The 54,946-nt window shown below is 60.6% G+C and carries 58 protein-coding genes (1 of these 58 running past the window's edge); 30 read left to right on the forward strand and 28 right to left on the reverse strand.

Annotated elements, in window-relative coordinates; translation table 11 throughout:
• Positions 1-128: 128 nt before the first annotated feature.
• Positions 129-641: a GNAT family N-acetyltransferase gene (locus ACTJLA_RS12095; RefSeq protein ID WP_054898451.1), complete on the reverse strand. Its 513-nt coding sequence runs from the start codon at positions 639-641 to the stop codon at positions 129-131.
• A gap of 227 nt (positions 642-868) precedes the next feature.
• Between ACTJLA_RS12095 and ACTJLA_RS12100 the strand changes: the two genes are divergently transcribed.
• The 4 genes from ACTJLA_RS12100 to ACTJLA_RS12115 all read left to right on the forward strand — a co-directional run bounded on the left by ACTJLA_RS12100 (position 869) and on the right by ACTJLA_RS12115 (position 5,098).
• Entirely contained in the window at positions 869-1,840 is a 972-nt protein-coding gene (locus ACTJLA_RS12100; protein WP_314543476.1) for a helix-turn-helix transcriptional regulator, read from the forward strand.
• A gap of 99 nt (positions 1,841-1,939) precedes the next feature.
• On the forward strand, positions 1,940-2,812 hold the full coding sequence (locus tag ACTJLA_RS12105; protein WP_127881541.1) for a transporter: 873 nt from the start codon (positions 1,940-1,942) through the stop codon (positions 2,810-2,812).
• Positions 2,813-2,834: 22 nt separating this feature from the next.
• Positions 2,835-3,989, forward strand: a complete 1,155-nt coding sequence (locus ACTJLA_RS12110) for an MFS transporter (protein ID WP_314543471.1) — start codon at positions 2,835-2,837, stop codon at positions 3,987-3,989.
• A complete protein-coding gene (locus ACTJLA_RS12115; RefSeq protein WP_259284269.1) occupies positions 3,986-5,098 on the forward strand; it encodes a class II histone deacetylase in 1,113 nt (370 codons plus the stop codon). The genes ACTJLA_RS12110 and ACTJLA_RS12115 overlap by 4 nt, the downstream gene beginning before the upstream one ends.
• Here the strand turns inward: ACTJLA_RS12115 and ACTJLA_RS12120 are convergent.
• Positions 5,088-6,227 carry a glycerate kinase gene (locus ACTJLA_RS12120; protein WP_314543465.1) on the reverse strand — a complete coding sequence of 380 codons (1,140 nt, stop codon included), beginning with the start codon at positions 6,225-6,227 and terminating at the stop codon, positions 5,088-5,090. The two genes, ACTJLA_RS12115 and ACTJLA_RS12120, sit on opposite strands and share 11 nt — an antisense overlap.
• A 205-nt stretch (positions 6,228-6,432) precedes the next feature.
• The gene (locus ACTJLA_RS12125) at positions 6,433-7,533 is read right to left on the reverse strand and encodes a sugar diacid recognition domain-containing protein (RefSeq protein ID WP_034127476.1); all 1,101 of its coding nucleotides are present in this window, start codon (positions 7,531-7,533) and stop codon (positions 6,433-6,435) included.
• Positions 7,534-7,690: 157 nt separating this feature from the next.
• Here ACTJLA_RS12125 and ACTJLA_RS12130 point away from each other — a divergent pair, with 157 nt between their 5' ends.
• A complete protein-coding gene (locus ACTJLA_RS12130) occupies positions 7,691-9,001 on the forward strand; it encodes an MFS transporter (RefSeq protein WP_440841317.1) in 1,311 nt (436 codons plus the stop codon).
• Positions 9,002-9,049: 48 nt separating this feature from the next.
• Here ACTJLA_RS12130 and ACTJLA_RS12135 read toward each other — a convergent pair whose 3' ends face one another.
• Complete coding sequence (locus tag ACTJLA_RS12135) at positions 9,050-9,754, reverse strand: SDR family oxidoreductase (RefSeq protein ID WP_054898443.1); 705 nt, start codon at positions 9,752-9,754, stop codon at positions 9,050-9,052.
• 101 nt (positions 9,755-9,855) lie between these two features.
• On the opposite strand from ACTJLA_RS12135, the gene ACTJLA_RS12140 reads away from it, so the two are divergent.
• From ACTJLA_RS12140 to rarD, 3 genes are all read left to right on the forward strand, one after another.
• Positions 9,856-10,758: a LysR family transcriptional regulator gene (locus ACTJLA_RS12140; RefSeq protein ID WP_057975870.1), complete on the forward strand. Its 903-nt coding sequence runs from the start codon at positions 9,856-9,858 to the stop codon at positions 10,756-10,758.
• 76 nt (positions 10,759-10,834) lie between these two features.
• Positions 10,835-11,845, forward strand: a complete 1,011-nt coding sequence (locus ACTJLA_RS12145) for an aldo/keto reductase (RefSeq protein ID WP_314543459.1) — start codon at positions 10,835-10,837, stop codon at positions 11,843-11,845.
• Positions 11,846-11,881: 36 nt separating this feature from the next.
• Positions 11,882-12,763: an EamA family transporter RarD gene (gene rarD, locus ACTJLA_RS12150; RefSeq protein WP_034127481.1), complete on the forward strand. Its 882-nt coding sequence runs from the start codon at positions 11,882-11,884 to the stop codon at positions 12,761-12,763.
• Here the strand turns inward: rarD and ACTJLA_RS12155 are convergent.
• The 7 genes from ACTJLA_RS12155 to ACTJLA_RS12185 all read right to left on the reverse strand — a co-directional run bounded on the left by ACTJLA_RS12155 (position 12,732) and on the right by ACTJLA_RS12185 (position 21,276).
• The gene (locus ACTJLA_RS12155) at positions 12,732-13,514 is read right to left on the reverse strand and encodes a fimbrial biogenesis chaperone (RefSeq protein WP_052199965.1); all 783 of its coding nucleotides are present in this window, start codon (positions 13,512-13,514) and stop codon (positions 12,732-12,734) included. The two genes, rarD and ACTJLA_RS12155, sit on opposite strands and share 32 nt — an antisense overlap.
• Positions 13,511-14,545: a fimbrial protein gene (locus ACTJLA_RS12160; RefSeq protein WP_080757688.1), complete on the reverse strand. Its 1,035-nt coding sequence runs from the start codon at positions 14,543-14,545 to the stop codon at positions 13,511-13,513. Before ACTJLA_RS12160 ends, ACTJLA_RS12155 begins: the two co-directional genes overlap by 4 nt.
• Positions 14,546-14,609: 64 nt before the next feature.
• Positions 14,610-17,282 (reverse strand): fimbria/pilus outer membrane usher protein, encoded by a 2,673-nt coding sequence (locus tag ACTJLA_RS12165; RefSeq protein WP_060764754.1) that lies wholly within the window; start codon positions 17,280-17,282, stop codon positions 14,610-14,612.
• 68 nt (positions 17,283-17,350) lie between these two features.
• Positions 17,351-18,142 (reverse strand): fimbrial biogenesis chaperone, encoded by a 792-nt coding sequence (locus ACTJLA_RS12170; RefSeq protein ID WP_233097356.1) that lies wholly within the window; start codon positions 18,140-18,142, stop codon positions 17,351-17,353.
• 93 nt (positions 18,143-18,235) lie between these two features.
• A complete protein-coding gene (locus ACTJLA_RS12175) occupies positions 18,236-18,799 on the reverse strand; it encodes a fimbrial protein (RefSeq protein WP_034127482.1) in 564 nt (187 codons plus the stop codon).
• 233 nt (positions 18,800-19,032) lie between these two features.
• Positions 19,033-20,109 carry a 4-hydroxyphenylpyruvate dioxygenase gene (hppD, locus tag ACTJLA_RS12180; RefSeq protein WP_034127483.1) on the reverse strand — a complete coding sequence of 359 codons (1,077 nt, stop codon included), beginning with the start codon at positions 20,107-20,109 and terminating at the stop codon, positions 19,033-19,035.
• Between the two features lie 246 nt (positions 20,110-20,355).
• On the reverse strand, positions 20,356-21,276 hold the full coding sequence (locus ACTJLA_RS12185; protein WP_054898439.1) for a DMT family transporter: 921 nt from the start codon (positions 21,274-21,276) through the stop codon (positions 20,356-20,358).
• A gap of 77 nt (positions 21,277-21,353) precedes the next feature.
• Here ACTJLA_RS12185 and ACTJLA_RS12190 point away from each other — a divergent pair, with 77 nt between their 5' ends.
• Entirely contained in the window at positions 21,354-22,241 is an 888-nt protein-coding gene (locus ACTJLA_RS12190) for a LysR family transcriptional regulator (protein ID WP_197900231.1), read from the forward strand.
• On the opposite strand, the gene ACTJLA_RS12195 is transcribed toward ACTJLA_RS12190, so the two are convergent.
• From ACTJLA_RS12195 to ACTJLA_RS12215, 5 genes are all read right to left on the reverse strand, one after another.
• Positions 22,232-23,278 carry a fimbrial protein gene (locus ACTJLA_RS12195; RefSeq protein WP_143517021.1) on the reverse strand — a complete coding sequence of 349 codons (1,047 nt, stop codon included), beginning with the start codon at positions 23,276-23,278 and terminating at the stop codon, positions 22,232-22,234. The genes ACTJLA_RS12190 and ACTJLA_RS12195 overlap by 10 nt on opposite strands.
• Before the next feature lie 17 nt (positions 23,279-23,295).
• On the reverse strand, positions 23,296-24,045 hold the full coding sequence (locus tag ACTJLA_RS12200; RefSeq protein ID WP_054919065.1) for a fimbrial biogenesis chaperone: 750 nt from the start codon (positions 24,043-24,045) through the stop codon (positions 23,296-23,298).
• Positions 24,045-26,666 (reverse strand): fimbria/pilus outer membrane usher protein, encoded by a 2,622-nt coding sequence (locus tag ACTJLA_RS12205; RefSeq protein ID WP_200583362.1) that lies wholly within the window; start codon positions 26,664-26,666, stop codon positions 24,045-24,047. Before ACTJLA_RS12205 ends, ACTJLA_RS12200 begins: the two co-directional genes overlap by 1 nt.
• A gap of 2 nt (positions 26,667-26,668) precedes the next feature.
• Complete coding sequence (locus ACTJLA_RS12210; RefSeq protein WP_262020300.1) at positions 26,669-27,430, reverse strand: fimbrial biogenesis chaperone; 762 nt, start codon at positions 27,428-27,430, stop codon at positions 26,669-26,671.
• A 66-nt stretch (positions 27,431-27,496) separates the two neighbouring features.
• A complete protein-coding gene (locus tag ACTJLA_RS12215) occupies positions 27,497-28,057 on the reverse strand; it encodes a fimbrial protein (protein WP_054898434.1) in 561 nt (186 codons plus the stop codon).
• Positions 28,058-28,352: 295 nt separating this feature from the next.
• On the opposite strand from ACTJLA_RS12215, the gene ACTJLA_RS12220 reads away from it, so the two are divergent.
• Both ACTJLA_RS12220 and ACTJLA_RS12225 read left to right on the forward strand, forming a co-directional pair.
• Positions 28,353-29,897: an EAL domain-containing protein gene (locus tag ACTJLA_RS12220; RefSeq protein WP_054919068.1), complete on the forward strand. Its 1,545-nt coding sequence runs from the start codon at positions 28,353-28,355 to the stop codon at positions 29,895-29,897.
• Between the two features lie 194 nt (positions 29,898-30,091).
• Positions 30,092-30,457 carry a histone-like nucleoid-structuring protein, MvaT/MvaU family gene (locus ACTJLA_RS12225; protein ID WP_014718508.1) on the forward strand — a complete coding sequence of 122 codons (366 nt, stop codon included), beginning with the start codon at positions 30,092-30,094 and terminating at the stop codon, positions 30,455-30,457.
• Positions 30,458-30,568: 111 nt separating this feature from the next.
• On the opposite strand, the gene ACTJLA_RS12230 is transcribed toward ACTJLA_RS12225, so the two are convergent.
• Positions 30,569-31,105: a DUF4946 domain-containing protein gene (locus tag ACTJLA_RS12230; protein WP_054898433.1), complete on the reverse strand. Its 537-nt coding sequence runs from the start codon at positions 31,103-31,105 to the stop codon at positions 30,569-30,571.
• A gap of 178 nt (positions 31,106-31,283) precedes the next feature.
• Here ACTJLA_RS12230 and gloA point away from each other — a divergent pair, with 178 nt between their 5' ends.
• A complete protein-coding gene (gene gloA / locus ACTJLA_RS12235; protein ID WP_054898432.1) occupies positions 31,284-31,808 on the forward strand; it encodes a lactoylglutathione lyase in 525 nt (174 codons plus the stop codon).
• A 129-nt stretch (positions 31,809-31,937) separates the two neighbouring features.
• Here the strand turns inward: gloA and ahpF are convergent, their stop codons facing one another.
• The 3 genes from ahpF to ACTJLA_RS12250 all read right to left on the reverse strand — a co-directional run bounded on the left by ahpF (position 31,938) and on the right by ACTJLA_RS12250 (position 35,263).
• Positions 31,938-33,503, reverse strand: a complete 1,566-nt coding sequence (ahpF, locus tag ACTJLA_RS12240; RefSeq protein ID WP_034127491.1) for an alkyl hydroperoxide reductase subunit F — start codon at positions 33,501-33,503, stop codon at positions 31,938-31,940.
• 130 nt (positions 33,504-33,633) lie between these two features.
• Positions 33,634-34,197 carry an alkyl hydroperoxide reductase subunit C gene (gene ahpC, locus ACTJLA_RS12245; RefSeq protein ID WP_003191303.1) on the reverse strand — a complete coding sequence of 188 codons (564 nt, stop codon included), beginning with the start codon at positions 34,195-34,197 and terminating at the stop codon, positions 33,634-33,636.
• Between the two features lie 133 nt (positions 34,198-34,330).
• The gene (locus ACTJLA_RS12250) at positions 34,331-35,263 is read right to left on the reverse strand and encodes a site-specific integrase (protein ID WP_072446581.1); all 933 of its coding nucleotides are present in this window, start codon (positions 35,261-35,263) and stop codon (positions 34,331-34,333) included.
• 170 nt (positions 35,264-35,433) lie between these two features.
• On the opposite strand from ACTJLA_RS12250, the gene ACTJLA_RS12255 reads away from it, so the two are divergent.
• Positions 35,434-36,441: a DNA-binding protein gene (locus tag ACTJLA_RS12255; RefSeq protein ID WP_054898429.1), complete on the forward strand. Its 1,008-nt coding sequence runs from the start codon at positions 35,434-35,436 to the stop codon at positions 36,439-36,441.
• On the opposite strand, the gene gorA is transcribed toward ACTJLA_RS12255, so the two are convergent.
• Together gorA and galU are read right to left on the reverse strand one after the other, a co-directional pair.
• The gene (gene gorA / locus ACTJLA_RS12260; RefSeq protein WP_054898428.1) at positions 36,442-37,800 is read right to left on the reverse strand and encodes a glutathione-disulfide reductase; all 1,359 of its coding nucleotides are present in this window, start codon (positions 37,798-37,800) and stop codon (positions 36,442-36,444) included. It abuts the gene before it with no gap.
• A 105-nt stretch (positions 37,801-37,905) separates the two neighbouring features.
• A complete protein-coding gene (gene galU / locus ACTJLA_RS12265; protein ID WP_003173830.1) occupies positions 37,906-38,745 on the reverse strand; it encodes a UTP--glucose-1-phosphate uridylyltransferase GalU in 840 nt (279 codons plus the stop codon).
• Positions 38,746-39,056: 311 nt separating this feature from the next.
• Between galU and ACTJLA_RS12270 the strand changes: the two genes are divergently transcribed.
• Together ACTJLA_RS12270 and ACTJLA_RS12275 are read left to right on the forward strand one after the other, a co-directional pair.
• Entirely contained in the window at positions 39,057-39,242 is a 186-nt protein-coding gene (locus ACTJLA_RS12270; RefSeq protein WP_034127495.1) for a hypothetical protein, read from the forward strand.
• Between the two features lie 141 nt (positions 39,243-39,383).
• Positions 39,384-39,665 carry a hypothetical protein gene (locus ACTJLA_RS12275; protein ID WP_003191312.1) on the forward strand — a complete coding sequence of 94 codons (282 nt, stop codon included), beginning with the start codon at positions 39,384-39,386 and terminating at the stop codon, positions 39,663-39,665.
• Positions 39,666-39,670: 5 nt separating this feature from the next.
• Here the strand turns inward: ACTJLA_RS12275 and ACTJLA_RS12280 are convergent, their stop codons facing one another.
• Entirely contained in the window at positions 39,671-39,901 is a 231-nt protein-coding gene (locus ACTJLA_RS12280; protein ID WP_034127497.1) for a hypothetical protein, read from the reverse strand.
• A gap of 145 nt (positions 39,902-40,046) precedes the next feature.
• Positions 40,047-40,397, reverse strand: a complete 351-nt coding sequence (locus tag ACTJLA_RS12285) for a hypothetical protein (RefSeq protein ID WP_003191317.1) — start codon at positions 40,395-40,397, stop codon at positions 40,047-40,049.
• A 212-nt stretch (positions 40,398-40,609) separates the two neighbouring features.
• Between ACTJLA_RS12285 and ACTJLA_RS12290 the strand changes: the two genes are divergently transcribed.
• The 11 genes from ACTJLA_RS12290 (at position 40,610) to ACTJLA_RS12340 (ending at position 50,347) form a co-directional block, all read left to right on the forward strand.
• The gene (locus ACTJLA_RS12290; protein WP_003191319.1) at positions 40,610-40,912 is read left to right on the forward strand and encodes a DUF1883 domain-containing protein; all 303 of its coding nucleotides are present in this window, start codon (positions 40,610-40,612) and stop codon (positions 40,910-40,912) included.
• A 26-nt stretch (positions 40,913-40,938) separates the two neighbouring features.
• Positions 40,939-41,106 (forward strand): hypothetical protein, encoded by a 168-nt coding sequence (locus tag ACTJLA_RS12295; protein WP_197900225.1) that lies wholly within the window; start codon positions 40,939-40,941, stop codon positions 41,104-41,106.
• Between the two features lie 3 nt (positions 41,107-41,109).
• On the forward strand, positions 41,110-41,775 hold the full coding sequence (gene alkB / locus ACTJLA_RS12300) for a DNA oxidative demethylase AlkB (RefSeq protein ID WP_197900224.1): 666 nt from the start codon (positions 41,110-41,112) through the stop codon (positions 41,773-41,775).
• Between the two features lie 75 nt (positions 41,776-41,850).
• A complete protein-coding gene (gene ada / locus ACTJLA_RS12305) occupies positions 41,851-42,924 on the forward strand; it encodes a bifunctional DNA-binding transcriptional regulator/O6-methylguanine-DNA methyltransferase Ada (RefSeq protein WP_089041758.1) in 1,074 nt (357 codons plus the stop codon).
• A 71-nt stretch (positions 42,925-42,995) separates the two neighbouring features.
• The gene (locus ACTJLA_RS12310) at positions 42,996-44,060 is read left to right on the forward strand and encodes an NAD(P)H-dependent flavin oxidoreductase (protein WP_181124294.1); all 1,065 of its coding nucleotides are present in this window, start codon (positions 42,996-42,998) and stop codon (positions 44,058-44,060) included.
• A 112-nt stretch (positions 44,061-44,172) separates the two neighbouring features.
• Positions 44,173-44,925: a molybdate ABC transporter substrate-binding protein gene (gene modA, locus ACTJLA_RS12315; RefSeq protein ID WP_181124292.1), complete on the forward strand. Its 753-nt coding sequence runs from the start codon at positions 44,173-44,175 to the stop codon at positions 44,923-44,925.
• Positions 44,926-45,606: a molybdate ABC transporter permease subunit gene (gene modB, locus ACTJLA_RS12320; protein ID WP_060764759.1), complete on the forward strand. Its 681-nt coding sequence runs from the start codon at positions 44,926-44,928 to the stop codon at positions 45,604-45,606.
• 5 nt (positions 45,607-45,611) lie between these two features.
• On the forward strand, positions 45,612-46,691 hold the full coding sequence (modC, locus tag ACTJLA_RS12325) for a molybdenum ABC transporter ATP-binding protein (protein WP_103299632.1): 1,080 nt from the start codon (positions 45,612-45,614) through the stop codon (positions 46,689-46,691).
• A 74-nt stretch (positions 46,692-46,765) separates the two neighbouring features.
• Positions 46,766-47,815 (forward strand): DNA topoisomerase IB, encoded by a 1,050-nt coding sequence (locus ACTJLA_RS12330; RefSeq protein WP_314543408.1) that lies wholly within the window; start codon positions 46,766-46,768, stop codon positions 47,813-47,815.
• A gap of 123 nt (positions 47,816-47,938) precedes the next feature.
• A complete protein-coding gene (locus ACTJLA_RS12335; protein ID WP_054897336.1) occupies positions 47,939-49,573 on the forward strand; it encodes an ABC-F family ATP-binding cassette domain-containing protein in 1,635 nt (544 codons plus the stop codon).
• 69 nt (positions 49,574-49,642) lie between these two features.
• Complete coding sequence (locus tag ACTJLA_RS12340; RefSeq protein ID WP_057975835.1) at positions 49,643-50,347, forward strand: YoaK family protein; 705 nt, start codon at positions 49,643-49,645, stop codon at positions 50,345-50,347.
• Positions 50,348-50,495: 148 nt separating this feature from the next.
• Here ACTJLA_RS12340 and ACTJLA_RS12345 read toward each other — a convergent pair whose 3' ends face one another.
• The 4 genes from ACTJLA_RS12345 to ACTJLA_RS12360 all read right to left on the reverse strand — a co-directional run bounded on the left by ACTJLA_RS12345 (position 50,496) and on the right by ACTJLA_RS12360 (position 52,313).
• Positions 50,496-50,849 carry a hypothetical protein gene (locus ACTJLA_RS12345; protein ID WP_054897292.1) on the reverse strand — a complete coding sequence of 118 codons (354 nt, stop codon included), beginning with the start codon at positions 50,847-50,849 and terminating at the stop codon, positions 50,496-50,498.
• Between the two features lie 173 nt (positions 50,850-51,022).
• Positions 51,023-51,334: an AzlD domain-containing protein gene (locus ACTJLA_RS12350; RefSeq protein ID WP_014718527.1), complete on the reverse strand. Its 312-nt coding sequence runs from the start codon at positions 51,332-51,334 to the stop codon at positions 51,023-51,025.
• Positions 51,331-52,026, reverse strand: coding sequence for an AzlC family ABC transporter permease (locus tag ACTJLA_RS12355; protein ID WP_054897293.1), 696 nt, complete (start codon positions 52,024-52,026; stop codon positions 51,331-51,333). The genes ACTJLA_RS12350 and ACTJLA_RS12355 overlap by 4 nt, the downstream gene beginning before the upstream one ends.
• A 71-nt stretch (positions 52,027-52,097) precedes the next feature.
• Positions 52,098-52,313, reverse strand: coding sequence for a hypothetical protein (locus ACTJLA_RS12360; RefSeq protein WP_003191339.1), 216 nt, complete (start codon positions 52,311-52,313; stop codon positions 52,098-52,100).
• A gap of 177 nt (positions 52,314-52,490) precedes the next feature.
• Here ACTJLA_RS12360 and ACTJLA_RS12365 point away from each other — a divergent pair, with 177 nt between their 5' ends.
• From ACTJLA_RS12365 to ACTJLA_RS12380, 4 genes are all read left to right on the forward strand, one after another.
• Positions 52,491-52,847 carry a metalloregulator ArsR/SmtB family transcription factor gene (locus ACTJLA_RS12365; RefSeq protein WP_034127507.1) on the forward strand — a complete coding sequence of 119 codons (357 nt, stop codon included), beginning with the start codon at positions 52,491-52,493 and terminating at the stop codon, positions 52,845-52,847.
• Positions 52,848-52,866: 19 nt separating this feature from the next.
• Positions 52,867-54,150 carry an arsenic transporter gene (locus tag ACTJLA_RS12370; RefSeq protein WP_089041761.1) on the forward strand — a complete coding sequence of 428 codons (1,284 nt, stop codon included), beginning with the start codon at positions 52,867-52,869 and terminating at the stop codon, positions 54,148-54,150.
• Between the two features lie 11 nt (positions 54,151-54,161).
• On the forward strand, positions 54,162-54,644 hold the full coding sequence (locus ACTJLA_RS12375; RefSeq protein ID WP_089041762.1) for an arsenate reductase ArsC: 483 nt from the start codon (positions 54,162-54,164) through the stop codon (positions 54,642-54,644).
• Positions 54,645-54,920: 276 nt separating this feature from the next.
• Positions 54,921-54,946 carry the start of a LysE family transporter gene (locus ACTJLA_RS12380; protein ID WP_054897296.1) on the forward strand. 586 nt of this gene lie beyond the right edge of the window, so the window shows 26 of its 612 coding nt (coding positions 1-26); its start codon is at positions 54,921-54,923; its stop codon lies beyond the right edge, outside the window.

Raw genomic sequence — 54,946 nt, forward strand, 5'->3', positions numbered from 1 at the left:
GACTGCGTAGCAGTCCCATTTTTGGGGCCGCTTCGCGCCCCAGCGGGAGCAAGCTCCCTCGCCACAGTTACCGATTCTGTATTAACTGACTGGCATTGGGGCAAGCCAGCTCCCACAGTTTTACAGGATCAAGCCGACGTGCGCAGGCGCGCCATGCTCAGGGTGTCGACAAACATACCGTCGCGCAGGGCGTAATCGCGCAGCCGCCCTTCCACTTCGAAGCCGAACTTGCGGTACAGGTTGTGCGCAGGCTCGTTGTCCGCGTAAACAGTCAGCTCCACACGGCGCAGGTTCATCCAGTTGTCGGCTACCTCCAACGCGGCCGCCAACAGCCGCGAACCGACGCCCTTGCCCTGCCACGCGGGCGCCACGCCCATCCCCAATGAGCCAACGTGGCTCTGGCGTACACGCAAGTACTGCTCAAGCCCCAATTGGCCAATCACCTCAGTGCCCTTCACCGCCACCAGCTGCAGGCGCCGCTCGTTATCCATCACCAGGCGCTTGCGCCACATCTCAACAGACTGAAAAGGCATTTGCAGCACCTGACGACAAACAGCCGGTTCGTTGTAGAGCGCGGCGACGCCCTCCAGGTGGGCCTCGGTAAAACGCTGGATCACGATAGACGGTTCAGGTGGGTGCATTGCATTTCATCCTTTGAAAGACAAGTGGCGGGCCAGTGTAGAGGCTAAGCGCCTGGCTGACGAGCCGGGAGTTTTCCCACTGGCCGACCAGCACCATCCTGCATCTGAACGATGGCGATCCATATGCGCAGCGCCGATACTCTGCCCAGGCCCTGCCCCGTCAACCCGACGCTTCGGCCTTCACCCTGTGACGAGAACAACAAAAAAAGTCCCACAGAGGAACACCCATGAGCCGTTTTGATCACTCGGGCCTGTTGCAGGCCTTCAGCACCCTGACCCTGGACCTGCAACGCCTGGCCCAACATCAGGACATCGAACACTTCCTGCGCCATGCCCTGGCACGCGTCAGCCAATTGCTGGCCTTCGACAGTGCCTGGTGGGGACGCTCGGCTGTCATCAACGGTCTGCCGCAAGAGCACAACAGCTACCTCTATCAGTTGCCACCCGACTACCTGGCGGACTGGCAGTCGATCCGCCATCTGGACGTTACCGTTGCACGGGTGCATGCCTCGCCTGGCGAGGCAGTGATTATCGATATGCGCGACCCCGCCAACGGCAGCGCCTTGAATTGGCTGGGGCAACGCCACGGCCTGGGTGAATTGCTGTGTGTGATCCATATCGACCCGCAAACCCACCTCAGTCACCACCTGACGCTCTACCGCCAGCCCACTGCGCCCACGTTCAACGCGCAGGATTGCCAGTTGCTCAATAACCTGATGCTGCATCTGGTGGCGGCGGTCTCGGCAAACCAGATTCGCACCTTGGTGGCCATGCGCGAAACCCTGGCCAGCCCGCGCAATCTGGCCCTGGCGGTGTGCGACCCCCGGGGTGTGTTGCAATGCGCCGAGCGCGGTTTTGTCGACCTGCTGCTCAGCGAATGGCCGCAATGGCGTGGCTCCACTCTGCCGGTGCTACTGGATGAGCGCGGGCATGACGGCAAGCGCATCCATATCCAGGCGTCACCGGTGGGCGACCAATTGCTGTTGGCCGCGCGTCTCAACCGCGCCCTGCCCCAGCTCAGCCCACGGGAAAACGACGTAGCCCAAGGGTTTGGCGAGGGCAAGACCTACAAGGAAGTGGCCCGCGACCTTGGCCTCTCACCCAACACCGTGCGTCACCATATCCGCGCCATCTACGCCAAGCTCGGCGTCAAGGACAAGGCGCGCATAGCGCACCTGGTGCACGCCCCGCCCGACTGACCCTGCCCGTTTCTCCCACGGTTTTGCCACGGTCGTTTTTTACGGTCTCGGGCTGCTGTTGCCCATTTTCCGGCCTTCTCTGACACGAGACGCTTCGCCATGACTTCCACACGCTTACGTAACCTGGCAGTGCTGTGCGCCAGCCTGTTCAGCCTCGACAGCCAGGCTGCCGACCTCAACGCCCGCGACTTTTTCGCCGCTCCACCAGGCACCCGCCTGGGTGTGCTGTACCTGCCCGCCACCCGTGCCGGCGATTTCCATGGCCCCGCCGACAGCACAGGCAAGGCTGACCTCAGGGTCAACGCCGTGGCTTACCGCCAGGTGTACTTCACCGACGCCTGCGGCACGTTGTGCACGCCGCAATTCATCTTGCCCTTTGCCGACATCAGCGCACGCCTGCCCGGCGCCAACCAGCGCAGCCGCGAGCGCGGCCTGGGCGATCCACAGGTGGGCGGCACGCTGTTTTTCGTCAACGACCCGGCTTCGCGCACTTACAGCGGCTTGTTGAGCCTGATCACCGTGCCGGTGGGTGAGTACCACAGTCAAAACCCGGACGTCTCTCCCGGTGCCAATCGCTGGGGCGCCACCTTTGTCTACAACTACACCCACGGCATCGGCGAAAACTGGGTACTGGAAGCCAACCTGGAAGCCCAGCTCTATGGTCGCAATGACGATTACTTTGGCAGCGAACTCAAGCAAGCCCCGCTGTATCGCCTGCAGGCTTTTGCCTCGTATGACTTCAGCGCCGCCACTTACGGTGCACTGCGCCTGATCCAGGCCGACGGTGGCGCCCTGCGCCTCGACAACCGCCGCCTCGACGACACCCACAAGCGCTACACCCAAGTCGGCTTCGAACTCGGGCATTGGCTCGACCGGCAGAACCAACTGATGGTCAGCCTTTCGCAAAGCGTTGCGGCTTCCAATGGCTATGCCGGCACCGAAGCGCTGTTGCGCCTGGTGCATGTGTTCTGACCCCTTTCCCTGGAGCTTGAAAATGCCCATTTCCAACCCTGCGATAACGGCACGGCTGGCAGCGATCGTGCTGTTTGCCGCCATCACCCCGACCATCCTGATGACAGCTCCCGCCGTGGCCGCGCAGTTGGCCAGCCAGTGGCAACTGAGCCCGGCGCGGATTGGCGACTTGTTTTCCGTGGAACTGGGCGCCATGAGCCTGGCGACCTTGCCCGCCTGGTGGTGGCTCAAGCGGGTCGACTGGCGCACCGCCGCCCGGGTCGCCGCGCTGCTGTTCATGGCCGCCAACCTGCTGTCGATGCTGGCCGACACCTACGCCGGACTGCTGGTGTTGCGCGCTGCCAGCGCCCTGGCCGGCGGCTCGCTGATGATCCTCTGCCTGGCCAGTGCGGCCACCACCGCCAACCCCAGCCGGGTCTATGGTGTGTGGGTGATGGGGCAGTTGATCGTCGGTGCCCTTGGCCTGGTGATGTTGCCTGGTTTGTTCGAACGATTTGGCTTGAATGCCTGCTACTTGATCCTGGCGGGGTTGATGGCTCTGCTGCTGCCATTGGCGCGGGCGTTTCCCGCCGGTAGCCCTGCGTTGCCCGCCAACCGCGCCCCGGTCTTGCCCGGTTCACGCTGGAAAGCCGCCCTGGGGGTTGGCGCGGTGCTGGCCTTTTACATCAGCCTGGGGGGCGTATGGACCTTTATCGGTGCCTTGGGCGCCAGTGCCGGGATTTCGGCGCAGCACGGCGGCGAAATCCTCGCCATCGCCACCGTGATGGGCATTGCCGGGGCCGCGAGCGCTTCACTGATCGGGGCCCGCTTGCCGCGTGGAGTGCTGTTGCTGCTGGGCTACCTGTTGATGGCGGCAGCGGTGCTCTTGTTGCTTGGCCAGCCCGCATTGCTGCGATTTGCCTTGGCGGCGCTGCTGTTCAAATTCACCTGGACCTTCATTCTGCCGCTGATCCTGGCCTGCCTGGCCGACCTCGATCACAGCGGCAAGCTGATGAACGCCTCCAACTTGGTCATCGGCGGCGGCCTGGCCATCGGCCCAGCGCTCGCCGGCCGCCTGATCGAGGCCAGCGGCGGGTTCAGCCTGTTGCTGCTCGGTGCAGCCGCTATCACCTTGCTGTCGCTGGTGATGATCATCGCCAGCCGTCCCCACTCCCCCACTGAACTGGAACCGGTATGAACCCAACCACCGCATTTTTCTTCGACGAAATTAGCCTGTGGCACAGCGCCGGCGCCCATGCGCTGACCCTGCCCGTGGGCGGCTGGGTGCAGCCGCCGGCCGGCAGCGGGCATGCCGAGTCGCCGGAGACCAAGCGCCGCTTGAAAAGCCTGTTGGATGTCTCCGGATTGAGCCGCCAACTACAACTGCGCAGCGCGCCGCCAGCCAGTGAAGAGGATCTGCTGCGCGTCCACAGCCGTGCCTATCTGCAGCGTTTCAAGGCCCTGAGCGATGCTGGCGGCGGTGAGCTTGGCCCCCAGGCACCGATCGGGCCGGGCAGCTACGAGATTGCGCAACTGTCCGCCGGACTGACCCTGGCCGCCGTCGACGCGGTGCTCAAGGGCCAGGTGCACAACGCCTATTCGCTGTCGCGGCCACCGGGGCATCACTGCCTGGCAGACAGCGCCATGGGCTTTTGCTTTCTCGCCAACATTGCCATTGCCATCGAGGCCGCCAAGGCCCGCAACGGACTGGGCAAAGTTGCCGTGATCGACTGGGATGTGCACCACGGCAACGGTACGCAGTCGATCTTCGAAGAACGGGCCGATGTGTTGACGATTTCCCTGCATCAGGACGGCTGCTACCCGCCTGGCTACAGCGGCGAGCAGGATCGAGGCCGCGGGGCCGGCGTGGGGGCCAACATCAATATTCCGTTGCCGCCAGGCAGTGGGCACGCCACCTATCTACACGCCATGGAACGCATCGTAGTGCCCGCGCTGGAGCGCTTCGAGCCGGAGTTGATCATCGTTGCTTGCGGTTATGACGCCAACGCCGTCGACCCGCTAGCGCGCATGTTGTTGCACAGCGAATCGTTCCGTCTGCTGACCCGCGCCCTGCGCCTGGCAGCCGATCGTTTATGTCAGGGCCGCCTGGTGCTGGTGCACGAAGGCGGCTACAGCGAAGCCTATGTACCGTTCTGCGGCCTGGCGACCCTGGAGGAATTGAGCGGCGTGCGCACAGCGGTGCTAGACCCGATGCTTGAGTTTGTGCAGTTGCAGCAACCCGGTGCGGCGCTGCAGGGGTTTCAAGAGCAGTGGGTGGAGCGGTTGGCGCGCGGGGTCAGCGAGTAGCTGCCAAACGCCACACCCGCGCAATGTCCGAGGCCCGCTCACGCAACAGGCGCGGCGCCTCGTGACAAGCCTGTTCCAGTGACATCGGACCCGATGGCAAAGCAAATGCTGCGTCCACACCCTGGGCATACATCTGCTCGTAGCCCTCGCCCAATGTCCCCGCAATGACGACCACCGGCACGCCCTGTCGCTGGGCAATGCGAGCCACGCCAAACGGGGTTTTGCCACGCAGGGTCTGGGCGTCGAAGCGGCCCTCGCCGGTAATCACCAGGTCGGCACCCCGCACCGCTTCATCCAGGCCAACCAGTTCAGCAACCACCTCGACCCCTGGACGAAACTGGGCGGCGAGGAACGCCTTGGCAGCAAAGCCCAGTCCACCGGCTGCACCACTGCCGGGTTCGTCGCGCACATCCTTGGGCAGCACCTGGGCGCAATGGTCAGCGAAGTGCCCAAGGGCCGCGTCCAGTTGTGCCACCTGCTCGGGGCTCGCGCCTTTTTGCGGGCCGAAAATCGACGAGGCACCGTGGGGGCCGCACAGGGGATTGTTGACGTCGGCGGCGATTTCAAAACGCACCTGTGCCAGGCGCGGGTCCAGTTGTTCGAGGCTGATATGGGCCAGGCTCGCCAACGCCAACCCACCCGCCGGCAGTGGCTGGCGTTCGCTATCCAATAGCTGCACGCCAAGGGCCTGCATCGCCCCCGCGCCGCCATCGTTGGTAGCACTGCCACCAATCGCCAGGATGATGCGCTGCGCCCCGGCATCCAGCGCGGCGCGGATCAACTCGCCGGTGCCATAGGTGGTACTGGAACAGGCGTCGCGCTGCCCCGGCGCGACGAGTTGCAAACCACTGGCCTCGGCCATCTCGATCATCGCGGTATGGCTGTCGGCCAACCATCCCCAACGCGCTTCGACGCTGTCGCCCTGCGGGCCTCGGACCGTGTGCCGGCGCAATTGCCCCTTACATGCTGCGAGCACCGCATCCACCGTGCCTTCACCGCCATCGGCCATCGGGCATTGAAGCACGTGCGCATCAGGCCAGACCTCGGCCCACCCCTCGGCAATCGCCTGGGCGACACCTGCGGCACTCAGGCTGTCTTTGAACGAGTCGGGGGCGATCACGATTTTCATGGGCTTTCTCCGGTTTTTATAACGCCCATGCTGCCAGTTGGCTGGGGCAATGACGCGGGGCCGATGCACAAGTGTGGGGCGGGTTTGTTGTTCATTTCTACAATGCCCGTTGTAGGCGCGAGCTTGCTCGCGAAAGACCGGAACGCGCCGCGGTGAATCCGGCAACCTGCGTTATCGTTGACGTTTTTCGCGAGCAAGCTCGCTCCTACAGGGGGTGGGGCAGCAGTTGGACGCCCAGGTACAAGGCAAGCATCCCATCTAGCGTCAGCGGGTCTACGCCGCTGAGTTCAGCTATGCGCTCCATGCGGTAACGCAGGCTGTTGCGGTGAATGCCCAAGGCGTCGGCACACGCCTGGCTTTGCCCATCGTGCTCGCACCAACTGCGCAACGTGGCAAGCAGTTGCCCGTTGCTGTCCTTGGCCAACACTTTGCGCAACGGGTTGAGCAATTCGTCCAGGGCGTCGTCGTTGCGATGACGCCACAGCATCACCGGCAGGCGATAACGGTTGAGGGTCAACAGGCGTGATTGCGGCAGGATATCGCGGCCATAAGCAAGCAGATCACCCACCCGCCGATAGCAGCGGCGCAGTCCCGCCAAGCCCTCCGCTTGCCCGCCGATGGCCACGCGCAGGACGTTCCAACCCAGGCCGTCGAGCTTTTCCAGCAAGCGGGGGTTATCGACCTGCACCCCAGCAGGTCGGCACCACAGCAAGGAAAACTGCGCAGAGCTGACGCACCAACTGTCGGGGTAGCGGCTGGCGAGCCAGGCGCTCAGGGCCTCCGCCGTTTGGCCCGGGCCCAGTTCAAACAGGTATGGCGTGCGCGCCAGTTGTGGCTTGAGCCCCAGTTGCTGGGCTTCGTCCACCAGGCGCGGGGAGTCGCCGCTGTCGGCCAACAGCAGGGCCAGCAGATCATCGCAACGCTGGCGCCGCCATTGTTGTTCGGCTTGCTGGTGGCGTTGGCTGACCAGCATTTCAGCGGTCATGCGCACCAGTTCGGCATAGGTGCGTAACCCATCCGGCTCGCCGGTGATACCCAGTACGCCAATCAGGCGCTGATCATGCAGCAGCGGCAGGTTGATGCCTGGTTGCACACCCTTTAGATGCTTGGCGGTCTGCCCGTCGATTTCCACCACCCGCCCATTGGCCAACACTAGCTGGGCACCTTCATGGCGGGTATTGATACGCTCCGGCTCGCCGCTGCCCAGGATCAAGCCCTGGCTGTCCATGACATTGACGTTATGGGGCAGGATTGCCATGGTGCGATCGACAATCTCCTGCGCCAGGGCATGATCCAGCTCGAACATGGGGCTAATTTCCTGAAAAAGGTTGTTCACCAGCACAGCGCAAAGATGGCTTGACTGTGCGCCGGCACAAAGACAGTTGGCCATCACGTCACCGAGACTGTCAGGGCGGTCAACGTTACCCTCGCACCGCGAAAAATCATAATAAAGAGAGAATCCCATGTCACAGAGCGCCACTGCCGCACTGGCCAGCGATGACGATAAAAACGCCATCTACAAGCGCATTACCCTGCGCCTGATCCCCTTCATTTTTATCTGCTATCTGTTCAATTACCTCGACCGGGTAAACGTTGGCTTTGCCAAGCTGCAGATGCTCGACGCGTTGAAATTCAGTGAAACCGTATACGGCCTGGGAGCCGGGATTTTCTTTATCGGCTACGTGCTATGCGGCGTGCCGAGCAACCTGGCGCTGACCCGGTTTGGCCCGCGGCGCTGGATCGCGTTGATGATGATCGTGTGGGGTACGCTCTCCACATGCCTGCTGTTTGTGACCACGCCCACGCATTTCTACACCCTGCGCCTGTTTACCGGTGCCGCTGAAGCGGGCTTCTTCCCCGGCGTGGTGTTGTACCTTTCGCAGTGGTTTCCGACCTTCCGTCGTGGGCGAATCATGGCACTGTTCATGTCGGCGATCCCGGTGTCCGGTTTGCTCGGCAGCCCGTTTTCCGGCTGGATTCTCAATCACTTTGCCGCAGGCCAAGGTGGCTTGGCGGGCTGGCAGTGGATGTTCCTGCTGCAAGGCATCCCGACCGTGATCCTCGGCGCCCTCGCCTACTTCCTGCTCAGTGACAGCTTCGCCAACGCCAAGTGGCTCAAACCCCACGAGCGTGCGGTACTGGAAGCGGACCAGGCCACAGACCTGGCTAACAAGCCGAAAACCACCAGCGACTCCCTGGCCGAAGTGTTCAAGAACCCGGCGATCTGGGCATTCGGCCTGATCTACTTCTCCATCCAGAGTGGTGTGTATGCGATCAACTTCTGGCTGCCGTCGATCATCAAGAACATGGGCTTCAGCGACAACCTGGTGATTGGCTGGCTCAGCGCGATTCCGTATCTATTGGCGGCGGTGTTCATGTTGCTGGTGGGCCGCTCCGCCGACCTGCGCAAGGAGCGCCGCTGGCATTTGGTGGTGCCGATGTTGATGGGCGCCATTGGCCTGGTGATCGCCGTTAACTTCGCCACTACGCCCGCTATCGCCATTCTCGGCCTGACCATCGCCACCATGGGCGCCCTGACCGGCCTGCCGATGTTCTGGCCGGTGCCCACCGCCATGCTCAGCGCGGGTGCGGCGGCGGGTGGCTTGGCGTTGATCAACTCCATGGGGCAGATGGCGGGTTTTCTCAGCCCGTATATCGTGGGTTTTGTGAAGGATGCCACCGGGTCTACGGATGTGGCGTTGTACCTGCTGGCGGCGGTGATTGTGGGCGGCAGTGTTCTTGCATTGCGGATGACGCGCACGCTCAAGGCCTGACGCCTTCAACGTGGGAGGGATCTGCTCCCTCCCACTTGGACCATGTATTTACAACAGGCCGCCACCGTCGATATCAACCACCGCACCGGTCATAAAGCCATTTTCCATGGCCAGTACATACCCCGCCGCCACTTCTTCAGCCTGCCCCACCCGCCCAACCGGCAACCCTTGGCCCGCCTTGGCAAACATTGCCAAGCGTTGCTCTTGGCCAAGCCCTGCATAGGCCGGTGTGTCTATCACCCCAGGGCTGATCACATTGACTCGACGCGGCGCCAGTTCTTTGGCCAGTTGTTTGCCCAAGGCCTCGGTCGCAGCGTTAATGCCCGTCTTGATGAACTGCCCTGCCGCCAACTTGCGCCCCAACTGGCCCGAGGTCAGGGTGATGCTGCCCTGTTCGTGCAAAAAGGGCAGCGCGTGTTGAATGGCGCGTAGTGCGCCCCAGAGCTTCACATCGAAGTTGTCCTGGGCTTCATCCAGGTCTGTTTCAATCAAAGGCTTGGCCCGCACCGAAGGCCCCGAGGTGTAGACCAGATGGTCAAAGCGCCCCACGGTTTCGAACAGTTGCGTTAACGAGGCGCTGTCGGTGACGTCCACCGGCTCGCTGCGCAGCCCGCTGTCGGAACCTGGCGCCAAGCGGCGCCCGGCCACGATCACATGCGCGCCTCGCGCCAAGGCTGCCTGGGCCACTGCCGCGCCGATACCGCTGCTGCCGCCGATGACGATGATGGTTTTACCGCTCAGAGAAGAGGTCATGAGAAAACTACCTGGGTCAGAAAGTGAGCGTTCATCTTCCCAGCTTGGTAATCGATGAAAAATCCGGGTAAAACGACAAGATCTTTAAAGGATTTTTATCAATGAGCTCCATTCTCGACCTTGAAGTCTTCGTGCGCAGCGCCGACACCGGCAGCCTGACGGCCGCCGCCCGGGGCCTTGGCCTCACGCCGGCGGCGGCCAGCATTGCCCTCAAGCGCCTTGAAACCCGCCTCGGCATCCGCCTGCTCGCCCGCTCCACCCGCAGCATGCGCCTGACCGAAGAAGGCCGGCGTTACCTGGACAGTGTGCGGGTGGCACTGGAGGCGCTGTCGGACGGCGAGCACGCCATCAAGCAACAGGGCCAGAGCCTCAGTGGTTTATTGCAGTTGGCCGCGCCCTCGGACTTTGGTCGCAATGTGCTGCTGGGCTGGCTGGATGAGTTCAAGCTGGAGCACCCCACCATCCGTCTGCAACTGTTGCTCAACGACAGCAATGCCGACTTGTTTCGCGACACGGTCGACATCGCCTTGCGCTTTGGCGTGCCTAGAGACTCCAGCCTGGTGGCCCTGCCGGTGGTGCCCGATCACCATCGCATTGCCTGCGCCAGCCCCGACTACCTGGCGCGCCACGGTACTCCGCATACGCCCGAAGATTTGGCCCACCACAGCACGCTGCGCTATATGCGCCGGGGCCAGGCCAATAGCACCTGGTATTTCCGCCAGGGGGCGTTGCTTCAAGAAGTCGAGGTGAGCGGTGACTACCTCAGCGATGACGGCGAGATTGTCCGCCGCTGGGCGTTGGCGGGGCATGGCATTGCCTATAAGGCCAACCTGGATGTGGCCCGTGATATCCAGGCTGGGCGGTTGGTACCCTTGCTACCCGACTGGCAAGGCGAACCCTCGCCGTTCAACCTGATGTGCCCGCACCGCCTGCAAGTGTCGGAACGCGTGAAAGTGCTGCACCGTTTTTTACAGGCCCGCTGCCTGACTTTGCTACGCACATGAAGAAATGCCCCCAGGGCTTGTTCCAGAGCGCTCGGGTCTGGTATTGCATCACTTACATTTGCGTGAGGAGCTTTGCATGAATTACCACACATTGGGCCAGTCCGGGTTAAAGGTCAGCGCTCTGACCCTCGGCACCATGATGTTTGGCGAACAGACCAGCACCGAAGATTCGCTGCGCATCATCGACAAGGCCTGGGACCAGGGCATCAATTTCATCGACACGGCGGACCTGTATACAGGCGGGCGCTCCGAGGAAATCGTCGGCGAGGCGATTGCACGCAACCGCCAGGACTGGGTGGTGGCCTCCAAGGTCGGCTTCGGCCCTACCGACGGCGTGCCCAACCGCAGCGGTTTGAGCCGCAAGCGTCTGTTCAACGCGCTGGACGCCAGCCTGGCACGCCTGGATACCGACTACCTGGACATCTACTACCTGCACCGCGAAGACCACGACACGCCGTTGGAGGTCACCGTGTCCGCCATGGGAGATCTGATCCGCCAGGGCAAGGTCCGCTATTGGGGCCTGTCCAACTACCGGGGTTGGCGCATCGCTGAAGTGATTCGCGTGGCCGAACGCCTGGGCGTCGATAAACCCATCATCAGCCAGCCGTTGTATAACATCGTCAATCGCCAGGCCGAGGTCGAGCAGATCACCGCTGCAGCGGCCTACGGCCTGGGAGTGGTGCCGTACAGTCCACTGGCCCGAGGGGTCCTCAGCGGCAAGTACGCACCGGATGTCACGCCCGAGGCCGGCAGCCGTGCCGCGCGCCAGGATAAACGCATCCTGGAAACCGAGTGGCGAATTGAATCACTGCGCATTGCCCAGCAGATCCAGCAATACACCCAAGGGCGTGGCGTGGGGATCGTCGAGTTCGCAATCGCCTGGGTGCTGAACAATGCGGCGGTAAGCTCGGCGATTGTCGGGCCACGGACCGAGGCGCAGTGGGACGCCTACACCGGGGCGCTGGCGGTGAAGATCAGCGCTGAAGACGAGGCGTTCATTGATTCGCTGGTCACGCCGGGGCATTCGTCCTCGCCCGGCTTCAACGATGTCGGGCATTTTGTATCCGGTCGATTGGCACGCCTGTAGACTACCCGCGCAATAATTGGCTTTCGCGAGGACAACGTGTCTAAAGGTGTGGTGTTATCGGTCTTGGCTTCGGTGTTGTTTGCCGTGATGTATTACTTCACATCACTGCTAACGCCCTTGAGTGGCCTGGAGATTTTCGGCTGGCGCATGTTGCTCACCGTGCCCTGCATGACGGTGTTCATGCTTGTCAGCGGCGAGTGGCGCCGGGTTTGGGAACTGCTGCGCATGCTCGCGGCCAAGCCACGGCTGATCGGCGGCGTACTGGTGTCGTCGGCCTTGCTCGGTGTGCAGCTGTGGTTGTTCATGTGGGCGCCACTGAACGGGCGCAGCCTGGATGTGTCGGTCGGTTACTTCCTGCTGCCGCTGACCATGGTGCTCACCGGGCGCCTGGTGTGGGGCGAACAGCTTTCCTACCTGCAAAAGATCGCGGTTTTTTTTGCCGGGCTCGGTGTACTCAACGAGTTATACCAGGCCGGTGGGTTCTCCTGGGCGACGCTGGTGGTGATCATCGGTTACCCGCTGTACTTTATCGTGCGTAAATACCTCAAGACCGACCACCTGGGCGGCCTGTGGCTGGACATGGCGCTGATGCTGCCGGTGGCATGGTGGTTTGTGCAAAGCGGCGAACAGGGCTTTGCAGTGATGGATGCCCACCCCAATTTGTATGCGCTGATCCCGATACTGGGTCTGATCAGCGCTTCGGCGTTGGTGAGCTATATCATCGCCAGCCGGCTGCTTGCGTTCAGCCTGTTCGGGCTGCTCAGTTATGTCGAGCCAGTGCTGTTGCTGGTGGTGGCGCTGCTGCTGGGTGAAGGGATCAAGGCAGGCCAATGGCTGACCTACATCCCGATCTGGATCGCGGTCATGGTGCTGGTGTTCGAAGGGTTCAAGCATCTGGTGCGGCAGCGTAGGGTTTGACCGACGAACAGTCGACAAACTGCAACTGTGCTTGATGATGTTGAGTAGCCCCATCATCATCCAAGGTGGTGAACTGTAATTGCGGGCCGGATAGGTCGCCGCTAGGCAACTCAGGTATCGCAACCCGTGCAGTAGCATAAGGTGCAACCATCGGCGGATCTTCGCTGTGATGCTCCACACCACCGAGTGTCAGAACCACACCAGACAAGGTCACGTGATACGCCGTGGGGTTGAGCACCTCCAACCCCACGTCGTCCCCTCGGCTTAGGCACCATTGAAGCGCATGAACCACGTCCTGTACCTTTCCCGGCAATTGGGCGGGCCGGAGGAAAAGCTTGATCCGCGTACGAAAGGCAAATTGCAGGGCGTTGGTTTCATCGGATGCCTCAACGCTCGGTCTGATTGCCAATACGTTCAGCCAGTACACCGACTCCCGGTCTGCCACCTGTTTTGGCGTTTGATCATGCATGATCCGCAAGGCGCGCCCGGTACCCGCGTTCATACGGGCGATGGGTGGCGTAATCGTGAACGGCACATCACTGTTCTCGGGTGCCGCCATCGCATCGCCATCATCGATCCACGCTTGCACTAGGCGCGGACCGTCAGCCTCATTGTGCAGATTGACCACCACCGTGCGTGCGGTAACCGGGTAGATGACACGCGTGCGGTCAATCACGATTTCGCCCTGCACGGCGATTGCCTGCAAGCTCATCAGCACGCCCAGGCCCCCGCGCCAAAGCGCGCTGCTCATCGGTAGCTCATTGTGAATGACGCCAACCCGTTCGCGCTGCCGGGACGGATCGAGGAGGCGGTCTGGATATAACGTGCGGTCAAAGGGATCTGGACAGTCGCATTGCCAGTACTGCCAACCAGCCACTGATTCGGGTTCCCAATCGTCGTGGAGTCAGCCCCATAGCGCACCAGCGTGTTCCCCCGTAGTAATTGCAGAGCAACGCCACTGGCCATAGAGGTACGGGTCAAGGACAGTACATCGCTGCGATTAGCCGGCACGGTCTGGTCTGTCACCGTCACAAATACGTCACGCGTTGCCCCGCCGATGCCACCCGCACATGACAGTGTGATATTGCGGGTCACGCTGCCGGCGAAACTGCCCACGCCGCGAAAATCACGAGCAGCCACGGCCGGCATAGGCATGGCGACCGAAGGTGTTGAGACCCTGCAGGTGGGTTTTCGTGGCGCATTGATGGTGACGTTGGAGAAGTTCACTGCGTAATAGCCAGCGCCGGTGATGGGCGTGCCGGTGATCGTATACCTTGCAATGTTTCTGGCGGTGATCGTGCCACCCGTTATGGCGCCTGTGGCGACAAAATAAATTCGGGTATCAAGCCCAAGGACGATGGGCCTTGCTCTGGCATCTCCAACAATGAGTGTGACACCTGCCGTGTTGATGGCCATGAACGGCCGGTTCGGGTCCCTCGCCATCAGGGCAAACCCCACCCCAGGCACATTGGTGGCATACACTGGCATTGAAAGCCCGCTAGCGAAAAATGTCCGGCCCGTCGGCGTGCTATTGACCAGTGCCAGCCTGGCCTGTGCCCCTAAAGCAATTCGTGTGGTACACCGAAGCGCGGACGATGGAGGACTGTCGAAGCGATAGCCGTTGGCGGACCCGACCACCTGCCCGATTTGCTGCCCGGCCGCAACCGTGATCGGGGGAATGGAAATATTCACCGCCGGGCCGGGGGCACAGGTGATCGCTTGAGCTTCCAGCGCCACCATCCATCCTCCCAGCACCACGCTGGCAAGTGAAAACCTAGTCATGAAAACAACACCTCTGTCATATCGAATAAGTCATGCGCCGCAACAGTCATCCATCGGCACTCACTCATAGCTGCCCCGCAACCTGGCGCCCTTGGCTTGCCACGCACACCCCCTGAAGGTAATCGGTAGTGGCCTGTCGTTGGCCCTCGGTGATCGGCGGCATGTGGTAGTAGATATCGCACTGCTCGGCGATTTTGCTGCCCCACTTGACGGTCAGACGACCTTCCTGCGGGATGTCTCGGACGAAGGCTTTACTGGCCTGCCCCACCACGCCTACCTCACGCCCTTGCGCATCAAATACCTGTGCTGCAAATGGCAGCGGGCTGCCATTCTCGTGGACGCCCTTGACCAGTACCGCCCGACCACTGAGCGTGTCGAACTTGACCAGCGATACTGCGCCCGAGGTCGGTACGACGTTGCGCGTCGACTCCTGGAGCTCTACATCCATCGACATGCCTTCCGGATCGATTTCCACCGTATTATTCTGGAACGCCGTCAGATTGGGCACGACAGCGAACCCGCTGCTGTTGACCCGTGCACCGCTGCTCCCCCCGAGCCTGGCCCCTTCTGCACCTGGCACATGCACCAGCGCCGAGGCTTCGCCTAGGCTTTGCGAGAACGCGATACCTTCGGCATGAACGACCACCCCACCATCGGCGCCAAACGAAAGCTGCGAGCTATCGCGGCTCTGGCTATATCCGGCACGCAGTTGGGTGGCATCCGTGCGATAGCCGGCATAGGTGTTGAACTGGCCGGAGTGCGTGCTTTCACTGGTTGCGCGGCTGGCTGAAACACCGTAGTTGAGTGCGGTGTCCTCGCCCAGGAACCCGTTGATGCCCACCTGCTGCTGGCTGCCCCGTGTATCACCGGTGTCCCGGGAGAACGAAGTATTGATCGTCGGCGCTCGCGATTCGCCCCCCAGCGGCATCGACAGTGTGAGCATGTAGCGGTTATCGATACGCCCGGGTTGGCCGATACGCCCGAAAAACACATCGTCGCTGAGCTCGCTTTGGGTCAGTTGTCGCGTGTCCTGGACCCTGGAGCGCTGTGCCGACAGGTTCCAGTTGACCTTGTTCCAGGTCGAGCCATAGCTGGCGGTGAATGAAACCTGGCGCCCTTCCTGTCCTCCCCAATAGTCGACGGAGCTGCCGTACAAGCTCAAGGTGCCGATACCCAACTGCTGGCTGACTGTCATGTCGAGCCGGCTTTTTTGCCGGGCATAGCTGTTGATGTCACCTGCCCGGCTCGCGATTTCGCGCACATTCAGTGCATCCTGCAGGTTCAGGTAACCCTCGGTGGAGAACCGATACGCACCCAGCGCAAAATGCGTACCCGAGGCAGGCAGGCTTTTGTTGTAACCCAACCCCAGGCTTTGCCCGGACTGGCGCCCATGATCGGGCACCTCGGTATGGGAGGTGGCAGTGTCCAGAGAGAACGCACCGAAGGACGTATTCAACGCGATACCGAGCTTTCCCTGTTCATAGCCTTTGGAAACACTACCGCCACCGTAGACCGTCAGATCATCGGTCAAACCGTGCTGCAAAGTGCCTTGAAAGACGTTGGCGCCCTTCGCATCAACGCCCTTTTGCTGCACCTTACCCAAGGTGGCGCTGTACTTTGTCGCGTCGGCGCGCAATAACTGCGGGGCCACCGAGTACGGCACGACGAAGGTGTTCCGACGCCCGTCGACTTCGGTCACGCTGACGATCAAATCACCACCGTAGCCGGTGGCATGCAGGTCACTGATAACAAAGGGGCCGGGCGGCACCGTGGTCTCATAAATGGTGTAGCCGTTCTGGCTGACCGTGACCGTTGCATTACTGTCGGCCGTCCCCCGAACCTGCGGTGCGTAACCTTGCTGCGTCTGCGGGCGCATCCGGTCGTCGGTGGCCAGAGTGACGCCCCGCACGCGCACCCCGTCGACAATCTGTCCGTTGCTGAAGGTGTCTCCGAGGGTCAGTTGTGACTGCCAGGGGATGATGCTGCGCTGTACATAAGTGGACGTGTTCTGATAAGTCTCAAAGCCAGTGCGGTTGCTCCAGGCCTGGGCGCCCTGATGTCGCAAGCGCCATGCACCCAGGTTGATACCGGCATTGAGGCCCAGGTAAGTACGACCGTCACCTTCACCTGCGGTGACCGTATTGGTACTGAAGTTGTAATTGAGCAGCCCGGCGGCAATGCCCTCATCCAACAACTCGGGGTCAATGTAGCCGCGCATGGAACGCTTCATGTAGGCCTGCGGCACGCTGGCCGCCAACTCGAGTGCACCCGGATCGAACGTGCTGGATGCCATCGGAATCCACTGCCCCAGGTCGCCGCAGTACTGGCCGGCGGCGGCAGGGTTCGAGAGTTCGCGCCCATGGGCATCAGTATCGACTTTATCCATCGCGATACCGATTTTTTCCAATACTTCACGACTCAAGCACGGCTGCGCCCCGGTCTTTGCATGGGCCGCAACAAACTCCACCTCCCTGCGCCCCAGGGTCTGGCCGTTGACTACGATATCTACGCGGTATATGCCAGGGCTCATCTGGTTGCTGGTATTGAACCGTGACGTGTCAACCGATGACGCCAGGCCACTGGAGAATGCGTTCAGATCAAAGCTCAACTCAGACGCAAGCGCGACATCGCTGGCGATCACGGCCGCACTCATCAGACCGCCCAGCATTATCGTGCGATGCTGGAATGGCAAAATCGGGGCGCAGCGATGCACCCGTACTTGGATGTGACTAGGCATAGTTATGACTTCAGTGGACGCTGAGAAATGTACGTTTGCTTGCCATCAGCAACGTTTCGGGGCCGCGTTCAGCGGTGCAATACAGCAGGCTGCGCGGATGAAAAGCCGCCGAAATCGTTGATATAAGTGAAATCCACCCGCGCATCGGCGGGTATTACCTTCGCGGCTTTCGGCACCGGCACCTTCAACGTGCCTCCTGGCTCCACCATGCCCTCCGTCAGGGACAGTTTTTCCGCTTCGGGACCAGAGCCCATGAGCAGGACAATGTCGTTGAAGGTGACGTGATACGCCGAGGGGTTATGCACCTGTATCACGCTGCCTTGGGCGCCCCGTTCCACGGACCAGCGCAACAGCCCAGGCGCCTCCTCGGGTGTTCCAGATAACTGCGCCGGACGAAAAAACACTTTGGTGCGGATACGAAACGCAAACTTGAAGTGATTCCGCTGGCTGTCTTCAAGCGTGGGGTCAAACTCACTGGTAGCGCCAGGCACTTCAAGTACGTTCAACCAGAACAGCGACTCTCTATCCGTCGGCAGCGGTGCCTTGGTGTAGGACAGGCGCATGGACTGACTTTTGCCGGCGTCCAGGCGAAATACCGGAGGAGACAGGACGAAAGGCACATCGCTCAGTGTCGGCGCTTCCTGCGCGTCACCCGCGTCCAGCCACGCCTGGACCAGGCGGGGCGCGTGTTTGTCATCATTGGTTACTCGCACGGTGACCTCACGTCGCGGCTCGGGGTAAATCTGTCGCGTACCGTCGATAACCACTCCCGCGTGTACCGTGTGCGATGCCATCCCCAAGGCCAGGCTCAGCGCGACCCGCACCACACGACGACTCAAGATCATCAGTAAATCCTGCATCAGGTAATCCTTGAAAACGGTTGTCCTGCGCCCGACCACTGGGTCGAGCGAGGATCTCAGGCAACAAACGCAGTGGTCATCAGCCTGGCTGCATCAAGGAAAGGTGACCGAGTACTGCACGCTGCTGGTGACATTGCCCGCGCCTGCCGCTCCGCCGTTGGCGATGTAGCGTGCGTAAAACGGCAAGGTCGCCAGACCACTGGTAACGGTGGCAACGGTCGAGTTATTACCTGTGCGCAAGTCCATTGGCGTGTTGGAAGCCCCATCGAGAATTTGTACCTCTACCCGGGAGGCGGGTGTCGCCGTTGCCGTGTTACGCAGGTTGCCGGTTGCCGGGTTGATGCCAGGGCTGGTCGGTTCATAACGTACGGCGACCTTGGTACCGTCCGGGCACCCGCCCGAGCCGCCCACATACACAAAGTAGCGCTTGGCGCCTGCCGTATCGCCTGCTGCCTTGAGAGCCGAGGTTTGTACGCGGTCAAGCACTACCGGAAAGTTAGCGCCTGAGCCTGGCGAGGCCCCGGTACCGCCGCTGATGGTGCAGGTGGTGCCACTGACCGAGCCGGTGATCGTGATGGTACCGTCTGCCGCATGCGCGGAGCTGGCAGCGAAGCCGCACAAAGCGAGCACTGCAGCCGCCAGAGTTTGTTTTGTCATAATCAGTCTTTCCTCACAATTGGGGTTCGCGAAACGCAAGGTTGCGACACAGGAGAAGATCAGCTCTTGCGTCACTCCTGAGTGGAAGCCATGACGACGCCGTTCCCCTGCCCCGAGGATTTGTCTGTTACAAGATCGGTCGGACCTGTTTGGCAGGCAAAAAAAGGCTCCGTACCTTTCGATACGGAGCCTGTGCTTGAAGCGCCGGAACAGCCTGCCCGGCCTCACATGGATCAGTCGGCGGTCAATACGCCACGACGCACCTGGTCGCGCTCGATCGACTCGAACAGTGCCTTGAAGTTGCCCTCGCCAAACCCATCGTCGCCTTTGCGCTGGATGAACTCGAAGAACACCGGGCCCATCAGGGTTTCCGAGAAGATCTGCAACAGAAGACGCTTGTCACCGGCAATCGACGAGCCGTCCAGCAGGATGCCGCGCGATTGCAACTGGTCCACTGGTTCACCGTGGTTCGGCAGGCGGCCTTCGAGCATTTCGTAATACGTGTCTGGCGGCGCCGTCATGAAGCGCATGCCGATCTTCTTCAGCGCATCCCAGGTCTTGACCAGGTCGTCGGTGAGGAACGCGACGTGCTGGATACCCTCACCGTTGAACTGCATCAGGAACTCTTCGATCTGCCCGGCACCCTTGGACGACTCCTCGTTCAACGGGATACGGATCTTGCCGTCCGGCGCGCTCATGGCCTTGGAGGTCAGGCCGGTGTACTCGCCCTTGATATCGAAATAACGCGCTTCGCGGAAGTTGAACAGCTTCTCGTAGAAGTTGGCCCAATAGATCATGCGCCCGCGATAGACGTTGTGGGTCAGGTGGTCGATGACCTTCAGGCCAGCGCCTACCGGGTTGCGATCAACACCTTCGAGGTAGACGAAGTCGATGTCGTAGATCGAGTTGCCTTCGCCGAACCGGTCGATCAGGTACAACGGCGAACCGCCAATGCCTTTGATCGCCGGCAGGTTCAGCTCCATCGGGCCGGTGTCGATGTGGATCGGCTGGGCGCCCAGCTCCAGGGCACGTTTGTAGGCCTGTTGCGAGTCCTTGACGCGGAACGCCATGCCGCACACCGACGGGCCATGCTCGGCCGCGAAGTAAGAAGCGAGGCTATCGGGTTCGTTGTTGAGGATCAGGTTGATCTCGCCCTGGCGATACAGGTGCACGTTCTTGGAACGGTGGGTCGCCACTTTGGTGAAACCCATGATCTCGAAGATCGGCTCCAGGGTGCCTGGGGTGGGCGATGCAAATTCGATGAATTCAAAGCCCATCAGGCCCATTGGGTTGTCGAGTTGGTCGGTCATGTTCGGTGCCTCATCATTCTTGTGGGTAGCAATTGTTTAGTTGCAAGCAAGGATGAGGCTGGAGGGTGGCGCACAAGAAAGGCCTCGCACGCTGCGGGCGAGGAAGTCACCAAAGATGAGGGGGGAGCCAAGTAGCTTCATGGTGTCATCAGTCTCTGACGGCCGAGGCTTGCGTGAGCGCAAGTCCATATTCTTGTATGCGTAAACTGATTCTACACAGCGTAACCAGGTTTGTCCGTACTCTTATCAAATCCCCATTGCCCTGCCCCGCGCAAGGGGTTTGTTGCACAGGTAGATGCCCAACAGGATGACCGCGCCACCCGCCAGCATCGGCACCGTCAAGGCTTCGTCCAGCAGCAACGCGCCACATATCACCGCTGTCAGCGGGTTGAGGGCGATGAACACCCCGGAGCGGGTCGCGCCGATTCGCCGGATGCCGTCGTAGTAACCAATATAGGCCAGGGCCGAACCCAGCACACCCAGGTACAGCAGGCTGTACCACTGCGCCAGCTGCAGCGCGCTGAAACCTTGCAGCGTCAGCCGACCGGTGGCGAGGGTGGCAAGGGTCAACATCAGCGTACCCCACAGCACCGACCAAGTGACGGTTTGCACCGGACCCAACGTCTGGTTGAGTTCCCGGGACAGCAGCGAATAGGCCCCCCAGGCCATTACGCAGCCTAGGATCAACAGGTCACCGATCCAAGCGTTGCGGGCCCCCTGCATGAGGTTGGGATTGCGGCTCACGATCACCACAGCCGCCCCCACCAGGCACAGCCCGATACCCAGCCACTTGGCCCGGCCCAGGCGCTCCTTGAACAACAACCAGGACGCCAGGCCGATCACTGCCGGGTTCAATGCCACGATCAAGGACGCCCGCGACGCATTGATGTAGTGAAGGCCATAGAAAAAACACAGGTTGTAGAAAAAGATGCCGCATAGGCCCAGCAGTACCAGCCGCGCCATTTGCCCTGTAGTTGGGCGCGCCAGTGGGATGCGCGCGCAGGCCAGGAACAGCAGCAACGCGAGGCTGGCCAGGATAAACCGCAGGCAGGCCGCGAGCAGCGGGTCCACGTGATCGGCCAGAAAGCGCCCGGCGACGAAGGTCCCGCCCCAGATCATGGTGACAGCGGCCAGCTTCAGGTAAGTGAGGCCTTCGCGGGCATGCATAAGAATGTGCTCAACGTGAGAAAGGATGGGACTATTCTTTTACTAATGATTTGTCATCGTAAAACAAGGCTTTACTCATGACCCTGACTCAGCTGGAAATCTTCTCCTTGGTCGCCGAACTCCGAGGCTTCACCAGTGCGGCGCATCGCCTGGGCATCAGCCAATCGGCGGTGTCCCATGCGATCAAGGCCCTGGAGCAGGAACTGGGGGTAGAGTTGTTTCGCCGGCACCAGACCCTGGTGGAACTGAGCGATATCGGCGCGCAGTTACTTGGGCGCGCACGGGGCATGCTGGGCCTGGCCAACACCTTGCAGCAGGAAGCCGCCGATGCCCGCGGGATGAAGCGCGGGACATTGCGTATAGGGTCGTTCGGCCCCACCGCTTCGAACCGTTTGCTACCGACCATTCTCAGCCACTTTCGAAGGGACTATCCGGGTATCGAGGTGCATGTAGACGAAGGGCCGGACCGGCAGGTCATTCAATGGCTGGATCAGCGCCGGGTGGATGTGGGCTTCGTGGTACTGGAGCAGGAACGCTTCGACACCGTGGCCCTGCTCGAAGACCAACTGGTGGCGCTGATACCGGTCGGCCATGCCTTGGCGGCAAGCAGGGCGGTACCTTTGAAAGCGTTGTGCGATGACCCGTTCATCCTGACCGAGGCAGGCTCAGCAGAGCTGGTCACGCGTTTGTTTGGTGACGCGCAGTTGCAACCTAAAGTGCGTTATCGCTGCACTCAGCTACTCACTACCCTGGAAGCTGTCAGCCGCGGCGACGGCCTGAGTATCGTGGCCCAGGGCTCACTGCCGGCCGATGCCGACCAGCGCTACGTTGCCCGCCCGTTGTCGCCGGGCGTACCGCGCCGCATAGGCCTGGCGGTGCTGGATCGCCGCCAGGCCTCTCCCGCAACCCTGGCGTTTATCGCACTGGCGCAAACGCTGTACCCTGATCCCGGGGCTCACCGGTAACTCAGGGTAAACGAGGCCAGGCCGTTGGCGGTCCCAGGCTTGATGGTCGACGCGGTCTGAACGTAACGGGCGGTCAAGGGAATCGTCAGGGTGCCGTTGCCCGTGTTTGCGACCTGCCATTGGTTCGGGTTGCCCACGCCGGAGGAATCGGGCCCATAGCTTACCAACCGATCGCCATTGAGCAATTGCAGGGCGACGCCACGGGCGTGCGAGTTGCGGGTCAAGGACAACTGGTTACTGCGGTTGCCGGGTTCCGTCTGGTCAGTCACGGTGATCCATACATTCAGGATGCCGCCGGTGCCGCCGGCACAATCCAGGGTTATGTCGCGACTAACGCTGCCGGCGCTGCTGCCGACTCCCTTGAAATCACGGCTGGGCACCTGCCCCAGCGGCATTGCAAGCGACGGCGTGGTCACCCGGCAAGTTGGCTTTTGCGGCGGCAATATCACCGTATCGGCGAAGTTGACCGAGGCAGCGCCGGGGCTTTCGATATTGACATTGGTCAGCATATACCTGGCGACTGTGTTCCCAGGGATGGTGCCCGAGGTGATCGGGCCCGTCGCCACCAGATACACGCGCCCTTGCAGGCCCCAGCCATTGGGTTTGTTGTGCTTGGTGTCCAACAGCGTGACGCCGGTGTGGGTGATGACCTTCAAATGCTGGGACGGATCCCCGGCCATCATGACGAACCCGACGCCAGGGTAGCTGGTCGCATAGACCGGCAACGTCAGCCCATTTGCGTTGAACGTCATGCCGGTCGCCGGCGAATTGACCACGCTGAGGTTGGCCGACACCGGCTGCGACAATGGCCAGTCGGTGTAGCGGCACCGCATGACAAAGCCATTGCCGGCGAAGTCATAGCCACTTGGGTAGCCAATCGCCTCGCCCACCTGCAGGTTGTCAGGCAGGGTGATGGGCGGGACGAACAGCGTCACCGGGGCTTGGGGGGTGCAGACGCCTGCATTGAAATGCGCCTGTGCGTCCATCGCGACTGCGCAAATACTCAAGCACACGCCAATCTGTAAAAACCTGAACATAAATTGCCGGACACCGTTCATATCGCCAAATCCTTCGTGTGCCCCAAAGACACTGTGTGCGTACGCGTCATGCCATGGTCATCCAGGGTGGTAAATCGCAGCGCGACCGTACCCTGCCCCCACGGCGCCGGGCCCTCCAGCACGATGCGGGCAACCGAGCGCGGCAACAGCATCGGCGGGGCCTCACTGTGGTACTCGACGCCATCGACGGTCAGCAACACGCTGGAAAGCGTCACATGAAAGGCACTGGGATTGCGCACCTGCAGGACCGGGCCGTCGCCTGCCAGGCGCCACTGCAACGTATCCACCGCCTGCTGCGCTTGGCCTGGCAACGCGTCCGGGCGCAGGAAGAGCTTGATCCGTGTGCGAAAGGCAAATTGCAGCTGGTTGCCGGTGTCGACAGACGGGCGGATCCCCAGCACATTCAGCCAGTACACCAACTCCTGAGGCACGGCCATGGCCTTGTCTTGGGTCGCGTGGTACATCACCCGCAATGCGCGGTGCTTGCCGGCATCCAGGCGCAGGATCGGCGGTGTCACCGTAAAGGGCACATCACTGGACTCGGGCGCGACCTGCGGGTCCCCCGCATCGATCCACACCTGGGCCAATCGCGGGCCGTCGGCCTCATTGTGCAGGTTGACCGTTACCCCAGCGGCGCTGGCCGGGTAAATGATGCGCGTGCGGTCAATGACGATTTCCCCATGGGCCAATACTGTCTGCACCGCCAGGGCCAGGCCAAGCAGCACGCGGAGCAATCGATGAGTCATCAACTGCGCTCCTCGTCCGCATCACCATGGTCGGCACATTGACTGACCAACTGGTCCGCGCTTTCCTGGCGTTGCTCGGGCCTGCGCGGCGGCAAACGGTAATGGATGAAGCACTGGTCAGCCGCCCCTGCATTCCAGCGCACCGTCAACCGCCCCTGGTCGGCAACCCCGCGCACAAAAGCCTTGCCAGCCTGGCCGATCACGCCGATTTCGACGCCGCGCTCGTCAAACACTTGCGCGGCAAATGGCAACGGCTTGCCACCCATATGAGTGGCCTTGATCACCACGGCACGGCCACTGACGGTCTCGAACCTGACCAGTGAGACGGCTCCCAGCGTCGGCACCACGGCGTGACTCGATTCCTTGAGTTCGACATCCATGGGCATGCCCTCGGGATCGATATCTACTTCATTGCGCTGATAAGCCCTGAGGGCTGGCAGCACCGCATAACCCTGCTTATCGATACGCGCCCCGCTGCTGCCGAGCCGGGCACCTTGTGCATCCGGCGCATACACCAGTGCCGAGGCTTCACCGAGGTTTTGCGCGAAAGTCACGCCACCCTCGTGGGCTATCAGCCCGCCATCGGCACTCATGGATAGTTGCGAACTGTCGCGGGCCTGGGCATAGCCGGCCCGCAGGCTTGCAGCCCGGCTGCGATAGCCCGCGTAGGCATTGAAGCTGGAGCCTTGCTGGTGGCCCGTGCCACGGCTGCCAGTCAGCCCGTAGCTGGCTTCACCGGTGTCACCCAGCAAACCATTGATTCCCACCTGATGCTGGCTGCCGCGTGAATCGCCAGCATCGTGCGACAGGCTGCTGCTCAGGGTTGGCGCACGCGTTCCTGCGCCCAATGGCATGGACAGTGTCAGAACCAGGTGATTATCCACGCGCCCGGCTTGCGCCGACCGGCCAAAAAAGATTTCGTCGCTGCGCTCGTGATCGTTCAATTGATGGGTTTCACTGACACGCGAGCGCTGCGCCGAAAGGTTCCAGTTGAGTGACTTCCAATTAGCCGCATAACTGAGGGTGAAGGATGTCTGGCGCCCTTGGCGGCCCGCCCAGTAGTCGATGGAGCTGCCATACAGGCTCAGCGAGCCTGCGCCCAACTGCTGGCTGATTGTCAGGTCGAGGCGGCTTTTCTGCCTCGCGTAACTGTTGATACTCCCGCCTTGGCGGGCCAGTTCCCGCACATTGAGCGCATCAGGCAGGTTCAGGTACCCGTCCGTGGAGAAACGATAGGCGCCCAGCGCAAAGTGCGTTCCCGAGAACGGCAGGTTCTTGTTATAGGCCAGGCCCCAGCTTTGCCCGCCGACTACGCCCAGCCCCAGAACTTGGGTGCGCGAGTGGGTGTTGTCGAGGGAGAACGCGCCAATCGGAGTACTCATCGCCAGGCCGGCCTTGGCCTGGCCGTAGCCTGGGGAAAGCGTACTGCCACCATAGGCGCTAATACGATCGCCCAGGCCATGCTGCAGCGTACCCTGCAAGATCAGCGGGCTGGCATCGCTGACGCCGTATTGCTGCAACTGCCCCAAGGTCACGCTGTAGTGGCTGGCACCGTCACGCAGCAGGTAAGGCACCACGGAGTAAGGCACCACGAAGCTGCTGCGCCGGCCGTCGACCTCGGTGACACTGACGTGCAGGTCGCCGCCATACCCGGTGGGGTACAGGTCATCGATGACAAACGGCCCCGGGGCCACTGTGGTTTCGTAAAGGGTGTAGCCGTTCTGGCGCACTGTCACCGTTGCATTGCTGTCGGCAATGCCTCGCACCTGAGGCGCATAGCCTTGTTGCGACTGGGCAAGCATGCGGTCATCGGTGGCCAGGGTGATGCCGCGTATACGCACACCGTCGAGGATCTGGCCACTGCTGAAGCTGTCGCCGACGGTCAGTTGTGAACGCCAGGCGGCAAGGGACCGTTGCAAGTAGGTGGCGGTGTGTTGATAACGCGCCAGGCCGCTACCGGATGCCCATGCCTGCCCACCCTGATGGCGCAGCCGCCAGTCGCCCAGGTTGAGGCCGCCGTTGAGGCCCAGGTAGCCACGATCCTCACCGGCGCCCGCTGTCGCCGTCGCGGCACTGAAGTTGTAGTTGAGCAGCGCGGCGTCAATGCCATTGTCCCATTCAGACGGGTCAATGGAGCCGCGCGCGGAACGGTTGATATAGATCTGCGGGATGCTGACATCCAGGGTCAGGGTCTCGATATCGACGCGGCTGCTGGCCATGGGTATCCACTCGGCAAAATCCCGGCAGGCATGCTCGGTGTTATCCGTCGGCGCCTGCACAGAAACCCCCAGTTGGCCAAGCTCGGCAGCGTTCAGGCACGGCTGGGCGTCGTCCTGTCCGGCAAGGGGGGCGAAGGTGATCTCGCGGCGCCCCATCGATTGCCCGTTGAGCATCACATCTACGCGGTAAACACCTGGCGCCAACACGTTGCTGGTATTGAAGCGTGAGATATCTGCCGAAGAGGACAGGCCGCTGGCGAACGCCTCGATGTCAAACACCAGTGGCGCGGCTTCTGCCGACATCAATAAGGTACTGAGCAGGCCCAGCCACAGCAGTAAGTTGGGGTTGGCAAACAGCCAGGCCGTAAAGCGGTGAACGGGTATTTGCAATAAGGCATACATGATCAGAACTTCAGGGGAGCACGCTGCGGCACGGAGAATGCGCCGTAATCATTGATGTATTTGAAATGCACCTGGGCGTCGGCGGGTATTGCTTGCGCGACATCCTTGACGGGCAGCTTCAGGCTGCCGCCGGGGGGCACCATGCCCTCTCCCGCCGGTAACAGGCGAGCACCCGGGCCCGAGCCCATGGCCAAGGCAACCTCATTGAAGGTCACGTGATAAGCCGATGGGTTGTGCACTTCCAGTAGCGGCCCCTGGGCACTCCGGTGCAGGGTCCAGCGTAAGTGGGTGGGCGCCTCGTCCGCGGAGCCCGGCAATTGGGCCGGGCGGAAAAACACTTTGGTGCGGATACGAAAAGCGAACTGCAGGTGGTTCGAAGGGGCCTCTTGCGGGCTGCCCGGTGCCACGTTGACCTTGGGCGGTATCTCCAGGGCGTTGAGCCAGAACAACGATTCGCGGTCATCCGGCAGTGGGTCCTGGGTATACACCAGTCGCACTACCTGGCTTTTGCCCGCGTCCATGCGAAACACAGGCGGCGACAGGCTGAACGGCACGTCGCTGCCGGTGGGGTCTTGCGCCGGGTCGCCCTGGTCCAGCCACACCTGGACCAGGCGCGGCGCTCGCTGATCGTCATTGGTCAGGCGCAGCGTGATTTCTCGACGCTGCTGCGGATAGATGTGCCGCGTGCCGTCGATCACTACGCCGGCGTGAGCGGCGGACAGCAACCCGACACTGGTCAGCAGTGCGCTCAGCAGGGGGGTCACTAGCAATGTCCGGGCAAGCATTTCGTCTGTCCTTGCCTGGCGCACGGCCAGGCAACGGGGCCTCGATCAGGGGAACGTCACCGAATACAGCACTTGCGTACTGACCGGGCCTGGCGTAGCAGTGCCCGTGGCAATGTATTGAGCAGCAAAGGGCAGCGACACCTCGCCGCTTGCCGGGACTTTCGCGGGGCTGGAGTTCTGGCCCAGGCGCAAATCCATGGGCTGGTGGGTGACGCCATCCACAAGTTGCACCTCAACGAGGGTGGCAGGCGTCGGCTTGGCGGGTGCCTGGTTGACCAGGTTACCGGTCGCCGGATTGATCGCGGGGCTGCTGCTCTCATACATCACGGCGACGGTCGTATCCTTCGGGCAGGAACCGACATGGATGTAATAGGGTTTCGCCCCGGCAGTCTGGCCGGGCGCCTTGAGCGCGCTGGCCTGGACCTTGTTGAGTGGCACCGAAAAGTCCGGGCTGGTGCCGGGCGCAGAGCCCGTGCCACCGCTGATGCTGCAAGTGGTGCCGGTGATTTCACCGGTCAAGGTGATCTTGCCGTCTGCGGCGACAACAGGCAAAGCGGCAACGCCGGTGACCGCCAGAAATACAACGGCCAATGCGATAGTTTTCATTACAGATACTTCCTCGTGAATGTCAGTGAAAGAGTTGCAAGCCATGACTCATCAATCGAAGGGCGAGACGCGGCCCTCCCGCCAAAATTGGGCTGAGCGGCTAAGAAAGAGGCTGTAGGGATTAAGGGCTACCGAGTCTCTTACGTTTTGCAATGAAGTTTATGTTGCCAAGTTGAAGTGCCCGCCACAACTGACCGAACGGCTAGGTCAGTAGGCGTTAAACAAGTGAGCAGCCCCGTGCAATGCCATCTATCATCGGCAGAGCCCACTCTCTTTTTCACGATTGACTGCTCCCATGCCCCTGACCGTCAAAGGCCCACGAAGCCGAGCCGCACGCTATTTCATCAGCACCCTGTGCGGGCTGCTGCCCATTCTGTTGGGGGTGGTAATTCTTTACTGGCAAGCCGAACGCACGCTCGAGCAAAGCACAGCGCAAACCGCTCAAGAAGCGGTGCGCCAGTTCGACCTGATGCTGGACAATACCGCCATCGCTGCCCAAGCTTTGCTGCCGCTGGCCGGTAAACCTTGTGACAGCGTCGCCAAGTTGGCGCTACGTGAACAAGTCACGCGCCGGCCGTTTGTGCGGGCCACGACGCTGTCCTGGCAGAAAAACATCTATTGCAGTTCGTTGTTTGGCGGTCGCTACCAATCGCCAGTCAACCCGGACGACTATGTCGATGGGCGCCTGTGGTTGATGAATGGCAACCCCGTTACACCCGATACCGCGCTATTGGTGTATCGCCTGGTGGAAGGCGATCAAGGCGCGTTTGCCTCGGTTGACGGTTACCACCTCACCAACGCCTTGCGCCTGATCAGCCGTTACGCGCACTTGGTATTGCACGTCGGCCCGAACTGGCTGGATGCCGACGGCAAGGTGCATCAAGGCGCGCTGCCGGTATTTGCCGTGGCGCCACAACGCCTGGCTTCCGAGCGCTATCAATACAGTGTCGAGGCCGGGATGCCCGAGGGTGAAGTCTGGCGCTACATGCAGGCGCGGTATCCAGCGCTGTTCAGCCTGGTGGTGTTCTTCGGGATATTGGCGGGGCTGCTCGCTCACTGGCTGCAAAAACGCTCGTCCGCGCCGACCCACGAGTTACAACGCGCCTTGGGAGCCAATGAGTTCATCCCGTATTTCCAACCGGTGGTACGGGGTGACACACGCCAATGGGCCGGCTGTGAGGTCCTGATGCGCTGGAAGCATCCCAAAGAAGGCCTGGTGCGCCCGGACCTGTTTATTCCCCTGGCCGAAGACTCTGGCCTGATCGTGCCGATGACCCGTGCCCTGCTGCGCCAGACCGCCGTGCAATTGGCGCCCCATGCCGCACGCTTCAGCCCTGGCTTTCATATTGGCGTGAACATCACAGCGCGCCATTGCCAGGACATGGCGCTGGTGCAGGACTGTCGGGAATTCCTCGCCGCGTTCCCACCCGGCCAGGTCACCCTGGTGCTGGAGTTGACCGAGCGGGAACTGATCGAACCCACCGAGACCACCCGCAGCCTGTTCGAGGCGCTGCATCAAATGGGGGTCATGATCGCCATTGATGACTTCGGCACCGGCCACTCCAGCTTGGGATATTTGCGCAATTTCAATGTCGACTACTTGAAGATCGATCAAAGCTTTGTCGCCATGATCGGTGCGGATGCGCTGTCGCGGCATATTCTAGACAGCATCATAGAGTTGTCGGTCAAGCTGGATCTAGGCATTGTTGCCGAAGGCGTGGAAACAGCCCAACAGTGTGAATACCTCGTTGCCCAGGGCGTGGATTTCCTACAGGGTTACCTGTTTGGTCGACCATTACCCTGCGATGAATTCATTAAGTCGTTGGGTATCGTTGAATAGCCGTGTACCACCTACCATGAAAGATTGGTCTTTCTTTAAAAGACATGATTTACTCGAGATGAATTAACTACTACAATTTTTTCTGCCTGTGCAGAACTCGCAGAAGGGTCTTTTTCGTTGACGTGGCTTAACGTTCTTGGCTTATAGCTTTGTCTGCAGTTGATATCAGCAACTACATTATTGGAGTATAGATTTTGTCCAGACTCGCCGAATTTCGCGCAGCAGAAAAAGCCCTTCAAGAGCAGCTTGCCCAGCTGGAATCCTTGAAGAACGACGCTGGCCTGAAGAAAGAAATCGAATTCGAAGAAAAGCTCAAGACGCTGATGGGCAAATACGACAAAAGCCTGCGCGATGTGATCGCCATCCTCGATCCAGCGCCACGCAAAGGCGGCGCACCGGCCGCCGCGGCGCCAAAACAGCGCCGCGCACGGGTGGTCAAGGTTTACCACAACCCGCACACCGGCGAGCTGATCGAGACCAAAGGTGGCAACCACCGCGGCCTCAAAGCCTGGAAAGAGCAGTACGGCGCCGCCACTGTAGACTCCTGGCTTCGCGGCTGAAACATGTACTAAAAAATAGCCCCGCATACGCGGGGTTTTTTTTGCTCTAACGGTTCGGAATCGAACTTAACTCAGGGTTCGTATTGTTCAAATTCGCTCAGCTTGAACCTGTCAAAGTTTCAGACTGTTGCGCACCAGACTGACTTCCTCCTTGCTCGCCTCGTACGCTTGCGCCTGGCCTGCGTATGAAAAAACATAGGCTTTGTCGACATCCAGCGCACCGACTAATGTTTGCGACAATACGTGTCGACCGTTCTCGGTAATCACACAGGTAGTTTCCAGCGCATCAAGACGACTCAATGTCGTGGGGTGCATTTTGCTGCACACGCTTTGATAACCGCCACGGGCAAAGTCTTTCTGGATCGACTTGCGCATCTCCAGCAACACGCCGGGAAGATTAACTTTATGGCCGGCCTCAATCGGCGTTCCGGTCAACTCCATCACCATCAACGTGGCGCCATTTTCATCATTCTTGATCGCTCGCTGCCGGGACACTGCTTGGGGTTTGACAGGGAGTTCGCCGTCAGGCACGACTTCTTCGACCTGCCAACCGCTGGGCCAATGGACTTCCGGCTCGGCTGCCAACACAAACGAGCTGTTCAACAACACGCACACAGCACTCAACAGTGGCCTACGAAACTCGATCATTGCAAAAACACCCAAGGTTCCAGCGGCAAAGTGTGCGGCCCGGCACGCGCTGACTGCAAGGGTTGGGCGCGCTTTTTCATTTGGCGCAGCCCGTGCGGCTTGCGTATCATGGCCCGCCTGCATGGACGCAGGCCGCAAGCCAATGGACCGCTCATCTCACATTTTTTCTGGAGGGCCCATGAGCCTGCACGAATTGAACACCTTCCCGGGCGTCACTGCCCAACCCGACAACGCCACGGCGAACTTTGTGTTCAACCACACCATGTTGCGGGTCAAGGACATCACCAAGTCGCTGGACTTCTACACGCGCATCCTGGGTTTCTCCCTGGTCGAGAAACGTGACTTCCCGGAAGCCGAATTCAGCCTGTACTTCCTGGCCCTGGTGGACAAGGCCCAGATCCCGGCCGACGCGGCCGAGCGCACTCAGTGGATGAAGTCGATTCCGGGCATTCTCGAACTGACCCACAACCACGGCACCGAAAACGATGCCGACTTTGCCTACCACAACGGCAACACCGACCCGCGTGGTTTTGGTCATATCTGCATCTCGGTGCCGGACATTGTCGCGGCGTGCGAACGTTTCGAAGCCTTGGGTTGCGACTTCCAGAAACGCCTGACGGATGGCCGTATGAAGAGCCTCGCGTTCATCAAAGACCCGGATGCTTATTGGGTGGAGATCATCCAGCCGGCGCCGATGTCATAAGCACTGCGTGACGGGGAGCGTCACCGGATGCATTCCCATGCGGAGCGTGGGAACGAGAATCCCGCGCCGGGCGTGGGAACGAGAAAAACCCCATGATCGCTCATGGGGTTTTTTATTTGCAGCTCAGGACTACGCCGGAGCAGAGGTGCGGATCAAGTGATCGAACGCGCTCAACGAAGCCTTGGCGCCCTCGCCTACTGCTATCACGATCTGCTTGTACGGCACAGTCGTTACGTCACCGGCGGCGAACACGCCAGGCAGTGAAGTCTCGCCACGGGCATCGACAATGATCTCGCCACGCGGCGACAGCTCTACGCTGCCTTTGAGCCAGTCGGTGTTGGGCAGCAAGCCAATCTGCACAAAGATGCCTTCCAGGTCGATGGTCTTGAACTCACCAGTGTCGCGGTCCTTGTAGGCAAGGCCGGTGACTTTCTGACCATCGCCTTTGACCTCACTGGTCAGCGCGCTGGTGATCACATCCACGTTCGGCAGGCTGTAGAGCTTGCGTTGCAACACGGCATCGGCGCGCAGCTTGCTGTCGAATTCAAGCAAGGTGACATGGCTGACGATACCGGCCAGGTCAATGGCCGCTTCTACGCCGGAGTTACCGCCGCCGATCACCGCCACACGCTTGCCCTTGAACAGCGGGCCATCGCAATGCGGGCAGAAGCACACGCCCTTGGCCTTGTATTCCTGCTCACCGGGCACACCCATCTCTCTCCAGCGCGCGCCTGTCGCCAAGATCACGGTCTTGGACTTGAGGGTCGCACCGCTTTCGAAGCGAATTTCGTGCAGCTCACCGGCATTTTTTGCCGGAATCAAGCTACTGGCGCGTTGCAGGTTCATGATATCCACGTCGTACTGACGCACATGGGCTTCCAGTGCGCTGGCCAGTTTCGGCCCTTCGGTTTCCTGTACCGAGATAAAGTTCTCGATGGACATGGTGTCCAGCACCTGGCCACCAAAGCGTTCAGCCGCCACACCGGTACGAATACCTTTACGTGCCGCATAGATGGCAGCCGAAGACCCGGCCGGGCCACCGCCAACTACCAGGACGTCGAAGGCATCCTTGGCGCTGATTTTCTCCGCGGCTTTCTCGATACCGCTGGTGTCGAGCTTGGCGAGGATTTCTTCAAGGCCCATACGGCCCTGGCCAAAGTTGACCCCGTTCAAGTAGACACTCGGGACCGCCATGATCTGGCGCTCATCGACTTCAGCCTGGAACAGCGCGCCATCAATCGCAACGTGGCGGATGTTCGGGTTCAGCACGGCCATCAGGTTCAGCGCCTGGACCACGTCCGGGCAGTTCTGGCACGACAGCGAGAAGTAAGTCTCGAAGCTGAACTCGCCTTTGAGGGCGCGGATCTGTTCAATCACTTCGACACTGGCCTTCGACGGGTGGCCACCGACTTGCAGCAGGGCCAGCACCAGCGAAGTGAATTCATGGCCCATGGGGATACCGGCGAAACGCAGGCTGATCTCGGCACCCGGGCGGTTGATGGAAAACGATGGCTTGCGCGCATCATTGCCATCGGTGTTCAGAGTAATCAGCGTGGAGAGGCTGGTTACGTCCTGCAAAAGAGCAAGCATTTCCTGGGATTTCGCACCGTCGTCGAGGGAGGCGACGATCTCGATCGGCTGGGTGACCCGTTCCAGGTATGACTTCAACTGAGCTTTAAGATTGGCGTCCAACATACGGGCGATTTCCTGTTCATTCGGTTTATTGCAGACAAAAAAACGCCCGAGCGAATCTCGCCCGGGCGTTTTGAGGGCGGATGCAGCTTACTTAAGTGCGGATACCCGCCCTTGATACGCGTTCACAGACTTAGATCTTGCCGACCAGGTCCAGAGACGGGGCCAGAGTGGCCTCGCCTTCTTTCCACTTGGCTGGGCATACTTCACCCGGGTGGGCGGCAACGTACTGAGCAGCCTTGATCTTGCGCAGCAGCTCGGAAGCGTCACGGCCTACACCACCGTCGTTCAGTTCAACGATCTTGATCTGACCTTCTGGGTTGATCACGAAGGTGCCGCGGTCTGCCAGGCCAGCTTCTTCGATCAGTACGTCGAAGTTGCGGGAGATGGTCAGGGTTGGGTCGCCGATCATGGTGTACTGGATTTTGCCGATGGCTGGCGAAGTGTTGTGCCAGGCAGCGTGGGCGAAGTGGGTGTCGGTGGAAACGCTGTAGATTTCGACGCCCAGCTTCTGGAATTCGGCGTAGTTGTCAGCCAGGTCTTCCAGTTCGGTCGGGCAGACGAAGGTGAAATCGGCTGGGTAGAAGAAGACAACCGACCACTTGCCTTTCAGGTCAGCGTCGGTCACATCGACGAAGCTGCCGTTTTTGAAAGCGGTGGCTTTAAACGGTTTTACTTGGCTGTTGATGATAGGCATCGTTGACTCTCCGTCAGGGGTTAAGAAGTTGATGAGGTGAATCCTACCGGCTCTCTCGGTCGATGGCTCATTGGCAAACCTGATGCTGACGATTGGGTTTCTCTATCAGGTGACGCTATTAATAGAAAAAATCTCAAATCAGCGGTTGTGTTGCCAGGGTCATGCCTAGAAACGGCGTCGCTTCAACATAGCGCATCGCAGATTTCATGTCGTTCCAGCCGACGTAACTCATCAGCGACTTCAAATCCCAACCACTTCGATGCGCCCAAGTGGCGAAACCCCGACGCAGGGAGTGGCTGGTGTATTGATCGGCGGGGATGCCTGCGCGCTCAAGGGCCTGGCGCAATAACGGGATCACACTGTTGGGGTGCAAGCCCTCCTCACCCAGGTTGCCCCAGCGGTCAATGCCGCGAAACACCGGGCCGCGCACCAGCGCCGAGGCGCTGAGCCACTCGCTATAAGCCTGCACCGGGCACAGCCGCAGCAACGCTGGGGTCTGGTAGGTTTTGCCGAGGTTGTCACGGTCACTTTTACTGCGTGGCAAGTACAGGCTGATGCCTGCGCCTGGCACGGCTTGCACGTGCTCAATGCTTAATCGGCACAGCTCATCACTGCGAAAGCCGCGCCAGAAGCCCAGCAGAATCAGCGCAGCGTCGCGCTTGGCCCGCAGCAAGCGCGGCTGGTCGTGACGCTCGCTGGCCTGTTTGGCTTCAATGTCCAGGGCAGCGATTACTTGCTCCAACTGCGTGAGCTGCAAAGGCTCGGCCTGCCGCTCCCGCGCCGGGTGCACAGCGCGGATGCCCTTGAGCACCTTGCGTACCACCGGCGCCTTCGTCGGGTCGGCAAACCCTTGGCTGGTATGCCATTGCGCCAAGGCCGAGAGCCGCAGTTTCAAGGTGTTGACGGCCAATACCCCGGCATGCGCCACGAGGTAGCGCGCCACACTCTCGCTGGTGGCCGGCAGGAACCCTCCCCAACTGACTTCGAAATGCTCGATCGCCGCGCGGTAGCTGCGGCGCGTGTTGTCGCGAGTGGCGGCGTTGAGATATCGGTCGAGGTCGCTCATAGGCGTGTTTTCGTACTGCTGAAGGGGTGGATGGCTGATGAAAATGCTTATGACACGGGATAATACGCCAATATCCCATCTGTTAAATCATGAATTTCAACCAGTTTTCAATCATGATATAGTATGTATATACATACCACGTACCACAGTACTAAATCGACGGAGACCCCATGGCTCGCGGCGGCATAAACAAAGCAGTAGTGCAAACGGCACGCCTGGCGATCCTCGCCCGTGGCGAAAACCCCAGCATCGATGCGGTGCGTATCGAAATGGGCAATACCGGCTCGAAAACCACCATTCATCGCTATTTGAAAGAGCTGGACGAAAGCGAGACGCGCCAGACCATCACCCAAGCACCGATTGATGATGAGCTGGGCGAGCTAGTCGCCCGCCTGTCCCAACGCCTGAAAGAGAAGGCCCAAGAGCCGATCGACCTGGCCCTGGCGCAATTCGAGCAACAAAAAGCCGCCCTGCTCGCCCAGGTAGAAACCCTGGAAGAAGCGCACACCCAGCTCAAACAGCAATTTGATATCCAGGCCGCTGCCCTCGCTGAAGAAAGCGCGGCGCTGCAAACCGCCAGCACCAGCCTGCAGACCGAGCAAACCCGTAACGCCGGGTTGAGCCAGGCGTGCAGCGACTACGAGCTGAGGCTCAACGACAAAGACGAGCAGATTCGCTCACTGGAAGAAAAACACCTGCACGCCCGCGATGCGCTTGAGCATTACCGCACTGCCATCAAGGAGCAGCGCGAGCAGGAACAGCGTCGCCATGAGGGCCAGTTGCAACAGGTACAGGCCGAATTGCGTCAGGCGCAGCAAAGCGCACTGGTGCGCCAGGACGAAATCACCCAACTGCATCGCGACAACGAGCGCCTGCTGAGTGAGCAGCGAGTGACAACCAAGGAATTGAAAGCGCTGCAGGAGCAAGCTCGCCAGGACCAGGCGCTACAGCTGAAACTCAAGGAGCAGCTCAGCCAGATCGACAGCGAGCGCACCCTGCTCCAGGAACGCCTGCGGGTTGCCGTGCTGGACAGCCAATCGCGCCAAGCATCACTGCTGGAGTATCAGCAGCACAACAAGGCGCTTGAGCTGGACCTGGTCAAGGCCCAGGCAAGCATCGAAGCCCTGCGCTTGGCGACCGTCGTTGCAACGGCGCCAGAGGCAGCAGAGCCAACCTGATCAGTCCGCTACAGGCGTGCGCATGGTGACGAATTCTTCCGCCGCCGTAGGATGCACGCCGATAGTTTCATCGAAATGCTGCTTGGTCGCGCCCGCCTTGAGCGCGATCGCCAGCCCTTGCACGATCTCACCCGCATCCGGACCGACCATGTGGCAACCCAGTACTTTGTCGGTGTCGGCGTCGACCACCAGCTTCATCAAGGTCTTTTCCTGGCAATCGGTCAGGGTCAGCTTCATCGGCCGGAACCGGCTTTCAAAGATCTGCACGTTGTGGCCATTTTTGCGTGCATCCTCTTCTGTCAGGCCGACTGTGCCGATATTCGGCAGGCTGAATACCGCCGTCGCGATATTGGCGTAATCCACCGGGCGGTATTGCTCGGGCTTGAACAACCGCCGCGCCACGGCCATGCCTTCAGCCAGGGCCACCGGCGTCAGCTGCACACGACCAATCACATCGCCAATCGCCAGGATCGACGGCTCGGCGGTCTGATAGAGATCATCCACCGCGACGAAACCGCGCTCGTCCAGTTTGACCCCGGTATTTTCCAGGCCCAGGTTATCCAGCATTGGACGGCGGCCAGTGGCGTAGAACACGCAATCGGCTTCCAGCACGCGGCCATCCTTCAAAGTGGCCTTGAGGCTGCCGTCGGCCTGTTTGTCGATGCGCTCGATGTCGGCATTGAACTGCAAGTCCAGGCCGCGCTTGGTCAGCTCTTCTTGCAGGTGTTTGCGCACCGAACCGTCAAAGCCGCGCAAGAACAAGTCACCGCGATACAGCAATGAGGTTTGCGCGCCCAAGCCGTGGAAGATGCCCGCGAACTCAACGGCGATATAACCACCACCCACTACCAGCACGCGCTTGGGCAGCTCTTTAAGGAAGAACGCCTCGTTCGAGCCAATGGCGTGCTCGCGCCCTGGAATCTCAGGGATCTGCGGCCAGCCGCCGGTGGCGATCAGGATGTGCCTGGCAGTGAAGCGCTCACCGTTGATCTCCACCTGATGGGCATCGACCAGGCGTGCATGCCCTTCATGCAGGGTCACGCCGCTGTTGACCAACAGGTTGCGATAGATACCGTTGAGGCGGTTGATCTCACGATCCTTGTTGGCGATCAGGGTCGCCCAATCAAAGTTCGCCTCGCCCAGGGACCAGCCAAAGCCGCTGGCCTGTTCAAAATCTTCGGCAAAATGCGCGCCGTACACCAACAGCTTCTTTGGCACGCAGCCGACGTTCACACAGGTGCCGCCCAGGTAGCGGCTCTCGGCCACAGCCACCTTGGCGCCAAAGCCCGCGGCAAAGCGCGCCGCGCGAACACCGCCGGAACCGGCGCCAATTACATACAGGTCAAAATCGTAGGCCATTTCACTCTCCTCGGCAGTACACCAGCATACCGACTTACATGGGGCTGAAAAACGAAAAAGCCACCCGAAGGTGGCTTTCGCTTAAAACGTGCCGGCAAGCGTGGATCAGTAAGCCTTGCCCGTCTTGTAGAAATGCTCGTAGCAGAAGTTGGTCGCTTCGATGTAGCCCTCAGCGCCGCCGCAGTCGAAACGCTGGCCCTTGAACTTGTAGGCAATCACGCAGCCGTCTTTGGCTTGCTTGAGCAGAGCGTCGGTGATCTGGATCTCGCCACCCTTGCCTGGCTCGGTTTCTTCGATCAGCTTGAAGATGTCCGGCGTGAGGATGTAACGACCGATGATCGCCAGGTTCGATGGCGCGTCTTCCGGCGCTGGCTTCTCGACCATGTCACGTACGCGGATCAGGCCATCGCCAATATCGTCACCGGCGATAACACCGTACTTATTGGTTTCGGTTGGGTTGACTTCCATCACCGCAACGATGGTGCAACGGTATTTCTGGTAGAGCTTGACCATCTGGGTCAGCACACCGTCGCCTTCCAGGTTGACGCACAAGTCGTCCGCCAGGACCACGGCAAAGGGTTCGTCACCAATCAGCGGGCGACCGGTAAGGATGGCATGGCCGAGACCTTTCATCTGAGTCTGACGGGTGTAGGAGAACGAGCACTCGTCGAGCAGTTTACGGATACCGACCAAGTATTTTTCCTTGTCGGTGCCCTTGATCTGGTTTTCCAGCTCATAGCTGATGTCGAAGTGGTCTTCCAGCGCGCGCTTGCCACGACCCGTGACGATGGAGATCTCGTTCAAACCGGCATCCAGAGCCTCTTCCACACCGTACTGAATCAGTGGCTTGTTCACCACTGGCAGCATTTCTTTGGGCATGGCTTTGGTCGCTGGCAAGAAGCGAGTGCCGTAACCGGCTGCTGGGAACAAGCATTTCTTGATCATATGAGTCCTTACAAAGGGCTGTGCGTACGGAATTCGGCGCAGTCTAATCAGGCCGCAGTCACCTTACAATGGGGTTCTGCTGGCGTTGCGATGTCATCATAGAGAAAAAATGTCGGCGTAAGTTCCGCTGATCCTGCAATGGGTGTCACCAACGGTTGGTCAGAACTCGCGTCGACCCCTTGTTTGAAAGGGCTGCAATGGTTTTAGCACGCTTTTGCACCCCTGGCACTGACCCGCAACAACTTGCGCCCTGCCCCGGCATTTGGCGCTATCATGGGCGCCTTGAACCAAGACCACGAGATTGCCAACAGATGTCAGAACCAAAAGGTGTAAACGGCTACCTGATCACTAAGCGAGCAGACGGCTGGCACTTGATCAATTTTCACGGTGACAGCGTTGCCGGCGTATTCGAGTCCGAAAGCATGGCGATCGCCGTCGCCGAAGTGTTTGTGGATGAGGCAGGCCATGCATCGAGCAAGCGGCCGAAAACCAAGTAAGCCTCTTTGCACTGCTTTGAAAGCCCCGTTAAACGGGGCTTTTTTGTTTGTCTGTACCTAGATGGCAGTTCGCTATAATCTTCAACAACGCCACGACAGTGTCAGCGCGCCCTTCCAATACCCTCGATGACGACCCCCTCTATGAAAAAAATCCTGGCACTGACCGCGGTACTGGCACTCGCCGGCTGCACCACCGCCTCCGACACCCTGCTGAAAAATGGCGAGCAAGGCCTGACCATCGACTGCTCGGGCGAGGCCAATTCATGGGCCAGTTGCTACGAGAAGGCGGACGCCTCCTGCGCGGGCACCGGTTACCGCATCGTCGGCACCAATGGCACGCCGGCACTCAAGGAAAGCGACAAGACCCTGGGCCAGGACGTGGGCAACTTCAAAGGCCGCAGCGTGGTGGTGGTCTGCAAGTAACGTTGCTACAGGTGCACTTCAGCGAACTTGATCCCCAGGCCCCGCAGGATTTCGATCAGGTCATCCAGGCGAGCAAATGATTCGACCTCATCCTGCTCGTCCACCAGGAAGTAGCTGCGCCCGCCGCTCTTCTTGAAAAATACGATCCACTCGCCCAGATCGGCGGGGTTCTGGATGACATGGGTGGCCGAGATCTGCCCTTCGGCATGGCGGGCTTTGACGTGTTCTCGTTTCATAACGGGCTTTCCAGAAAAACAAATGCCGCTCAAACCCCGGGCTTGAGCGGCATCTTTATAGTGAATGCCCGACAGTTTAACGGATGCATACCGTCCCTGCAGGGTAAGGGCTTTTTTTATCGGGTGTGAGGGATGAGTCTGGAGCTCAACCGGAAATGCATTCTTCCCCAGCCTTCTTCACGTCGCCCGGGCGGATCGGCACATTGGACATGCTTTCATAAAGCTTGATGCTGCTACCGCTGGAGCGGTCTTCGATTTCAAAGATCGCCGACGGGTCTGCCGAGAACTTCTGCGGCACGATCACCTGAATGCCGTCTTTATGGGGCTCGATCTGCGGCGGCCGACGGGTCGCCTCCAATTTGCGCACCACGCACGCCGCATATTCCTGCGGCTTCTTCCCTGAGATGACCACCAATGTTGGCGGGGTCTGCTTGATATCTGCAACCGAAGCACACCCACCTATTGCCAAGGCCAGCACCAACACACTCCACTTCATACAAAAACCTCCGATAAAGACCCTACGACAGCGGGGATGGTAATTTTCTCCCACCAACGTAGGATTTATCTGTGATAACTCGGTAAATAACTGTTTTAAATTGTCGAAGTCGTCGACGACGGCCCGATAATAAACGCGCTGGGGCTGATAAACTCCATCTTAACCTACGTATCGTTCTGATTTTTCAGAAAAAGCCCTTCTGGAGACACCCCATGAAATTCATCCACCAGCGTGAGCACCTCAACGAGGGAGACATTGTCGTCATCGAATGCTCGCAGACCTGCAATATTCGCCTGATGAGCGATGCGAACTTTCGCAGCTTCAAAAATGGCGGCCGCCATACCTACCACGGCGGCGCATTTGATAAATTCCCGGCCAAGATCACCGCGCCCAGCACCGGGTTCTGGAACATCACCCTGGATGTGGTGACCCGTCGCGCCATCAGCGTGACCCGTAAGCCTGCGCTGTCCCACAAGATCCGTATCGTTCGTCGTACCAGCAGCAAGCTGAGCTGACCTGAACACCTGACAGGAAAAAAGCTGTGACCACCACAACCAAATACGTCATCAAGTACAAGCTCAACGGCGAACGCCGCTTTGAATTTGCCCAATTGCACAACAACAGCATCGAAGAAGCCAAGCAAGCCTTGGCAAAAATTCATGATGCCAGCGACGAAATCACCGACATCAACGTGAGCAAGGCGCTGTAAGCCATGCCTGGCCCTACCGCCGATTTGTTTGCCGACGAGGCCCTGCAACAGCCTGCCGGGCGCGAGCAAATTGGCGAAGAGTCCTATGTACTAAGGGGCTATGCCCTGCCCTGGATCGAGCGGTTATTGCCTGAACTGCGGCGTGTCCTGGCTCAATCACCGTTTCGGCAGATGGTCACCCCCGGCGGCTTTACCATGTCTGCGGCGCTGAGCAGTTGCGGCGAGCTGGGCTGGACCACCGACGCCCATGGCTATCGCTACAGCCCACTCGACCCGCGCAGCCAGCAACCTTGGCCCGTCATGCCCGACACATTGCGCCAACTGGCGGTGGCTGCGGCTACCGAGGCCGGCTTTGGCGGTTTTCAACCCGATGCCTGCTTGATCAACCGTTACGTACCGGGGGCGAAGATGTCCCTGCATCAGGATAAGAACGAGCGCAGCTACAGCGCGCCCGTGGTGTCGGTGTCCCTGGGGCTGCCGGCGATTTTCCTGTTCGGTGGCCATGCGCGCAGCGACAAAACCCAAAAGGTCTCGCTGTTTCATGGTGATGTGGTGGTGTGGGGCGGCGTTGATCGCCTGCGCTTTCATGGCGTGATGCCGATCAAGGACGGCGTGCATCCGGTCATGGGCCCGCAGCGCATCAACCTGACCTTTCGCACCGCCGGATAATTTGACCGCAAGCTTCGGAGTGTCGATTGCGAGCGGCAGGCTTAATCTGCTCCTGAACCGTCAAGAGTGCAGGCCATGAACAACGAACACGATCCGCGCTGGGCTGCCATTATTGCCCGTGATGCCAAGGCCGACGCCTTGTTTGTCTACGGCGTGAAAACCACCGGCGTGTATTGCCGCCCCAGCAGCGCTTCGCGTTTGCCGCGCCCGGAGAATGTCGAGTTTTTCGACACGCCGGCGCAGGCCGAAGCCGCCGGTTATCGTCCCAGTAAACGCTCTGCCGGCGACCAGACCCAGTTGGCCGCTCACCATGGGCAATTGGTGGCCGAGGCCTGCCGGCAAATCGAACAGGCCGAAACCCCGCCTAGCCTGGACATGCTGGCCCGATGCGCCGGGCTGAGTCCCTTTCACTTCCACCGCGTATTCAAAGCCAATACCGGGTTGACCCCCAAGGGTTACGCCAGCGCCCTGCGTTCGCGCAGAGTGCGCGACGGCCTCAAGGGCCAGCATTCGGTGACGGACACCCTGTATGACGCGGGCTTTAATTCCAATAGCCGCTTTTATGAAGCCGCCGACCAAGTGCTCGGCATGAGACCTGGAGACTACAAAGGCGGCGGCGCCAATAACACCATCCGCTTTGCCGTTGGCCAGTGCTCGCTGGGGGCGATTCTGGTGGCGCAAAGCCAACGTGGCGTGTGTGCGATTTTATTGGGTGATGATCCGGACAAACTGGTGCGCGACCTGCAAGACCAGTTTCCCAAGGCTGAGTTGATCGGCGCGGATCAGGGTTTCGAACAACTGGTGGCCCACGTCGTCGGCTTTGTCGAGGCCCCTGCCTTGGGCCTGGATTTGCCCTTGGACCTGCGCGGCACAGCCTTTCAGGAGCGGGTGTGGCAGGCGTTGCGCGAAATCCCTGCGGGCAGCACCGCCAGCTATGCGCAGATTGCCGAGCGTATCGGTGCCCCCTCCTCCTTTCGCGCCGTGGCCCAGGCTTGCGGTGCCAACCACCTGGCGGTGGCGATTCCCTGTCATCGCGTGGTGCGCAGCAATGGCGAGCTGTCGGGCTACCGCTGGGGCGTAGAGCGCAAGCGCCAGTTACTCGAGCGCGAAACCCAGCCCCACAAAACGCCGCTTCCGTCCAGTGAATAAAACAGACTGGCCGGGTGCTGATTGCCCTGCTAAAACAGCGAAAAGCCCTACTAACGCTGGAGAAGCACCCCATGAGCACCTGGCCATACACCCGCATTCTTGACCTGTTGGGCATTGAGGTGCCGATCATCCAGGCGCCGATGGCTGGCGCGACGACCACCGCCATGGTCATCGCCGCCCAGCAAGCCGGAGCCCTGGGCTCGATGCCTGCGGCGGCGCTGAGCCTGGAGCAACTGCGCGATGCCTTGGCTCTCATTCGCCAGGCCAGTCATGCGCCGCTGAACATCAACTTCTTCTGCCATCAACCGCCCGATGCCGATGACGCGCGGGACCAGGCTTGGAAGGCCTTGCTGCAACCTTACTACCATGAGCTGGGCGCCGACTTCGATGCGCCAACCCCGGTGTCCAACCGCGCGCCGTTCAATGACGCAGCCTGCCAGGTAGTGGAAGCGTTTCGGCCAGAAGTGGTGAGCTTTCATTTTGGCCTGCCAGAGAAGTCTTTGCTGGACCGGGTAAAAGCCACCGGTGCCAAGGTGCTGTCATCGGCCACCACTGTCGAGGAAGCCGTGTGGCTGGAACAGCACGGCTGCGACGCGATTATCGCCATGGGCATCGAAGCTGGTGGGCATCGTGGCCTGTTTCTCAGCGATGACCTCAACAGCCAGATCGGCTTGATGGCGCTGCTACCGCAGATTGTCGACGCGGTCAGCGTGCCGGTGATTGCTGCGGGCGGAATCGGCGATGCGCGCGGCATCGTCGCCGCCTTTGCGCTGGGCGCTTCGGCAGTGCAGGTCGGCACGGCATACCTGTTCACACCCGAAGCTACGGTAAGCGCCTCCCATCACCATGCGCTGCGCCATGCCCAAGCCAGCGAAACCGCGCTGACCAACCTGTTTACCGGCCGCCCGGCGCGGGGCATCGTCAACCGGGTGATGCGTGAGCTCGGCGCAATCAATCCAGCGGCGCCGGCGTTCCCCAAAGCTGGAGGCGCATTAATGCCGCTCAAGGCCAAGGATGAAGCCGGTTTCAGTAACCTGTGGGCAGGCCAGGCCCTGAGGCTCGGCAAAGACCTGTCCACCTATGACCTGACCCGCGAATTGGCCGAGCACGCGCTAGCCAGATTCACCCGCGACTGACCTGCGCAGCAACTTGGTGCTATACCGGCAATAGCCTACCGCTATATATTCCCATACATAGCGGTAAGCCTCTTTACCTACAACCTGCCGTACACCTTCAAGGAGTTGCTTCATGATGACCCGCGTTTCGCGCCTGGCCCCCCTGCTTGCCGCCTTTGCCTTGGGTACGGCCCATGCCGATGAAGTGCAGGTGGCCGTGGCCGCCAACTTCACCGCCCCGATCCAGGCGATTGCCGCCGACTTCGAGAAAGACACCGGCCATAAACTGGTCGCGGCTTACGGTGCCACCGGGCAGTTCTACACTCAGATCAAGAACGGCGCGCCATTTGAGGTGTTCCTCAGCGCCGATGACACCACCCCGCAAAAACTCGAAAGCGAAGGCGCTACCGTCAAGGGTTCACGCTTCACCTACGCGGTCGGCACCCTGGCGCTGTGGTCGGCCAAAGAAGGCTATGTGGATGCCAAGGGTGATGTGCTGAAGAAAAACCAATTCAAGCACTTGTCCATCGCCAACCCCAAAACAGCGCCCTACGGCCTGGCCGCCACCCAATTGCTGGCCAGGGAAAGCTTGAGCGACCAGGTCAAGGACAAGCTCGTCGAGGGCCAGAACATCACCCAGGCTTATCAGTTTGTGTCCACCGGTAACGCCGAGCTGGGTTTTGTGGCCTTGTCGCAGATCTACAAAGACGGCAAAGTCACCGGCGGTTCGGCGTGGATTGTTCCGGCCTCCCTGCATGACCCGATCAAACAGGACGCCGTAATCCTCAATAAGGGCAAGGACAGCGCCGCCGCCAAGGCTCTGGTGGACTACCTCAAAGGCCCGAAAGCGGCTGCCGTTATCAAATCCTACGGTTACGAGCTGTAAATGCCCCTGACGAGTGCTGATTTTTCTGCGATCTGGTTGACCCTCAAACTGGCCTCACTGACCACCCTGATCCTATTGATCATCGGCACACCGATCGCCCTGTGGCTGTCGCGCACCCGTTCCAAGTGGCGCGGCCCCATCGGCGCAGTGGTCGCACTGCCGTTGGTGTTGCCGCCAACGGTCATCGGCTTCTATTTACTGTTGGCCATGGGGCCCAACGGGTACGTCGGCCAGTTCACCCAGTGGCTGGGCCTGGGCACCCTCACCTTCAGTTTCGCCGGGCTGGTGATTGGCTCGGTGATCTACTCCATGCCCTTCGTGGTGCAGCCGTTGCAGAATGCGTTTTCTAGCATCGGCACGCGCCCGCTGGAAGTGGCCGCGACCTTGCGCGCCAACCCGTGGGACACGTTTTTCACGGTGATCCTGCCGCTGGCACGCCCTGGGTTTATCACCGCCTCGATCCTGGGCTTTGCCCATACCGTCGGTGAGTTCGGCGTGGTGCTGATGATCGGCGGCAATATCCCGGACAAGACCCGTGTCGTCTCGGTGCAGATCTACGACCACGTCGAAGCCATGGAATATGCCCAGGCCCATTGGCTGGCCGGGGCCATGGTGGTGTTCGCCTTCCTCGTGTTGCTGGCGCTCTATTCCAGCCGTAAAACCAAGATGGGCTGGAGCTGATCGCGATGATGGATATACGCCTGCACCTGAAGTATTGCGCCTTCACACTGGATGTTGACCTGCAATTACCCGGCCGTGGCGTGAGCGCGCTGTACGGGCATTCTGGCTCCGGCAAGACCACGTGCCTGCGCTGCATCGCCGGATTGGAACGCGCCGAACACGGTTTTGTACAAGTCAACGGCGAGGTCTGGCAAGACAGCAGCAAAGGGATGTTTGTACCGCCGCATAAACGCGCTCTGGGCTATGTGTTCCAGGAGGCGAGCCTGTTTGCGCACCTGTCGGTGCGCGCCAATCTGGAGTTCGGCCTCAAACGTATTCCGCGCCCGCAACGGCGCGTGGACTTGGCGCAGGCCACCGAACTGTTGGGCATCGGGCACTTGCTTGAGCGTCACCCGCAACACTTGTCCGGCGGCGAGCGCCAACGCATCGGCATCGCCCGCGCCTTGCTCACCAGCCCCAAGTTGTTGTTGATGGATGAACCACTGGCGGCCCTGGACAGCCAGCGCAAAAGCGAGATATTGCCTTACCTGGAACGCCTGCACGACGAGCTGGATATCCCGGTGCTGTACGTCAGCCATGCCCAGGACGAAGTGGCGCGACTGGCCGACCATATTGTCTTGCTCAGCGACGGCAAGGCCCTGGCCAGCGGCCCGATCGGCGAGACCCTGGCGCGCCTCGACCTGCCCTTGGCGCTGGGCGACGATGCCGGCGTGGTGATCGCCGGCAGCGTCGTTGCCTACGACGCGCACTATCAGTTGCTCACTCTGCAGTTGCCCGATTGCCCGTTGCAGATGCGCGTGGCCCATGTCCCGCTGGCGGTGGGCAGCCCGCTGCGGGTCAAGGTCCAGGCACGGGATGTAAGCCTGAGCCTGCAGGCCCAGGAACACAGCAGCATCCTCAACCGCTTGCCGGTGACCGTCACCCAGACTATTGGCGCGGACAACAGCGCCCACGTGCTGGTGCGCCTCGACGCCGGCGGCACGCCCTTGCTGGCACGCATCACGCGCTTCTCACACGACCAGTTGCAACTGCATCCGGGCCAGACACTGTGGGCGCAAATCAAGGCGGTGGCGGTGCTGGCTTAACCATTTGGCACGACCGCAGGGTGCTGCGGTCAATCAGACATACCGGCCTGATTTGTTGCCAAGGAACCCGCCCCATGCCTGACTCTTCGCTACCCGCCGACCTGCCCCGCGACCTGCATTATGTGGATGACACCCAGCCCGGCATCCGCCGTAAAAAAGTGCGAGGCAAGTTCCAGTATCTGAACGCCAAGGGCGAGCGCATTACCGACGCGGACGAAATAAAACGCCTGAACGCCTTGGCGGTGCCGCCCGCCTACACCGACGTGTGGATCTGTGCCGACCCTCGCGGCCACCTGCAAGCCACCGGCCGCGACGCCCGTGGCCGCAAGCAATACCGTTACCACCCACGCTGGCGCGAGGTGCGCGACAGCGACAAGTACTCGCGCTTGCAGGCTTTTGGCGCCGCGTTGCCCAAATTGCGCAAACAGCTCGAAGCTCAAATCGCCGAGCCGGGGTTTACCCGCGAAAAGGTGTTGGCCACGGTGGTGATGTTGCTGGACGCCACGCTGATCCGCGTCGGCAATACCCAATATGCCCGTGAAAACAAATCCTACGGGCTGACCACCTTGCGCAACCGCCATGTGGACATCAAGGGCAGTGAGATCCAGTTCCAGTTTCGTGGCAAGAGTGGCGTGGAGCACCAAGTCAGCGTCAAGGATCGGCGCCTGGCCCGGGTGGTCAAGTGTTGCATGGAATTGCCAGGGCAAAACCTGTTCCAGTACCTGGACGAAGACGGTGAGCGGCATACCGTCAGCTCCCAGGATGTCAACGACTACCTGCACAGCCTGACCGGCGAAGACTTTACCGCCAAGGACTACCGCACCTGGGCTGGTACAGCAATGGCGCTGGCGGTGTTGCGCGAGTTGGCGTGGCAGCCCGAATCCGACGCCAAGCGGCATGTGGTGGCGATGGTCAAGGATGTCTCCCGGCAGTTGGGCAATACGCCGGCGGTGTGCCGCAAGTGCTATATCCACCCGGCGGTGCTCGAGCATTTCAGCCTCGGCGAATTGTCGAAGTTGCCCAAGCCGCGGGTGCGCAAAGGCTTGAAAGCCGAAGAAGTCGCGCTGGCGATGTTCCTGGAAAAACTGGCCGAAGACTTGCCGCACAAAGTTAAGGTGGGTTAGGCTCTGCCTCCCTTCTGACTCACGGGATGACCGCCGACGTGAACATCTAAGCCTTCCAAAATGTATCTGCAACGAGCCGCTGGCGCGCTTGTTGGCCTGTTCGACATTTTTTTGGAGGTGCTGATGACTGACGTCAAACGGCTGCCCGCTCTTGTTTCCCTGCAACACCTGTCTTTCCAGTTCGCCAATGGCGAAACCTTGCTGGCCGACGTGAACCTGTCCATTGATCAAACGCCTACCGGTATCGTCGGGCGCAATGGACGGGGCAAAAGTATCCTGGCCAAGTTGATGGCCGGCGTGCTGCTGCCCTCCTCCGGCACGTTGAAAAAACCGGCCCACGTTGCCTATGTGCCCCAGGCCATCACGGCTCAACCAGGGCAAACCATCGCCGATATCACCGCAACTGCCGCAGCCTTGGCTGCCCTTGCACGTATGGCCCAGGGCGATGCACGCCTCGGTGACCTGGAACTGATCGACGATCGCTGGGACCTCGCCGAGCGCCTGCGCCAGGCACTGGATGCAGCGGGTTTGCAGACCCTCAGTGCCAGTACCCCGGCCGATCAACTCAGCGGTGGCCAACTCGCCAGGGTCGCGCTGATCGGGGCGTTGTTGGCTGCGCCGCAGTTGCTGATTCTGGATGAGCCCAGTAACCACCTTGATGCTGCCGGGCGCGATTGGCTGTTGCGTGTGTTGCGCGATTGGCGAGGTGGCCTGGTGGTGGTCAGCCATGATCGACAGTTGCTCAACGTCATGGGTCGCATCATTGAGCTTTCGCCCCTTGGCATTCAGGTCTACGGCGGCAACTACGACGCCTATCGCCAGCAACGCGATACTCACCAGCAGGCCGCGATTGCTGCGTGGGAACAGGCGCGTCTGGCCCGCAGCCGTGAGCGTCGGCGTCTGCAAAAAGACCACGACGACCTGCAGCGCCATGCCGCACGCGCACGTAAACAGGCCGAGACCGCCAACGTCGACCGTTTTACCAAGGCGCGCTGGAAAAGCGCAGCAAAGGAGATCGTCAGCAGCGTGCGTAGCGCCCATCATGCGTGCAAAAACCAACTCGACGCCCAGGTGCGCCAGGCTTACGAGCGCGTGGCGGATGAGACGCCCACACTGCTCGCATTATCAGGCTCGACGGTCCCCAATGGCCGCCAGGTACTGGTGCTGGAGCAGGCGCAATTGCCCTGGCTCGATCCCCTGGCGCCCGTCAGCTACCTGACGCTAAACCTGACAGGTCCGGCTCGCGTTGCCGTGCGTGGGCCGAACGGTTGCGGCAAATCGACCTTGCTCAAACTGCTGGCCGGCCACTGGCAGGCGGTCAGTGGCAAGTGCAGCGTAGCGGTGCCCAGTGCGTACATTGATCAGCACCTGGCGCTGCTGGACGACCGGCGCAGCCTTGTCGAGCAACTCAACCTGCTCGACACGCCGCTGGCCGAAGCCGAACTGCGCACACGTCTGGCGTTTTTGCAGCTGGACGCGCTGCGGGTTACGCAGCCGGCAGGGCAACTCAGCGGCGGCGAGCGCTTGAAAGCCGCGATGGCCCTGGCCTTGTGGCGTGATACACCGGCGCAATTACTGTTGTTGGATGAACCCACCAATCACCTGGACCTGGAGTCAGTGCTAGCGTTTGAGCAGGCTTTGAAGGGGTTTACCGGCGCGCTGCTGGCCGTATCACACGACGAGGCATTCTTGCAGGCGATCGAGCCGACTCACCATCTGACGTGGCACGCCACCGGCTGGCAACTGGAGCGTGTCTGAGGTCATTGCGCGGACAGGCAAAGCGCCCTACGGTAGTGGCCGGATAATCTCACCGAGGAAACCAGCCCCATGCTGCCTTCGTCCCGCAAGCCTTACACCAATGCCACGCTCGCCCGTCGTCAGCGCTGGCGCGGGCGCGTGGGCTTGATGCTGGTGGCCTGCCTGTCGGTGCTGGCGGGCATGACCGATGCGATCGGTTTTATGGCCAGCGGCGATTTCGTCTCGTTCATGAGTGGTAACACCACGCGCCTGGCGGTGGCCATCAGTGCGGGCGACCTGGGGCTCACCGGGCGCCTGGTATTGCTGGTCACCACCTTCGTGGTCGGCAATGCCTTGGGCGTGCTGGTCAGCCGTTTCAGCAAGCGCCATGCGTTGCCCTTATTACTGTGCATCGGCGCCTTGCTCTGCGCTGCGGCGTTGTGGCCATCGACCGACACCTTGCCCGCGTTGCTCGCAGCTATCATTGCCATGGGCATGCTCAACGCGGCCGTCGAGGAAGTGAACGGGCTGCCGGTGGGGCTGACCTACGTCACCGGAGCGCTGTCACGCTTTGGTCGCGGGCTCGGCCGTTGGTTATTGGGGGAGCGCCGCAATGGCTGGCGCGTGCAATTGATTCCGTGGGGCGGGATGTTCATTGGCGCTGTGATCGGTGCACTGCTGGAACAGCAGATGGGCCTGCGCGCATTGTGGGTCAGTGGTGCGTTGGCTGCGGCCTTGGGGGTGGCGACACTGTTGATTCCGCGACGCTGGCACTTGGGTTTCATGCCCCGGTGAGGTTGGGGTGGAGGAGCTCGTTCGACGTTTAAGCCTCGACATCCGTGTACCGGTAAAGAGCCATCACGTCGAACGAGCAAGTGAATCATAGGCCAATGCCCAGCGGCTGTCCCGCCAGGCATTTCGGAATATGGCTAAGGCAACCGACTTACAGACAAGTGGCCAGTGCTGCCAGGCGACGTTTGGCCGGCATATTGTCCTGTGCTGCATAGTAGTTGACCGTAGAACCCGCGCCGGTGCTGAGTACATCGACAAAGTAATCGCCACCGGTGGTATACACCGTAAAACCACCCGCCTCGGTCGCTTCCTTGAAGCCGCCAGCATCGACGCCGAACACGCTTTCATCCTGCCAGCCGAACTGGATGCACTGGGCAACGACCAGAGTGGCCTTGTCTGATGCCAGGGTCTTGTAGGGGCTGCCTGCGCGCGCTTCCTTCATCTTCGAACCGGCGCAACCGGTCAGTGCCGCCAGTATCAATGCGCCCATTACCACTTTGTGCATGCCATTGCTTCCTTGGAAAAACCGTGACTCTACCACTGTGCGTCTGCCAACTGACGCGCCCATGAACTTTGTTTCACTGTGAAGGGCAAACACGCCGCCTATAGTGGCCAGGCTCATTTTTTAGAAGTCTCCCTTCTGCCCGCCACCCCGCGGGCTTTTTTTTTGCCCGGGTGTCAAAACCACCAACGGAACAGATAGAACAGCGCCATGCTCAATAGCACCGTGGTCAACACGCTGCGCGTCCAGTACATCAACGCCACGGCGCAGATGCCGGCCAGCAGATAAGGGTTGCTCGGGCTCAGGTTGAGCCGATGGTCAGCCAGGAAAATAATCGGCCCGCAGATCGCGGTGAGCATGCCCGGCACGGCGAAGCCCAGAAATTCACGCGCACCGCGATTGAGCCGTACTGGCAAGCGCGGCTCGATAAACAGGTAACGGTTGAAGAACACCACCAGGCCCATGGCCACAATCATCAGGTAAATCATCGTTGCCCCACTCCCAGCCGTTTACAGGCAAACCCCGCGCTCATCCCCAACACACCCGAGACCACCACCGCCGACTCCCAGTGCAGATAACTCAACCAGACCGAGCTCAGCAGTGCCACGGCAACGCATACCACCGTGGGCACGTCGCGCACCACAGGGGTGATCAAGGCGATAAAGGTCGCGGCAATCGAGAACTCCAGCCCCAATTGATCAAGGCCGGGAATGCTTTTGCCCAGCACAATGCCGGCAAGGGTGAAGAGGTTCCAGACCAGGTAAAACGTCAGGCCGACGCCCAGGGCGTACCAGCGGTTGAAGGTCTCGCGGTCGTAGTGGTTGACCAGGGCAAAGAATTCATCGGTCAACAAGAACCCCAGGCTCATGCGCCAACGGGTGTTGAGCGAAGACAGCGTAGGACGCATGTGCATGCCATAGAGCAGATGCTGGGATGTGAGCAGCAAAGTGGTCAGCACGATGGAAATCAGGCTGGCACCGCTCTTGACCATGCCGATGGCCACCAGTTGTGCGGCACCGGCAAACACAATGGCAGACAAGCCTTGGGCTTGCAGCGGGGTAAATTGCGCGTCAATGGCCATGGAGCCGGCCAGCAACCCCCAGGGCGCACAGGCCAGGGATAAGGGAATGACGGCGATGGCGCCGCGGGTGAAGGCGTAATGAGGTAATGCAGTGGGCATGGAAGCGGCTCATCGACAGACAGTCGACAAGCATGCCAGCGCGAACGAAAGCTTGTCTTGAACGATCTTGCTCAGGCGAGCTTTACCGAAACCTGCTCCACCGAATCCCGGGCTTCGCGCAATTCATACGCATCCTGGTTCAGCCGGTGGATGGTATTGAGCAGGCGCTGGCGCAGCACTTCATCGCCGAGTTTTTCCACGGCGCGCATCAGGTCAAAGGCCGCGGTTTCGTTATTTTCCGCGACGGAATCCAGGGTCTTGCGCAGGTTGCGGGTGGCTCGGGTCACGCGGGGTCTTCCTTCATCAGCAATGGGCAGGCACGTTAGGACATTTGTGTTTCATTTTAATTTCAAACAGTTGTGGCGCTTTCAAAGGGTTTTGATCCATATCAATTGAAACAAGATTTGACCTATATATATGCAAATACGTATATTCGAATATCTCTACTTGAAAAGTCCTTGACCATGTCAGACCTCTTCTCTCCTCCCACCCTGTTCAAGTGCCTGGCCGATGCCACCCGTGCACGGGTGACCTTACTGATCCTGCGCGAGGGCGAACTTTGCGTGTGTGAGTTGATCCATGCCTTGGACGACAGCCAGCCAAAAATCTCCCGCCATCTCGCGCAATTGCGCAGTTGCGGGCTACTGGTGGACCGACGTCAAGGGCAATGGATCTACTACCGCATCAATCCGGCACTGCCCGCCTGGGTTACTCAGGTGCTGGACACCACTCTGCAAGCCAACCAGCCATGGTTGCAGGATGACGCACTGCGTCTGAATGCAATGGGCGACAGACCACAACGGGCCAGCACCTGCTGCTGAGCCATCGGAGCGTTTATTCATGCTTGTCGCAATTGCGATTTTCCTCGTCACCATCGTGCTGGTCATCTGGCAACCCAAGGGCCTGGGCGTCGGCTGGAGTGCCACACTGGGCGCGATCCTGGCGCTGGCCTGCGGGGTGATCAGCCTGGCGGACATCCCGGCGGTGTGGCAGATCATCTGGAACGCCACCGGCACCTTCGTCGCGCTGATCATCATCAGCCTGTTGCTGGACGAAGCCGGTTTCTTCGCCTGGACGGCGCTGCATGTGGCGCGCTGGGGGCGTGGCCGCGGCCGGCGGTTGTTTGCCTATATGGTGTTGCTGGGTGCGCTGGTATCGGCGCTGTTTGCCAACGACGGTGCGGCGTTGATCCTGACGCCTATCGTGATGTCGATGCTGCTGGCCTTGCGCTTTTCCCCGGCGGCGACCCTGGCCTTCGTCATGGGCGCAGGGTTTATCGCCGACACGGCGAGCCTGCCGCTGGTGGTGTCGAACCTGGTGAATATCGTCTCGGCGGACTATTTCAAGATTGGCTTCAACGAATACGCCGCGGTGATGGTGCCGGTGAACCTGGTCAGTGTCGCCGCCACGCTCGCGGTGCTGCTGTGGTTTTTCCGCCGGGATATTCCGCAGACCTACAACCCGTCCGACCTGGAAGACCCCGCCAGTGCCATCCATGACCGTGCGACCTTTCGTGCCGGCTGGTGGGTACTCGGTATTTTGCTGGTCGGCTGTTTCGCCCTGGAACCGTTGGGCATTCCCATCAGTGCGATCTCGGCGTTCTGTGCGGTACTGCTGCTGGTGATTGCTGCCAAAGGTCATCAGATTTCCACGCGCAAGGTCCTCAAGGAAGCCCCGTGGCAGATCGTGATTTTTTCCCTGGGCATGTACCTGGTGGTCTATGGCCTGCGTAACGCCGGCCTGACCGACTACCTGGCCACCTGGCTCGATACCTTCGCCACCTATGGTGTGTGGGGCGCGGCCATGGGCACCGGGGTGCTGACCGCGCTGCTCTCATCAGCCATGAATAACCTGCCGACCGTGCTGATTGGCGCGTTGTCCATCGAGTCCAGCCATGCCGTGGGCGTGGTCAAGGACGCGATGATCTACGCCAATGTGATCGGCAGCGACCTGGGCCCGAAAATCACCCCCATCGGCAGCCTGGCCACCTTGTTGTGGTTGCATATCCTGGCACGCAAAGGCATCACCATCACCTGGGGTTACTACTTCAAGGTCGGGATCGTGCTGACCCTGCCCGTCCTGCTGATCACCCTCGCCGCCCTCGCCTTGCGCCTGAGCGTCTAATGGAGACTGCAATGAAAGTGCTGTTCATGTGTACCGCCAACAGCTGCCGCAGCATCTTGTCCGAAGCGATGTTCAACCACCTGGCGCCGCCGGGCTTTGAAGCGATCAGCGCCGGCAGTTTTCCCAAGGGCCAGGTGTTGCCCCGTAGCCTGAGCACGCTGCAGGCGGCGGGCATCAGCATCGAAGGTTTGTACAGCAAGGGCAATGAGGCCTTTCAAGACAGCCCGCCTGATGTGGTCGTCACCGTGTGCGATAAAGCAGCCGGTGAAGCGTGCCCCGTATATTTCGGCCCAGCGGTGAAGACGCATTGGGGCCTGGAGGACCCTTCCGAAGTGCAGGGTGACGAGGCGCAAGTAGAGGCTGCATTCAAGGCCACCCTCGACATTATCACCGCACGCTGCGAGGCGTTTTTTGCGCTGCCCTTTGCACGTCTATCGCCGGATGAATTGAAGGCTGAACTCCACCGCATTGCCTCAACGCCGCAGACTTTGTAGGAGCAAGCTTGCTCGCGAAAAACTCATAGGCACCGCGGTCATTCAGGAAACGCGCGTTATCGTTGACGCTTTTCGCGAGCAAGCTCGCTCCTACAGGGGGCGCTGATCCTGTGGGCAATACACGGCCAGTGTGGGAGCTGGCTTGCCTGCGATAGCGGTGGTTCAGTTGAAGATTCAGTCGCTGACGCGCCGCCATCGCGGGCGTTCCTACAGAGGGCGTGGTATCCCTCTCCCGGACTGACGTATGCTCTGGCACTTTCTCGAAAGGAACTGAGCATGCTGTCGATCTTTGTCTATGCGCT

The sequence above is a fragment of the Pseudomonas sp. 22072 genome, assembly GCF_052046095.1.
Lineage (GTDB): Bacteria > Pseudomonadota > Gammaproteobacteria > Pseudomonadales > Pseudomonadaceae > Aquipseudomonas > Aquipseudomonas paracarnis.

Coding starts and splice junctions, on each gene's coding strand:
- ACTJLA_RS12290 (WP_003191319.1), top strand. CDS start 40,610: ATGAAATTCATCCACCAGCGTGAGCACCTCAACGAGGGAGACATTGTC.
- ACTJLA_RS12275 (WP_003191312.1), top strand. CDS start 39,384: ATGAAAAAAATCCTGGCACTGACCGCGGTACTGGCACTCGCCGGCTGC.
- ACTJLA_RS12105 (WP_127881541.1), top strand. CDS start 1,940: ATGACTTCCACACGCTTACGTAACCTGGCAGTGCTGTGCGCCAGCCTG.
- ACTJLA_RS12190 (WP_197900231.1), top strand. CDS start 21,354: ATGACCCTGACTCAGCTGGAAATCTTCTCCTTGGTCGCCGAACTCCGA.
- ACTJLA_RS12125 (WP_034127476.1), bottom strand. CDS start 7,533: ATGTTCGAGCTGGATCATGCCCTGGCGCAGGAGATTGTCGATCGCACC.
- ACTJLA_RS12165 (WP_060764754.1), bottom strand. CDS start 17,282: ATGCCTAGTCACATCCAAGTACGGGTGCATCGCTGCGCCCCGATTTTG.
- ACTJLA_RS12340 (WP_057975835.1), top strand. CDS start 49,643: ATGCTGCCTTCGTCCCGCAAGCCTTACACCAATGCCACGCTCGCCCGT.
- ada (WP_089041758.1), top strand. CDS start 41,851: ATGAACAACGAACACGATCCGCGCTGGGCTGCCATTATTGCCCGTGAT.
- ACTJLA_RS12230 (WP_054898433.1), bottom strand. CDS start 31,105: ATGATCGAGTTTCGTAGGCCACTGTTGAGTGCTGTGTGCGTGTTGTTG.
- ACTJLA_RS12280 (WP_034127497.1), bottom strand. CDS start 39,901: ATGAAACGAGAACACGTCAAAGCCCGCCATGCCGAAGGGCAGATCTCG.
- galU (WP_003173830.1), bottom strand. CDS start 38,745: ATGATCAAGAAATGCTTGTTCCCAGCAGCCGGTTACGGCACTCGCTTC.
- ACTJLA_RS12220 (WP_054919068.1), top strand. CDS start 28,353: ATGCCCCTGACCGTCAAAGGCCCACGAAGCCGAGCCGCACGCTATTTC.
- ACTJLA_RS12095 (WP_054898451.1), bottom strand. CDS start 641: ATGCACCCACCTGAACCGTCTATCGTGATCCAGCGTTTTACCGAGGCC.
- ACTJLA_RS12375 (WP_089041762.1), top strand. CDS start 54,162: ATGAAAGTGCTGTTCATGTGTACCGCCAACAGCTGCCGCAGCATCTTG.
- gorA (WP_054898428.1), bottom strand. CDS start 37,800: ATGGCCTACGATTTTGACCTGTATGTAATTGGCGCCGGTTCCGGCGGT.
- ACTJLA_RS12335 (WP_054897336.1), top strand. CDS start 47,939: ATGACTGACGTCAAACGGCTGCCCGCTCTTGTTTCCCTGCAACACCTG.
- ACTJLA_RS12200 (WP_054919065.1), bottom strand. CDS start 24,045: ATGACTCATCGATTGCTCCGCGTGCTGCTTGGCCTGGCCCTGGCGGTG.
- ACTJLA_RS12205 (WP_200583362.1), bottom strand. CDS start 26,666: ATGTATGCCTTATTGCAAATACCCGTTCACCGCTTTACGGCCTGGCTG.
- ACTJLA_RS12130 (WP_440841317.1), top strand. CDS start 7,691: ATGTCACAGAGCGCCACTGCCGCACTGGCCAGCGATGACGATAAAAAC.
- ACTJLA_RS12115 (WP_259284269.1), top strand. CDS start 3,986: ATGAACCCAACCACCGCATTTTTCTTCGACGAAATTAGCCTGTGGCAC.
- ahpC (WP_003191303.1), bottom strand. CDS start 34,197: ATGCCTATCATCAACAGCCAAGTAAAACCGTTTAAAGCCACCGCTTTC.
- ACTJLA_RS12350 (WP_014718527.1), bottom strand. CDS start 51,334: ATGATTTACCTGATGATTGTGGCCATGGGCCTGGTGGTGTTCTTCAAC.
- ACTJLA_RS12140 (WP_057975870.1), top strand. CDS start 9,856: ATGAGCTCCATTCTCGACCTTGAAGTCTTCGTGCGCAGCGCCGACACC.
- ACTJLA_RS12250 (WP_072446581.1), bottom strand. CDS start 35,263: ATGAGCGACCTCGACCGATATCTCAACGCCGCCACTCGCGACAACACG.
- ACTJLA_RS12215 (WP_054898434.1), bottom strand. CDS start 28,057: ATGAAAACTATCGCATTGGCCGTTGTATTTCTGGCGGTCACCGGCGTT.
- ACTJLA_RS12100 (WP_314543476.1), top strand. CDS start 869: ATGAGCCGTTTTGATCACTCGGGCCTGTTGCAGGCCTTCAGCACCCTG.
- ACTJLA_RS12255 (WP_054898429.1), top strand. CDS start 35,434: ATGGCTCGCGGCGGCATAAACAAAGCAGTAGTGCAAACGGCACGCCTG.
- ACTJLA_RS12175 (WP_034127482.1), bottom strand. CDS start 18,799: ATGACAAAACAAACTCTGGCGGCTGCAGTGCTCGCTTTGTGCGGCTTC.
- ACTJLA_RS12135 (WP_054898443.1), bottom strand. CDS start 9,754: ATGACCTCTTCTCTGAGCGGTAAAACCATCATCGTCATCGGCGGCAGC.
- ACTJLA_RS12155 (WP_052199965.1), bottom strand. CDS start 13,514: ATGAGCAGCGCGCTTTGGCGCGGGGGCCTGGGCGTGCTGATGAGCTTG.
- ACTJLA_RS12195 (WP_143517021.1), bottom strand. CDS start 23,278: ATGTTCAGGTTTTTACAGATTGGCGTGTGCTTGAGTATTTGCGCAGTC.
- modC (WP_103299632.1), top strand. CDS start 45,612: ATGATGGATATACGCCTGCACCTGAAGTATTGCGCCTTCACACTGGAT.
- hppD (WP_034127483.1), bottom strand. CDS start 20,109: ATGACCGACCAACTCGACAACCCAATGGGCCTGATGGGCTTTGAATTC.
- ACTJLA_RS12330 (WP_314543408.1), top strand. CDS start 46,766: ATGCCTGACTCTTCGCTACCCGCCGACCTGCCCCGCGACCTGCATTAT.
- ACTJLA_RS12355 (WP_054897293.1), bottom strand. CDS start 52,026: ATGCCCACTGCATTACCTCATTACGCCTTCACCCGCGGCGCCATCGCC.
- modB (WP_060764759.1), top strand. CDS start 44,926: ATGCCCCTGACGAGTGCTGATTTTTCTGCGATCTGGTTGACCCTCAAA.
- gloA (WP_054898432.1), top strand. CDS start 31,284: ATGAGCCTGCACGAATTGAACACCTTCCCGGGCGTCACTGCCCAACCC.
- ACTJLA_RS12370 (WP_089041761.1), top strand. CDS start 52,867: ATGCTTGTCGCAATTGCGATTTTCCTCGTCACCATCGTGCTGGTCATC.
- ACTJLA_RS12270 (WP_034127495.1), top strand. CDS start 39,057: ATGTCAGAACCAAAAGGTGTAAACGGCTACCTGATCACTAAGCGAGCA.
- ACTJLA_RS12185 (WP_054898439.1), bottom strand. CDS start 21,276: ATGCATGCCCGCGAAGGCCTCACTTACCTGAAGCTGGCCGCTGTCACC.
- alkB (WP_197900224.1), top strand. CDS start 41,110: ATGCCTGGCCCTACCGCCGATTTGTTTGCCGACGAGGCCCTGCAACAG.
- ACTJLA_RS12310 (WP_181124294.1), top strand. CDS start 42,996: ATGAGCACCTGGCCATACACCCGCATTCTTGACCTGTTGGGCATTGAG.
- ACTJLA_RS12110 (WP_314543471.1), top strand. CDS start 2,835: ATGCCCATTTCCAACCCTGCGATAACGGCACGGCTGGCAGCGATCGTG.
- ACTJLA_RS12345 (WP_054897292.1), bottom strand. CDS start 50,849: ATGCACAAAGTGGTAATGGGCGCATTGATACTGGCGGCACTGACCGGT.
- ACTJLA_RS12285 (WP_003191317.1), bottom strand. CDS start 40,397: ATGAAGTGGAGTGTGTTGGTGCTGGCCTTGGCAATAGGTGGGTGTGCT.
- ACTJLA_RS12170 (WP_233097356.1), bottom strand. CDS start 18,142: ATGCAGGATTTACTGATGATCTTGAGTCGTCGTGTGGTGCGGGTCGCG.
- ACTJLA_RS12365 (WP_034127507.1), top strand. CDS start 52,491: ATGTCAGACCTCTTCTCTCCTCCCACCCTGTTCAAGTGCCTGGCCGAT.
- ACTJLA_RS12120 (WP_314543465.1), bottom strand. CDS start 6,227: ATGAAAATCGTGATCGCCCCCGACTCGTTCAAAGACAGCCTGAGTGCC.
- ACTJLA_RS12160 (WP_080757688.1), bottom strand. CDS start 14,545: ATGACTAGGTTTTCACTTGCCAGCGTGGTGCTGGGAGGATGGATGGTG.
- ahpF (WP_034127491.1), bottom strand. CDS start 33,503: ATGTTGGACGCCAATCTTAAAGCTCAGTTGAAGTCATACCTGGAACGG.
- modA (WP_181124292.1), top strand. CDS start 44,173: ATGATGACCCGCGTTTCGCGCCTGGCCCCCCTGCTTGCCGCCTTTGCC.
- ACTJLA_RS12145 (WP_314543459.1), top strand. CDS start 10,835: ATGAATTACCACACATTGGGCCAGTCCGGGTTAAAGGTCAGCGCTCTG.